The sequence below is a fragment of the Pseudomonas sp. SO81 genome (assembly GCF_030374125.1).
Taxonomy (GTDB): domain Bacteria; phylum Pseudomonadota; class Gammaproteobacteria; order Pseudomonadales; family Pseudomonadaceae; genus Aquipseudomonas.
Genome location: NZ_CP126126.1, coordinates 3,487,940 through 3,543,831, shown reverse-complemented (window position 1 = coordinate 3,543,831; position 55,892 = coordinate 3,487,940). Strand labels below are relative to the sequence as shown.

General features: G+C 67.2%; 50 protein-coding genes and 2 pseudogenes (1 of these 52 cut by a window edge). 16 read left to right on the top strand and 36 right to left on the bottom strand.

Translation table 11 applies throughout. From position 1 onward, the window contains the following. The 6 genes and pseudogenes from OH686_RS16540 to OH686_RS16515 all read right to left on the bottom strand — a co-directional run. Positions 1-828: pseudogene (locus OH686_RS16540) on the bottom strand (phage integrase) (it extends 155 nt beyond the left edge of the window). Between the two features lie 581 nt (positions 829-1,409). Continuing rightward, entirely contained in the window at positions 1,410-2,192 is a 783-nt protein-coding gene (locus OH686_RS16535; protein WP_289534031.1) for a MetQ/NlpA family ABC transporter substrate-binding protein, read from the bottom strand. Positions 2,193-2,369: 177 nt separating this feature from the next. Then, the gene (locus OH686_RS16530; protein ID WP_289534030.1) at positions 2,370-2,996 is read right to left on the bottom strand and encodes a glutathione binding-like protein; all 627 of its coding nucleotides are present in this window, start codon (positions 2,994-2,996) and stop codon (positions 2,370-2,372) included. 69 nt (positions 2,997-3,065) lie between these two features. Next, a complete protein-coding gene (locus OH686_RS16525; protein ID WP_137971003.1) occupies positions 3,066-3,467 on the bottom strand; it encodes an ExbD/TolR family protein in 402 nt (133 codons plus the stop codon). Between the two features lies 1 nt (position 3,468). Then, a complete protein-coding gene (locus tag OH686_RS16520; protein WP_289534029.1) occupies positions 3,469-4,185 on the bottom strand; it encodes a MotA/TolQ/ExbB proton channel family protein in 717 nt (238 codons plus the stop codon). Between the two features lie 70 nt (positions 4,186-4,255). After that, positions 4,256-5,038: an energy transducer TonB gene (locus tag OH686_RS16515; protein ID WP_289534028.1), complete on the bottom strand. Its 783-nt coding sequence runs from the start codon at positions 5,036-5,038 to the stop codon at positions 4,256-4,258. Positions 5,039-5,418: 380 nt separating this feature from the next. Here OH686_RS16515 and OH686_RS16510 point away from each other — a divergent pair, with 380 nt between their 5' ends. The 3 genes from OH686_RS16510 to OH686_RS16500 all read left to right on the top strand — a co-directional run bounded on the left by OH686_RS16510 (position 5,419) and on the right by OH686_RS16500 (position 8,123). Continuing rightward, complete coding sequence (locus OH686_RS16510; protein ID WP_502942747.1) at positions 5,419-5,547, top strand: hypothetical protein; 129 nt, start codon at positions 5,419-5,421, stop codon at positions 5,545-5,547. Between the two features lie 112 nt (positions 5,548-5,659). After that, the gene (locus OH686_RS16505; RefSeq protein ID WP_289534027.1) at positions 5,660-6,838 is read left to right on the top strand and encodes an MFS transporter; all 1,179 of its coding nucleotides are present in this window, start codon (positions 5,660-5,662) and stop codon (positions 6,836-6,838) included. Positions 6,839-7,115: 277 nt separating this feature from the next. Beyond that, positions 7,116-8,123: an acetoacetate decarboxylase (ADC) gene (locus OH686_RS16500; RefSeq protein WP_289534026.1), complete on the top strand. Its 1,008-nt coding sequence runs from the start codon at positions 7,116-7,118 to the stop codon at positions 8,121-8,123. A 135-nt stretch (positions 8,124-8,258) separates the two neighbouring features. Here the strand turns inward: OH686_RS16500 and OH686_RS16495 are convergent, their stop codons facing one another. From OH686_RS16495 to OH686_RS16485, 3 genes are read right to left on the bottom strand one after another with little or no spacing between them, the layout of a single operon-like run. Beyond that, a complete protein-coding gene (locus OH686_RS16495; protein ID WP_289534025.1) occupies positions 8,259-9,155 on the bottom strand; it encodes a TauD/TfdA dioxygenase family protein in 897 nt (298 codons plus the stop codon). 13 nt (positions 9,156-9,168) lie between these two features. Then, entirely contained in the window at positions 9,169-10,071 is a 903-nt protein-coding gene (locus OH686_RS16490) for a TauD/TfdA dioxygenase family protein (RefSeq protein ID WP_289534024.1), read from the bottom strand. A gap of 37 nt (positions 10,072-10,108) precedes the next feature. After that, positions 10,109-12,469, bottom strand: coding sequence for a TonB-dependent receptor (locus OH686_RS16485; protein WP_289534023.1), 2,361 nt, complete (start codon positions 12,467-12,469; stop codon positions 10,109-10,111). Between the two features lie 317 nt (positions 12,470-12,786). Here OH686_RS16485 and OH686_RS16480 point away from each other — a divergent pair, with 317 nt between their 5' ends. The 3 genes from OH686_RS16480 (at position 12,787) to zapE (ending at position 15,334) form a co-directional block, all read left to right on the top strand. Further along, the gene (locus OH686_RS16480; RefSeq protein ID WP_289534022.1) at positions 12,787-13,710 is read left to right on the top strand and encodes a LysR family transcriptional regulator; all 924 of its coding nucleotides are present in this window, start codon (positions 12,787-12,789) and stop codon (positions 13,708-13,710) included. An 84-nt stretch (positions 13,711-13,794) separates the two neighbouring features. Further along, positions 13,795-14,187 (top strand): GFA family protein, encoded by a 393-nt coding sequence (locus OH686_RS16475; RefSeq protein ID WP_289534021.1) that lies wholly within the window; start codon positions 13,795-13,797, stop codon positions 14,185-14,187. A 43-nt stretch (positions 14,188-14,230) separates the two neighbouring features. After that, on the top strand, positions 14,231-15,334 hold the full coding sequence (gene zapE / locus OH686_RS16470; protein WP_289534020.1) for a cell division protein ZapE: 1,104 nt from the start codon (positions 14,231-14,233) through the stop codon (positions 15,332-15,334). Here the strand turns inward: zapE and OH686_RS16465 are convergent. Further along, complete coding sequence (locus OH686_RS16465) at positions 15,328-16,383, bottom strand: ABC transporter substrate-binding protein (protein WP_137970988.1); 1,056 nt, start codon at positions 16,381-16,383, stop codon at positions 15,328-15,330. The two genes, zapE and OH686_RS16465, sit on opposite strands and share 7 nt — an antisense overlap. A gap of 303 nt (positions 16,384-16,686) precedes the next feature. Between OH686_RS16465 and OH686_RS16460 the strand changes: the two genes are divergently transcribed. From OH686_RS16460 to OH686_RS16450, 3 genes are read left to right on the top strand one after another with little or no spacing between them, the layout of a single operon-like run. After that, positions 16,687-18,270 carry an ABC transporter permease gene (locus OH686_RS16460; RefSeq protein WP_289534019.1) on the top strand — a complete coding sequence of 528 codons (1,584 nt, stop codon included), beginning with the start codon at positions 16,687-16,689 and terminating at the stop codon, positions 18,268-18,270. After that, a complete protein-coding gene (locus tag OH686_RS16455) occupies positions 18,267-19,115 on the top strand; it encodes an ABC transporter ATP-binding protein (RefSeq protein WP_289534018.1) in 849 nt (282 codons plus the stop codon). Before OH686_RS16460 ends, OH686_RS16455 begins: the two co-directional genes overlap by 4 nt. A 59-nt stretch (positions 19,116-19,174) precedes the next feature. Beyond that, a complete protein-coding gene (locus tag OH686_RS16450) occupies positions 19,175-20,788 on the top strand; it encodes an arylsulfatase (RefSeq protein ID WP_289534017.1) in 1,614 nt (537 codons plus the stop codon). Positions 20,789-20,868: 80 nt separating this feature from the next. On the opposite strand, the gene OH686_RS16445 is transcribed toward OH686_RS16450, so the two are convergent. From OH686_RS16445 to OH686_RS16420, 6 genes are all read right to left on the bottom strand, one after another. After that, positions 20,869-21,096 carry a hypothetical protein gene (locus OH686_RS16445; RefSeq protein WP_289534016.1) on the bottom strand — a complete coding sequence of 76 codons (228 nt, stop codon included), beginning with the start codon at positions 21,094-21,096 and terminating at the stop codon, positions 20,869-20,871. 162 nt (positions 21,097-21,258) lie between these two features. Further along, a complete protein-coding gene (locus OH686_RS16440) occupies positions 21,259-23,619 on the bottom strand; it encodes a DNA polymerase II (protein ID WP_289534015.1) in 2,361 nt (786 codons plus the stop codon). A gap of 205 nt (positions 23,620-23,824) precedes the next feature. Then, entirely contained in the window at positions 23,825-25,726 is a 1,902-nt protein-coding gene (locus OH686_RS16435; RefSeq protein ID WP_289534014.1) for a potassium transporter Kup, read from the bottom strand. A 166-nt stretch (positions 25,727-25,892) separates the two neighbouring features. Next, a complete protein-coding gene (locus OH686_RS16430) occupies positions 25,893-26,447 on the bottom strand; it encodes a methylated-DNA--[protein]-cysteine S-methyltransferase (protein ID WP_502942746.1) in 555 nt (184 codons plus the stop codon). 81 nt (positions 26,448-26,528) lie between these two features. Continuing rightward, on the bottom strand, positions 26,529-27,296 hold the full coding sequence (locus tag OH686_RS16425) for a substrate-binding periplasmic protein (protein WP_289534012.1): 768 nt from the start codon (positions 27,294-27,296) through the stop codon (positions 26,529-26,531). 51 nt (positions 27,297-27,347) lie between these two features. Beyond that, positions 27,348-28,181, bottom strand: coding sequence for an AraC family transcriptional regulator (locus OH686_RS16420; protein ID WP_289534010.1), 834 nt, complete (start codon positions 28,179-28,181; stop codon positions 27,348-27,350). Positions 28,182-28,322: 141 nt separating this feature from the next. On the opposite strand from OH686_RS16420, the gene OH686_RS16415 reads away from it, so the two are divergent. Then, entirely contained in the window at positions 28,323-30,068 is a 1,746-nt protein-coding gene (locus OH686_RS16415; RefSeq protein WP_289534008.1) for a S8/S53 family peptidase, read from the top strand. Positions 30,069-30,173: 105 nt separating this feature from the next. On the opposite strand, the gene OH686_RS16410 is transcribed toward OH686_RS16415, so the two are convergent. Together OH686_RS16410 and OH686_RS16405 are read right to left on the bottom strand one after the other, a co-directional pair. Beyond that, on the bottom strand, positions 30,174-30,356 hold the full coding sequence (locus tag OH686_RS16410) for a hypothetical protein (RefSeq protein ID WP_289534006.1): 183 nt from the start codon (positions 30,354-30,356) through the stop codon (positions 30,174-30,176). A gap of 103 nt (positions 30,357-30,459) precedes the next feature. After that, positions 30,460-30,876: a group II truncated hemoglobin gene (locus OH686_RS16405; protein ID WP_289534004.1), complete on the bottom strand. Its 417-nt coding sequence runs from the start codon at positions 30,874-30,876 to the stop codon at positions 30,460-30,462. A 189-nt stretch (positions 30,877-31,065) separates the two neighbouring features. Here OH686_RS16405 and OH686_RS16400 point away from each other — a divergent pair, with 189 nt between their 5' ends. Next, complete coding sequence (locus tag OH686_RS16400; RefSeq protein ID WP_289534002.1) at positions 31,066-32,442, top strand: L-serine ammonia-lyase; 1,377 nt, start codon at positions 31,066-31,068, stop codon at positions 32,440-32,442. A 64-nt stretch (positions 32,443-32,506) separates the two neighbouring features. On the opposite strand, the gene OH686_RS23420 is transcribed toward OH686_RS16400, so the two are convergent. From OH686_RS23420 to hutI, 15 genes and pseudogenes are all read right to left on the bottom strand, one after another. Then, positions 32,507-33,214 (bottom strand): methyl-accepting chemotaxis protein, encoded by a 708-nt coding sequence (locus OH686_RS23420; RefSeq protein WP_502942819.1) that lies wholly within the window; start codon positions 33,212-33,214, stop codon positions 32,507-32,509. Positions 33,215-33,415: 201 nt separating this feature from the next. Beyond that, positions 33,416-34,474, bottom strand: a pseudogene (locus OH686_RS23415) (cache domain-containing protein); the annotation flags it as partial. Between the two features lie 183 nt (positions 34,475-34,657). Beyond that, the gene (locus OH686_RS16390) at positions 34,658-35,419 is read right to left on the bottom strand and encodes an ABC transporter permease (protein ID WP_289533998.1); all 762 of its coding nucleotides are present in this window, start codon (positions 35,417-35,419) and stop codon (positions 34,658-34,660) included. Then, on the bottom strand, positions 35,416-36,348 hold the full coding sequence (locus OH686_RS16385) for an ABC transporter ATP-binding protein (protein ID WP_289533996.1): 933 nt from the start codon (positions 36,346-36,348) through the stop codon (positions 35,416-35,418). Before OH686_RS16385 ends, OH686_RS16390 begins: the two co-directional genes overlap by 4 nt. A 42-nt stretch (positions 36,349-36,390) precedes the next feature. Next, a complete protein-coding gene (locus tag OH686_RS16380; protein WP_289533995.1) occupies positions 36,391-36,915 on the bottom strand; it encodes an SRPBCC family protein in 525 nt (174 codons plus the stop codon). Positions 36,916-36,977: 62 nt separating this feature from the next. Continuing rightward, the gene (locus OH686_RS16375; RefSeq protein ID WP_289533993.1) at positions 36,978-37,406 is read right to left on the bottom strand and encodes a YybH family protein; all 429 of its coding nucleotides are present in this window, start codon (positions 37,404-37,406) and stop codon (positions 36,978-36,980) included. 16 nt (positions 37,407-37,422) lie between these two features. After that, positions 37,423-38,196: a DUF899 domain-containing protein gene (locus OH686_RS16370; RefSeq protein ID WP_289533991.1), complete on the bottom strand. Its 774-nt coding sequence runs from the start codon at positions 38,194-38,196 to the stop codon at positions 37,423-37,425. Positions 38,197-38,312: 116 nt separating this feature from the next. Beyond that, entirely contained in the window at positions 38,313-38,663 is a 351-nt protein-coding gene (locus OH686_RS16365) for a YciI family protein (protein ID WP_137970969.1), read from the bottom strand. A gap of 89 nt (positions 38,664-38,752) precedes the next feature. Continuing rightward, positions 38,753-39,988 (bottom strand): RNA polymerase sigma factor, encoded by a 1,236-nt coding sequence (locus OH686_RS16360; protein ID WP_289533989.1) that lies wholly within the window; start codon positions 39,986-39,988, stop codon positions 38,753-38,755. 116 nt (positions 39,989-40,104) lie between these two features. Beyond that, a complete protein-coding gene (hutC, locus tag OH686_RS16355) occupies positions 40,105-40,815 on the bottom strand; it encodes a histidine utilization transcriptional repressor HutC (RefSeq protein ID WP_289533987.1) in 711 nt (236 codons plus the stop codon). Positions 40,816-40,889: 74 nt separating this feature from the next. After that, a complete protein-coding gene (gene hutH / locus OH686_RS16350) occupies positions 40,890-42,425 on the bottom strand; it encodes a histidine ammonia-lyase (protein ID WP_289533985.1) in 1,536 nt (511 codons plus the stop codon). A gap of 49 nt (positions 42,426-42,474) precedes the next feature. After that, a complete protein-coding gene (locus OH686_RS16345; protein WP_289533983.1) occupies positions 42,475-43,872 on the bottom strand; it encodes a purine-cytosine permease family protein in 1,398 nt (465 codons plus the stop codon). An 87-nt stretch (positions 43,873-43,959) separates the two neighbouring features. Continuing rightward, on the bottom strand, positions 43,960-45,624 hold the full coding sequence (gene hutU, locus OH686_RS16340) for a urocanate hydratase (protein WP_289533981.1): 1,665 nt from the start codon (positions 45,622-45,624) through the stop codon (positions 43,960-43,962). 37 nt (positions 45,625-45,661) lie between these two features. Next, positions 45,662-46,612 carry a formimidoylglutamase gene (hutG, locus tag OH686_RS16335; RefSeq protein WP_289533979.1) on the bottom strand — a complete coding sequence of 317 codons (951 nt, stop codon included), beginning with the start codon at positions 46,610-46,612 and terminating at the stop codon, positions 45,662-45,664. Continuing rightward, on the bottom strand, positions 46,602-47,819 hold the full coding sequence (gene hutI, locus OH686_RS16330) for an imidazolonepropionase (protein WP_289533977.1): 1,218 nt from the start codon (positions 47,817-47,819) through the stop codon (positions 46,602-46,604). The genes hutG and hutI overlap by 11 nt, the downstream gene beginning before the upstream one ends. A 188-nt stretch (positions 47,820-48,007) precedes the next feature. On the opposite strand from hutI, the gene OH686_RS16325 reads away from it, so the two are divergent. Then, positions 48,008-48,580, top strand: coding sequence for a HutD/Ves family protein (locus OH686_RS16325; RefSeq protein ID WP_289533975.1), 573 nt, complete (start codon positions 48,008-48,010; stop codon positions 48,578-48,580). Between the two features lie 48 nt (positions 48,581-48,628). Here OH686_RS16325 and OH686_RS16320 read toward each other — a convergent pair whose 3' ends face one another. Then, entirely contained in the window at positions 48,629-50,068 is a 1,440-nt protein-coding gene (locus OH686_RS16320) for a high affinity choline transporter 1 (RefSeq protein ID WP_289533973.1), read from the bottom strand. Between the two features lie 485 nt (positions 50,069-50,553). Between OH686_RS16320 and OH686_RS16315 the strand changes: the two genes are divergently transcribed. From OH686_RS16315 to OH686_RS16305, 3 genes are all read left to right on the top strand, one after another. Further along, complete coding sequence (locus OH686_RS16315) at positions 50,554-51,495, top strand: lysylphosphatidylglycerol synthase transmembrane domain-containing protein (protein WP_137970956.1); 942 nt, start codon at positions 50,554-50,556, stop codon at positions 51,493-51,495. 18 nt (positions 51,496-51,513) lie between these two features. Continuing rightward, the gene (locus OH686_RS16310; protein WP_289533972.1) at positions 51,514-52,248 is read left to right on the top strand and encodes a class I SAM-dependent methyltransferase; all 735 of its coding nucleotides are present in this window, start codon (positions 51,514-51,516) and stop codon (positions 52,246-52,248) included. A 134-nt stretch (positions 52,249-52,382) separates the two neighbouring features. Then, positions 52,383-52,832 (top strand): phage infection protein, encoded by a 450-nt coding sequence (locus OH686_RS16305; RefSeq protein ID WP_137970954.1) that lies wholly within the window; start codon positions 52,383-52,385, stop codon positions 52,830-52,832. 43 nt (positions 52,833-52,875) lie between these two features. Here the strand turns inward: OH686_RS16305 and OH686_RS16300 are convergent, their stop codons facing one another. Continuing rightward, positions 52,876-53,955 carry a fatty acid desaturase family protein gene (locus tag OH686_RS16300; protein ID WP_137970953.1) on the bottom strand — a complete coding sequence of 360 codons (1,080 nt, stop codon included), beginning with the start codon at positions 53,953-53,955 and terminating at the stop codon, positions 52,876-52,878. A gap of 9 nt (positions 53,956-53,964) precedes the next feature. Beyond that, positions 53,965-55,053 carry a flavin reductase family protein gene (locus OH686_RS16295; RefSeq protein ID WP_289533970.1) on the bottom strand — a complete coding sequence of 363 codons (1,089 nt, stop codon included), beginning with the start codon at positions 55,051-55,053 and terminating at the stop codon, positions 53,965-53,967. 142 nt (positions 55,054-55,195) lie between these two features. Here OH686_RS16295 and fabR point away from each other — a divergent pair, with 142 nt between their 5' ends. Next, positions 55,196-55,831, top strand: coding sequence for an HTH-type transcriptional repressor FabR (gene fabR / locus OH686_RS16290; protein ID WP_289533968.1), 636 nt, complete (start codon positions 55,196-55,198; stop codon positions 55,829-55,831). Positions 55,832-55,892 lie beyond the last annotated feature (61 nt).

Sequence of the window (55,892 nt, the reverse complement as noted above, 5' to 3'; positions counted from 1 at the left end):
GAAGGTACGCCGGAGAGAATGGGCAGCCTGGCCTTTAGGAAGCTCAATAGTCGTCCTGGCGAGGGCTCTGCGAAACGAGGTAATGGCCGAGTTCGGCTGACCATGCTGTTTCCAGTGCCGAACGATTTTGGCTTCCAGTTCAGTCGAAATTGGTACAGACCGAACCTTACCGCTCTTGGCCCGCTGAAAGTAATCACCACGTTAAGACCGGTCCGCTTTAGCTTTTCGCCTCTGACCAACGAGCTCCGGTGGCCAGACAGATCAAGGTGATGATCTCCACATGCTGGTTATCACAGCCACTGCGAATGGCCTCCAGTAGCACGGCAATCTGATCGGTCGTCAGCCAAGACAATTCCCGTTCCTAGATCTTCAACGGCTTCACCAGGGCCAGCGGATTGGCGTAGCGATAACGCCTAGGACGCGCGTTGTATACCGAGCGCAGATACCCCAACTCGTTATTGAGCGTTTTAGGCGACGTGCCCTTCCCTAACCTGACGTGGCGATCATGAGCTAAGGTCTGCGGATCGAGCTTGGCGGCCTGCGGATTGCGAAGGCGCTTCGCGAGCATATCCAGCTTGGAGCGGCGGCGTTCCCCCCATCCCTGAGAGAGTGCCCATGCAGGTGGAACCAAGCGGCGATCAGCTCGGTCAGTCGGCGTGTGTCGGTCGGCTTTGGCGTCCAGCTCGGATTGTCTACGACCTTGGGGCGGCAGCTAGCCTCAAATCGCTGAGCTTCAGCCTTGGTCTTGAGAATCTCGCGGCAACGCTTGCCCTTGATCGGCTCTATATCGACCTTCCAGCGGCCATCAGCTAATTGCTCAATGGCCATACGCGATGCTTCGCTCAGAAGATGTAAAGCAAGCCCAGACAGATGACGAAAAACAGTACCGTGCTAAACGCAAATAGCCCCAGGTAGATACGACCGACCTTGGCGCAATGCGGACACTCATAAACATCTTTCGGTAACACCAGACTGCATTCTGGACACTTGTGGTCGTCCATACTGGCTCCGCTATGGGTACTAACAGTCTCATACTGCTCTTCCCCAGTGGATATGTCTCTCTTCCAGTAAATCGCGGATGTGGTGGTAGGGGTCGATGGTGGTCATATCCTTAGCCGCGTAGCGGTCGCGGATCACCGGCCAGCATTCCCACTCGGTGAGCCGCTTAAACGCCTTTTTGCGCCCCCAGGATGTGCCCACCCTTCTGTATGAAGTGACTGGCGACCTGAAGATTCGCGCCTGTTCACCAACGCTACGCAAACTGAGCGAAGCCTCCTCGCTTGCCTTCATACTCCAGAAAAAACAACGCCGACCAGCTTGCGCGGGTCGGCGTCAAAAGGAGAAGGCAGTTCAGCCTTCACCACCGTGGTTTACGGCGGGCAGCAGCGACACAAAAGAAAGGACCGCGCTTAGAACGCGGGAACTACGGCCCCCGAATAGCGCTTCTCGATGAAGGCCTTCACTTCCGGGCTGGTCAGGGCTGCGGAGAGTTTCTTGATGGCGTCGCTGCTCTGGTTGTCCGGACGGGATACCAGGTAGTTCACGTAGGGCGAGTCGCTGCCTTCGATGACCAGCGCGTCCTTGCCCGGGTTGAGCTTGGCTTCCAGGGCGTAGTTGGTGTTGATCAGGGCCAGGTCGACCTGGTCCAGCACGCGCGGCAGGATGGCTGCCTCGAGCTCCTTGAACTTGAACTGATGCGGGTTCTCGGCGATGTCTTTCGGCGAGGCCAGGGCGTTGCTCGGGTCCTTGAGCTTGAGCAGACCGGCCTTCTGCAGCAGGAGCAGGGCACGGCCGCCGTTGCTGCCCTCGTTGGGGATGGCGATGGTCGCGCCCTTGGGCAGGTCGGCCAGCGACTTGTACTTCAGCGAGTAGCCGCCGAAGGGCTCCACGTGCACGCCCTTGACGATTACCAGGTCGGTGCCACGGTCGTGGTTGAAGGTGTCCAGGTAGGGCTTGGTCTGGAAGTAGTTGGCGTCCAGTTGCTTCTGGCTCACCTGCAGGTTGGGTTGCACGTAATCGGTGAAGACTTTGACGTCGAGGTCGACGCCTTCCTTGGCCAGCTGCGGCTTGATCAGCTCGAGGACTTCCGCGTGAGGTACGGGGGTTGCGGCAACGGTGAGCTTCTCTCCGGCGTGCGCCAGAGTGGCAGAGAGGGCAGCCGCCAGAGCGGTCAACAGCAAGGTCTTCTTCATGTCCATGATCTCGATTCAGGCGCCGCGGCTGGATCTTCAGCCGCCGGCAGGTTGGCTTTGGTCCCAGCGGGTAGGCTGGGTGGAGTGACAGTAGGGATTTTTCTTATTCCTTAAAAATACTGTTTAATTATTTTTATATTCTCTAAAGGGATAATCAGCGCAATCGCCCCGCTCCGCTTAGTCCTTGAGCAATCCCTCGGTGCGCAGCGCCTGCTGCACCGCCGGACGCGCCGCCCACTGTTCGCGCAGACGCGCCACATGGGTCAGCTGGTCGAAGGGCGCGCCGAGCCGCAGCAGCCAGTTGGCGAACAGGCCGAGGTAGGCGTCGGCCAGGGTGTAGCGCTCGCCCACCAGCCACTGGCGACCCTGCAGGTGCCTGTCGATGTGTTCGAAGGCCTTGTACAGCTGCTGCAGGGCCTGGGCGCGAATGCCGGGATGCACCGCCTCGTCCGCCGAGTAGCGCTCGGGGCGATTGAGCGGGCGGAACGAGGCGGTATGGACTTCCGCCGCCAGGTAGCCGAGCCAACCCTGGATCTGAGCGCGCTCGGCGCTGCCGACCGGGGCGAACAGCGGCGTGTCGGGCACCTGGTCGGCCAGGTACGGCAGGAGCGCGCTGTTCTCGGTCAGCAAGGTGCCATCGTCCAGCTGCAGGGCGGGCACCCGCCCCAGCGGGTTGATCGCGTGGATCGGCGAATCCGGCGTACGCAGGGCAACCTGCTCGACCTGGATCGGCAGCGCCAGCTCATGAACGACGATATGCGAGGCCAGCGAACAGGCCCCCGGGGAGATGTACAGCGTGGGCATGGGCGCCTCCTGTGGCAAATAAAAAAGGGGCCGTTCCCCTGCCTGGTAAGAACGGCCCCGCGAAACGATTCAGCGAGCGGTGATCACGGCCAGCTTGGTGATGCCGGCGCGCTCGATGCTGGCCATGGCCTTGGCCACCACGCCGTAGTCGACCTGGTCGTCGGCCTGCAGCTGCACCTTGACCTCGGCATCCTTGGTTTTGGCATCGGCCAGGCTGCTCTCCAGCAGCTCCGGCTGGATCTCGTCCTTGTTGATGAACAGCTTGCCGTCGCCGTCGATGCTCACCACCAGCGGGTCCTTCTGGTCCGCCGGGGCCACGGCCTCGGTCTTCGGCAGGTTGATCGGGATGGAGTTGGTCAGCAGCGGCGCGGTGACGATGAACACCACCAGCAGCACCAGCATCACGTCCACCAACGGGGTGACGTTGATCTCGGAGAGGACTTCGTCGCTGTCCTGGGTGGAGAAGGCCATGTCAGACAGCCTCCTTCACATTCTGCGGCTGCTGCGGCTTGCGCGCGCCGGGATGGCTGATGACCTTGAACGCGCTCTTCTGCGCCAGGCTGTAGAAGTCGTGGGCGAAGTCGTCGAGGTCGGCGGCGGTCAGCTTGAGGCGACGAAGGAAGTAGTTGTAGACCAGCACCGCCGGCACGGCGACGGCGATGCCCACGCCGGTGGCGACCAGCGCCGCGCCGATCGGCCCGGCCACGGTTTCCAGGCTGGCATTGCCCGCCGCGCTGATGCCCTTGAGCGCTTCCATGATGCCCCACACGGTGCCGAATAGACCGATGAAGGGCGAGGTCGAGCCGATCGAGGCGAGGACCGCCAGGCCGGACTCCAGCGAGCGGCGCTCACGCTGGATCTGCTGGCGCAGCGAGCGCTCCAGGCGATCCTGGTGGTTGATCGACTGGGCCAGATCATGGGCCTGGCCGTCCTGCACCTGGATGGCAGCGAAACCGGCCTGGGCCAGGCGGGCCACCGCACCGTTCTGCTGCTGGCCCTGCTCGGCGGCGGAGTCCAGGCTGGTGGCGCTCCAGAACTGCTTGTGGAAGCGGCGATCCTGGTAGCGCTGGCGGGCGAACTGGATGCCCTTGATCAGGGCCAGGCCCCAGGTGACGACGGAGAAGCCGATCAGCAGCCAGATGACGCTGTGTTCGACCGATTGGAAGGGAGAGTCGGTAAGCAGGTTCATGTCGCGTTCCTCGCAGGGCGTATTGCAGTCTTGTTCGGCGGCGCCAGCGGGCGCCGCATCGGTCGGTCAGTTAGTTCAAACGGAAGTCCAGTGGCACGGTCACCCAACCGGCGATGGTCTGGTCGCCGCGCTTGGCCGGTACGAAGCTCCAGCGCTTGACCGCGCGGATGGCGGCCTCGTCGAGGGACTCGCGGCCGCTGCTCTTCTGCACCTGGATCTCGCTCGGCTTGCCGTTGGCCTGCACGTGTACCCGCAGCAGCACCGTGCCTTCCCAGCCACGGCGCTGGGCCAGGCTCGGGTATTCCGGCGCCGGGTTCTTCAGGTACGCGGCGTTGGCCGAAGGTGGCGTTTCCACCGGTGCCGGAGCCGGCTTGGGCGGTTGCGGCGCGGGCGGGATCTCGGCCTTGGGCGGCTGCGGTGGCGGCTCGAGCGGTTTCGGCAGCGGCTTGGGTTTCGGTTTGGGTTTTGGCGGCTGCGGCTTGGGTGGCTCGGGCTTGGGCGGCGGCTTGACCGCCAGCTCCTCCACCACCGGCGGTGGCGGCGGCTCGATCACCGGCTCAGGTGGAGGCGGCGGGGCGGCGAATTCGATGGTCATCGGCGGGATGACCACCGGCACTTCCGGCAGCACCGGCTCGCTGCGCTGGCTCAGCCAGTACAACACGGCGCCGTGCAGGGTCAGGGCGAACAGACCGAGCAGCACGGCCTCGCGGCGGCTCAGCACGGGACGCTCGCGACGCGGCACATGGCGCTGCAGGTCGAGGGCCTGGCGCAACTGCACGCCGAGATCGAGGACCTCGCCGGGGTTGCGCCACAGCACTTCCTTCAGGTTGTCGGCTTTTAGGACGTTGCCCATTTGGCAGTGTGCTCCTGGATCACGGGCCAGCTCTGGATGGCGTTTGGTGGCATGCCGGACTAGCAAGAACTGGCCGGCTGACGTGGGTTGGATAATTGAATGACGCGCTTATTTCAGAAAGTATCTTTTTATTAACTTGTAATTTCTTAATGGAATATAAATATCTCAAGCTATTGATTTTTAAGGATTAAAAATTACGAATGCTCGGCAGGCATAGAAAATATGCCCACAGGGCATCAGCTGCGAAACGTCTGAAGGTCCGTAGCAGAGTGGCTATCGTTTCGGGCTCAGCTGTTTCACTCCTCGACCGCGCCTTGCCTGATCCCGCATGGATCCACGGCAGCCCGGGCACAGATGGTTGGCCGCGAACAGGTCGGGTAGTGAGCGGGTCGATCAGTGATCGCGCCGCCCTGCAGGTGCTGCAGAGCCTCGGCGCAGTCGAGACCGAAGGCGAACTGCAGCGCCTGAACCTGCTGCAGTGCCAGTTGATCGTCAGAGAGAGCGCCTGAGCACGACCAATCCAGAGGCTGATAAGGCATAATTGCCGCCTTCCCGCCCACACCCTGCTCCCGCACGAGGACTCCGCGCCTACGTGCGGAGGCGTCGCTTTCCGGATCATTCATGCACCTCGGTACCCTGCTCTCCCTGCCCCTGCTGGCCCTCGCTCTCGGTGGCTTCGTCGTCGGCAGCAGCGAATTCATCATCATGGGCCTGCTGCCCGAAGTGGCCGGCGACCTGGGGGTGAGCCTGGCCGACGCCGGCCTGCTGGTCAGCGCCTATGCCATGGGCGTGGTGATCGGCGCGCCATTGCTCGGCCCGCTGCTCGGCCGCCTGCCGCGCAAGCAGGCGCTGCTGTGGCTGATGGGTGCCTACTCGCTCGGCAACCTCGGCTGCGCCCTCGCCCCGGACTACGCCTGGCTGCTGGCCATACGCATGCTCACCGCCATCAGCCACGCCGGCTTCTTCGGCTGCGCCACCCTGCTGGCCGCCGAACTGGCCCCGCTGCACCGGCGCGCCTCGGCCATGGCCCTGGTGCTCAGCGGCCTGACCATCGCCAACGTGCTCGGCGTGCCGCTCGGCGCCTGGCTCGGCCAGGCCACCAGCTGGCGCATGACCTTCTTCGCCGTCGCCGGCTTCGGCCTGCTCGCCCTGCTGGCCCAGGCCCTGTGGCTGCCGCGCACACCGGTGCCGCCACGCGGCGAAGCCGGTGCCTGGAGCGGCATCCTGCGCCGCCCGGTGCTGCATGCGCTGCTGGTCTGCTGCCTGTCGTCGGTGGCGCTGTTCGGCGTGTTCACCTACATCAGCCCGCTGCTGCGCAATGTCGGCGGCTTCAGCGCCTCGCTCAGCAACGGCGCGCTGCTGCTGTTCGGCATCGGCCTGACCCTGGGTAACCTGCTCGGCGGCCGCCTGGCCGACAAAGGCATGCGCTTCGCCCTGCCGCTGGCCTTTGCCGCCAGCACCCTGTGCCTGCTCGGCCTGTACCTGTTCATGGAGGTGACGCCGGTGGTGCTGACCCTGTTGTTCGCCTGGGGCGTGGCCAGCTTCGCCATCTCCTCGCCGCTGCAGCTGCTGCTGGTGGAACAGGCCGGTGAATCCGCCAGCCTGGCCGCGACACTCAGCCACGCCGCGTTCAACCTGGGCAACGCCAGTGGCGCCTACTTCGGCGGCCTGTGGCTGAGCGTCAACCTCGGCCTGGCCAACCTGCCGCTGCTGGGCGTGGGCCTGCTGGCGATGGTGATCCTGGTCAGCCTGCCGCTGCCGCGTTTGCGCGCGACGCGCGAGCGCTTCGAACTGAAGTGAGCGACAGGCCCTCGGAGCCGGCTCCTCGCGCAGCACAGGCACTGGCGGCAAGGCTGACCCGGTAGGCGACACGGCGACGTCCCCGCCCCACATGAACACTGTTTATCACTGTGGATTCATCCGATCGATGCGGCTTCTGCATCGGCCGACGCACTTGACCATAAAGTTAAGTTGAACGTTAGGGTTTCCGCGCCCGGCTCTCAAGCGCATGACTTGGGCGGCTGTATACGGGGGTTCCATGGGCAGGAACCGCCTCACGACGCGGAGACGAACACAGATGAGATTCAGCAACGTTGCGGCAATGGCGGGTGTGCTGCTGAGCGCCATGGCTCTTTCCTCATGGGCCACCGGCTTGCCGCAGGCCGGCCAGCCAGTTACTGCCACCACTCGGATTGCCGGCCAGGATATTCCGGTGGTGGCCGGTGGGCTGTACGACCGCTACCGGTCCAATCCGCCGCTCTCCGTTATCGCAGCGGAAGCGCCGGGCATCGACCTGAGCTGGTTCAAGGGGCTGAAGAAAACCAGGGTCGACATGGGCTTCGAGTCCTACTCGCCGAACTTCTATTACCAGAACAACCGAGTCACCGCGGTCTTCACGGCCGACCTGGAGCGGCTGAAGGCACTGATGCCCGCCACGGTGCTGGAGCAGGTCCAACCGCTCCAGGTGTGGCCCGGCAGAGGCCTGGTCGCCTTGACCGCCTACGCCTACGAATACTGCGACAACGACAGCTACAACGAGATCGCGCTGTCCATCGTCACCAGCAAGCCCGGAAGCTCCAACCTCGGCCCCATCTCACTGGTGGGTCAGTCGATGTCCAACGACTTCTGGGGCTATGTGCTCAAGCTGCCGGTCAACACCGAGCTGGCCAGGGTCAGGGGCGTGGTCGGCTACAACCTGCCCAAGTGGCTGACCGGCATCAACCGCAGGGAAACCGACAAGTCGGTGGTCTTCGAGATTCTCGACAGCCAGACCGGGAAAGTCGACGTCACCCTGGAGACCGAGAAGCTGAGCGATCTGTCCACCGAGGCTGACCTGGTCACCAACAGCTTCACCAATATCGGCCACAGCGGTGAGCTGAACTACGGCTATGCGATTTCTCGCCAGCTGCGCCATGCCTCCAGCACCAGCGAGGACTCGGTCAAGCTCACCCTGAACGACGGCAGCCTCTCGACCTATATCGAGTCACTGGAGCTGGGCGACCTGGTCAAGTACGAGTACGTGCCGGAGTTCCAGAGCGCGCTGTATGCCCCTGCCCCCCTGCAGTCGTTCCTGGATAGGGACTGAGTTGCGCAGCAGAACCAGGGGCAGGCTCATGCCCTCGGTTCTGGCCTGCATCTCCGTCGACAGCATTCGTGCTTGCTGGCGCAGAAACGGACAACCCGCACGGGGCGGGTCGTCCGATGCCCGGCCGATGCGCCTTCAGAACGGTCGGCTGCCGGCCAGGCTGATGCGCTTCATGCGCCGGCGCTGGGTGGCCGGGAAGGCGTTGCGCGCGTGCAGGGTGGCCTGGTTGTCCCAGTACACGATGTCGCCCACCTCCCACTTGTGCGTGTAGGAGTAGCGCGGGTTCTGCAGGTGCTCGCGCAGGCGGGCGATCAGCGCCGCGCCCTGCTGCGGGTCGTAGCCGGGAATCTCCACCTCGGTGTGCACGCTGAGGTAGAGCAGGCGCTTGCCGGTCTCCGGATGGGTGCGCACCAGCGGATGCTCGGTGCCCTGGATCGGCTCGATGTCCGGCGTGCGGTAGGTGACGAAGCCGCCACCGTAGCCGCCGTTCTTGATGCGCACGAAGGGGTTGTAGTTGATCAGCTTGAGGTCGTCGATCTCGCGCCGGGTGTCCTCGTCCAGGGCGCGGTAGGCCAGGGTCAGGTTGGTCCAGCTGGTCTCGCCGCCCTCCTCCGGCACTTCCAGGGCATACAGCAGCGAGCCGGCCGAGGGCGTCGGCGTCCATTGATGGTCGGTGTGCGCCGGCAGGGCGAAGTTGCCCAGCTCGCCGTCACCGGTGTTGGCCACCTTGACGATATCCGGCGCCTTGCCGTCATTGCCGGAGGACAGCACGGCGAAGTCCGGGTGCGGCTGGAACACCGAGCCGAACCAGGAGGTGAAGCGCAGGAACTGCGCATCGTCCAGCTGCTGATTCTTGAAGATCAGGATCTGGTATTCGCGATGGGCTTGCTTGAGGGCGAGGATCTGCTCGGCGGTCAGGTCCCGGCGGCCATCCAGGCCATGTACCTCGGCGCCCAGCGGGGCGTTCAGGGGGACGATGCGCAGGCCGTCGCCGGCCTGCTCCTGGCGCAATGCGCTGACGTTGTTGCTCATGCGGTTCTCCCCTTCAGCCCTTGCGGATGGTCTGGCTGCGGCGACCGTCGACGCTCACCGGCACGTCTCCGGCCAGGGTCACGCGGCGCACGATGCGATCCTGCTGGCCGTAGTCGTCCACCGCGTAGTGCTGGGTGGCGCGGTTGTCCCAGATCGCCACGTCTCCTTCCTGCCAGCGCCAGCGCACGGTGTTTTCCAGACGGGTGACATGGCCCTGGAAGATGTCGAACAGGCGCTGCGAGTCATCTCGCGACAGGCCCTTGATGCGTTTGACGAAGTGGCCGAGCAGCAGGCTGCGCTTGCCGCTCACCGGGTGCACGCGCACCAGCGGGTGTTCGGTCTCGTAGACGGTGGAGGCGAACACCTTGCGGTACTCCTCCAGCTTGGCCAGCTCGACGTTGGGGCGCACGCCGGCGTAGTCGTACTCGTTGCTGTGCACGGCCCAGAGCTTGTCGGCCAGCTCGCGCAGCTCCGGCGAGAGGTCCTGGTAGGCTGCCTCGGTGTTGGCCCAGACGGTGTCGCCACCTGACTTGGCCGCCACCACCGAGCGCAGGATCGAGGCCTTGGGATAGGCGTCGACGAAGGTCACGTCGGTGTGCCAGGAGTTGGCGCGCTGGCCCTGGGCGCCGTCCAGTTCGAGCAGGTAGTGGGTGCCTTCGCGTACCGGCACGGTGGGGTGGGCGATGGGCTCGCCGAGCAGCTTGGCGAAGGCCTCCTGGGCCTGGTCGTCGAGCTGGTGCTGGGCGCGGAAGAACAGCACCTTGTGCTCGACCAGCGCGGCCTGGATAGCCTCGACGGTGGCGGCGTCCAGCTCGGCGGACAGGCTGATGCCGCGGACCTCGGCGCCGATGCGCCCGGCGACCGGGTGGATATCGAGTTGGACTGCAGGTTGTACGGCGATTGCGGCATTGCTCATGGTGTCTCTCCTTGAGGTTTGGCTGTGCGGCAGCCGATCAGAAGTCGTAACGCAGGGTCACGCCGGCAGTGCGCGGCTGGCCCACGGAGGCGGTGTAGGCGCCGTTGGTCATTGCGAAGGCGGTCAGGTAGTAGTCCTCGTCGGTGGCGTTGCGCACCCACAGCGAGGTGTCCAGCTCGCCGTCGCCGAGGTCGGCGCGCACGCCGGCTGCCAGGTTGAGCAGGCCGTAGCCGTCGATCTTCGAGAGATCGGAGTTGTCCAGCGTGCCTTCGGCCTCGGAGCGGTAGGAGTAGCCGGCGTTGACGTAGGGACGCAGGCCGCCGTCGAGCTGCCAGGCGTACTCGCCGTTGACGTTGCCGATCCATTTCGAGGCGCCGACCACGCGCTCGCCGGTCAGGTCGCACTTGGCGGTCGGGTTGACCGTGCTGACCTCACCCGGGCACGGCGCGTCCTTGAAGCTCAGGTAGGTGACGTCGTTGTAGGAGCCGTTGAAGTTCAGGGTCAGGCCGCGGATCGGCAGGTAGGTGGCCTCGAACTCCACGCCACGCGAGCGCACGCTGCCGGCGTTGGCCAGCACCGACACCGGGGTCGGCGAGCTGGCGTTGGTGGTCAACGTGGTGGCCTGGTAGCCGTGGATACCGGTCCAGAAGATGTTGGTGTTAAACAGCAGGCGGCCGTCGGCCAGGGTGCTCTTGAAGCCCAGCTCGGCATCGTTGGCGCGCTCCGGACCGACCACCAGCGAGTCGGCACCGTTGCCAAACACCGGAGCGGTCAGGTTGACCCCGCCTGACTTCTCGCCGTGGGACAGGCTGGCGTAGCCGAGCAGGTCATCGGCGAAGCGGTAGCTGAGGCTGAGCAGGCCGGACGGCGAAGCGTTGTGCAGACCGAAGTCGCCGGTATCCAGGGCACCCATCTGACGTTGGCGCGCGGCATTGAGCGGTGGGATGCCGGACAGATCTGCGCCGCCTTCGGGAGCAAAGCGGTGCAGGCGCGCGGTCTTCTCCTCGTAGGTGCCACGCACGCCGGCGGTGAAGTCGAGGCGGTCGGTGAGGTGCCAGTTGCCCTGGGCGAACAAGGCGAAGCTGTCGGTCTCGATCTTGCCGTTGGTCTGGGTGCGTACGTTGTTGAAGATGCCGTTGTTGGCACCGGTGAGGAACAGGTCGGCGTAGGGGCCGAAGTCCTGCACCGTCTTGTTGCCCAGGTTCTGGTTGAACAGGTAGGCGCCGAGCACGTAGTCGAAGCTGCCCCCGGTGGGCGAGGCCAGGCGGAATTCCTGGGAGAACTGCCGGTCGTGCACTTCCACGCCGCTGTGGGTGAAGGCATCGACGTCAGTGAGGTCGGCATCGTTGCGCGGGATGAAGTGCCAGTAGCGGTAGCCGCTGATCGAGGTGAAGGTGTAGCCGCCGTCGAGGTTCCAGTTGGCCTCCAGCGAGGAGCCGCCCTGGTAGACGTTCACCGACTGCACGCCGTCGATGTTCACCTCGCGTTTCTTCACATCGTACTGCGGGTTGGCGCCGATCAGCGCGGCGCGCTGGCGGAAGCGGTCGGTCACGCCGTACAGGGCCCACACACCGTTGCTGGAGTTCTCCTGGTTGTAGTCGCTGATCCAGCGCAGGCTGAAGTCGTCGTTCGGCTCGAACAGCAACTGGCCACGGGCGCCCTCGCGCTCGCCGCCGACGAAGGTGCGGTCGTCGTGCTGATTGTCGATGTAGCCGTCGTCACGGGTGCGGTAGGCCGACAGGCGCCCGGCCAGGGTCTCGGTCAGCGGCCCGGAGATGGTGCCCTTGCCCTGGAACAGGCCGCGCTCGCCGCCGGTGACCTCGACGCTGCGCTCGGGGGTGAAGGTCGGCTTGCGGGTGCTGATGTTGATCACCCCGGCCGTGGTGTTCTTGCCGAACAGGGTGCCCTGCGGGCCGCGCAGCAGCTCCAGCTGCTCGACGTCGAGCAGGTCGAACACGGCCATGCCCGGGCGACCCAGGTAGATGTTGTCCAGGTAGATCCCGGCGCTGCCTTCCAGGCCGTCGCTGGCCGGGTTGTTGCCGATGCCGCGCACCGCCACGCTGGACTGGCGCGCATGGATATAGGCGACGTTCACGCTCGGCAGCACCTGCTGCAGGTCCTGCACCTTGTAGACCTTCTGCTGCTCCAGGGTGGCGCCGCTGAGGGTGGTGATCGGGGTCGGCACGTCCTGCACGTTCTCCTCGCGGCGGCGGGCGGTGACGGTGACCTTGCCCAGCGCCACCTCTTCCTCGGCGCTCGGCGTGGCGGCGGCTTCCTCGGCCAGCACATGGCCCGGCGCGGCCAGGGCCAGCAGCAGGGTCAGGGCGTATTCGGGGGCGGCCAGGCGTTGCAGCGACAGGGGCTTGGCGATGGTTGGCGACGTTCGGTGATGGCTCATCAATGTTTCCTTGGCTGATCTGCCCGCCGCCGGATTCGGGCAGCAGCGGGCCGCATCGCCTGCATGGGGCGATGGCTGAAAGGATGGTGAATGGGTGGGCGAGCCTTAAGGCGGCTCAGCGGCGGTCAGCGACAGCGGCACCGCGACATTGGCATCTGCATGGTTCTCCCCCTGGGTTGCATGGCCATATCAATATTCCATTTAGATCTAGATTTATTAATTTACTTAGATTGACGGAATAAGAGCCTGCATTTAAAACCAGCACCCAGGGGCACACAAATGCCTTCTCCCTATATTTTCAATGCCGGGAACGCATCATGGATCTGCGCCAACTCCGCTACTTTCTCGCCCTCCACGAGCACCGCAGTTTCGTCCGCGCGGCCGACGCCATGGGCATCACCCAGCCGGCCTTCAGCCGCAGCATCCAGGGCCTGGAGCACGAGCTGGGCTGCGTGCTGGTGGATCGCGGCAGCAAGGACCTGCGCCCCACGCCGGAAGGCCAGGTGGTGCTGCAGCACGCCCTGGCCCTGGTGCGCGGCGCCAGCAACCTGAGCCACGAGATCAACCAGATGACCAAGCTCGACGCCGGCGAGCTGCGCTTCGGCTGCGGCCCGGCGCTGGCCGCGCGCCTGGTACCGGACGCCCTGCTGGAATTCATGCAGCGCTACCCACGCATTCGCGCGCAGTTCGAGGTGAACAACTGGGAGAACCTCAGCCGCAGCCTGGGCCGCGACGAGATCGAATTCTTCATCGCCGACATACGTCATTTCGAGGCCGACCCCAGCGTGCAGACCCAGGCCCTGCGCCCGCGTCCCGGGCTGTTCTTCTGCCGCCCCGGCCATCCGCTGCTGGCCAAGGAGAGCCTGTCGACCAACGACCTGTTCGACTACCCGCTGGCCGCCACGCGCATTCCCATGGGCGCGCGCAAGGTGCTGGCCAACCTCAGCGGCAAGACCGACTTCGCCGTACACCTGGAGTGCGAGCACTTCTCCCTGCTGGAGGAGCTGGTGCAGCGCAGCGACGCCATCGGTATCGCCACCGTCGAGGCGGTCAGCGATCGGGTCCGGCGCGGCGAGTTGGTGCAGCTGCACCTGCGCAACCTGCCGAGCAACCTCGACAGCCTCAGCGCCCGCTGCGGCATCGTCACCCGCACCGGGTTCCGTCTGTCCCCGGCGGCCAAGGCGATGATCGAGCTGCTCACCGACCTGGACGGGCAACGGGCGGAGACGGCGGCCGCCTGAGCAGGCGCGCCGCCTATCCGCCGCATCGCTTGCCGCTACTCAGCTGCTAAGGTCACCCAGACCAGTTAGCGGAGGAGATGCGCCATGCAACGATTCAGCGGCGGCTGCCTGTGCGGCGACGTGCGGCTGGAGGCCACGGGGCGCCCCTACCGGGTCGGCCTGTGCCACTGCCTGGACTGCCGCAAGCACCACGGCGCGCTATTCCACGCCTCGGCGATATTTCCCCAGGAGGCGGTGACCGTCAGCGGCGAGACGCACGCCTACGCCGGCCGCCACTTCTGCCCGCGCTGCGGCTCCTCGGTGTTCGCCCGCAGCGCCGACGAGATCGAAGTGAACCTGGGCACGCTGGACGCCCCCGACCAGCTGCAACCCACCTACGAGAGCTGGATCATCCGCCGCGAAGCCTGGCTGCCGCCGTTCCCCCTCGCCAGGCACTACGCACGCGACCGCGAGGGCACAGGGCGCCTGGAGGAATAGCGCAGCGGTGGGCAACCCGGCCGCCGGCCGCTACAGTGCGGCCATGCCCACACCGCCACCCTCGCCACTCGCCGCCTACCGCCAGGCCCTGGCCAGCGGCGACCTGCATCCCGATGCCGCCCAGCTGCGCGCCGCCGAGCAACTCGAAGCCTGTCATGCCGCCCTCGCGGCAGGGCGTAGCTGTCGTGGCGTGTACCTGTGGGGGCCGGTCGGGCGCGGCAAGACCTGGCTGCTCGACCGCTTCCACGAGAGCCTGACGGTGCCGTCCCGGCGCCAGCACTTTCATCACTTCATGCGCTGGGTGCACCAGCGCCAGTTCCAGCTCAGCGGCACCGCCAACCCGTTGCGCGCGCTGGCCCGCGAGCTGGCCGGCGAGGTTCGCGTGCTGTGCTTCGACGAGCTGTTCATCAGCGACATCGGCGATGCCATGCTGGTCGGCGGCCTGCTGCGCGCCCTGCTCGACGAGGGCCTGGTGCTGGTCGCCACCTCCAACCAGCCGCCGGACCAGCTGTACGCCAACGGCTTCAACCGCGAACGCCTGCTGCCGGCCATCGCCGCGCTGCAGGCGCAGCTGGATGTGCTGGAAGTGGACGGCGGCCGCGACCATCGCCTTCATCCGGGGCAGACCACCCAGCGCTACTGGGTCAACGCGCCCACGGCGCTGCCCGAAGCGTTCGCCCGTCTGGCCGGCGCCGGCCCGGTGACGCACGCGCCGCTGCAGATCGGCTCGCGCCAGCTGCCGGTGATCGCCCAGGCACCCGCCGCGGTGTGGCTGGATTTCGCCACCCTGTGCGTGGGCGCCTGGGCCAGCGAGGACTTCATCGCGCTGTGCGACCGCTTCCCGGCGCTGCTGCTGGGTGGCGTGCCGTGCCTGTCCGGCGAGCAACGCGCGGCGCGCATCGCCCGCGGCACCGAGGACGCCGCCGAGCGGGTGGTCGCCGGTGATCGCGAGCTGCCCAGCCTGGCCCCGCACGACGATGCGGTGCGGCGCTTCATCGCCCTGGTCGACGAATGCTACGACCGCCGCCGCCCGCTGTTCATCGAGGCGGCGGTACCACCGGAGGCGCTGTACACCCGCGGCTACCTGGAATTCCCGTTCCGCCGCACACTCAGTCGCCTGCGCGAGATGCAGCAGGCGCGTTACTGAGCCACCGCCACCGATTCCTTCTGCCCGGCCAGCGCCGCATCGAGGAACTTCGGCTCGGCCCAGTCCTTGACCACGAAGCCCTTGCGCACCAGGCGCTGCTCGGCGGCCAGGTCGACGCTCTGCTGCAGGCGGGCGAGGAAGCCGGCGTCCAGCTGCGGGTCGAAGATCCTGCTGAAGCTGCTGTTGTGCAGGTCGTTCTGCAGGATCAGCGTCGGGTAGTTGGCCAGGCCCGAGACCAGGTCGATATAGGCCTGCTTGTTCTGCTCGTCGCGCAGCCAGCTCACCGCCTGCTGCTGCGCCTTGATCAGGCGCGCGGTGACCTGCGGATGCTGGTCGACGAAGCGGCCGTCGGCCACCAGCACGCCCTGGATGCTGCCGACGCCGCCGAGGTCGTCGGTGGACAGCGGCAGCTCGGCCACGCCGCGCGCCTTCAGGGCGATCAGGTTGGACAGGCTCCAGGTAGCGTCGATCTGCTTGGCCGCCAGCGCCGCGGTGGCCGCGTTGAAGTCCAGGTTGATCACCTGCAGATCGCGCTCGGACAGCCCCTTGCTGGCCAGGGCGGCATCGAACGACAGCTGCGAGGCGGTGCCACGGAAGATCGCCACGCGCTTGCCCTTGAGGTCTTCCAGGCTCTTGATGCCGGAGCCCGGCACCACGCCCAGGTAGTGCTTGATGTCACGCGCGGTGGCGCTGAGCAGGCGGGTGTCCAGACCGTTGGCCTTGCCGATGATGGCGGCCAGGTCGCCGAGGTAGGCGAAGTCCACCTGGTCGTTGGCCAGGGCCTCGTTGATCACCGGGCCAGCGCCCTTGAAGAAGCTCCAGCGGATCTTGATGCCGTCAGCGGCGAACTCCTTCTCGAGGATCTGCCGGCTGCGCAACACGTCGACCACGCCACCGCCGCTGTGCTGGGGACCGGCGCTGACATCGGGCACGGCGATGCGGATTTCCTCCAGCTTGTCCGCCGCCTGCGCGGGCGGCAGGTAGGCCAGCAGGCCGATCAGCGCCGGAGTGGCGAACAGCGCGGCGAAGCCGTTGAAAAGACTCTTCATGGTGATGCTCCTGGTCTGGGCAGAGCACTCGATCCGTGCTCCCTGGCGAAACTAAGGCACGCACCATTTATGCAGAATAAATATTTAAAAATTATCTATTAGTAACTTAAAGCTCTAAATCAGCACGCATGCGGCCTCGCCGGCAGATGCCGCGCAGGCATAAAAAATATTCGGCAAAGGCATTGGCCGAGCCCTGCCGGGGTTCTTTAAATGACCGCTCTTATCTCTCAATCGAATTGATATGAGCTTTTATATGCCTTTACTAACCAGCGCTTATATCGCCGTCAGCGGGAGCGCAGGAGCATGAGCCACGGCGCCGTGCGCGATCTGCCGCGCCCGTTGTGGTTGGCGCCCCGCCTGCAGGGCGAGCGTCTGCTGCCCTGGTTGCTGCCCATCATCTTGTTGCTGCTCTGGCAGGTGGCCAGCCACTGGGGCTGGATGGGCGAGCAGGTACTGCCGGCGCCCGACCTGGTCTGGCAGACCCTGCTGGAACTGGGCCAGGGCGAACTCTGGCAGCACCTGGCGATCAGCCTGCAGCGCCTGGCCTGGGGCCTGCTCGGCGGGGTGGCCGCCGGCGTCGCCCTGGGCGCCCTGCTCGGCAGCAGCGCCCGCGCCGAGCGCCTGGTGTTCCCCACTTTCGCAGCGCTGGCGCAAATCCCGACCCTGGCCTGGATTCCGCTGTTCATGCTGCTGTTCGGCATCGGCGAGGCACTCAAGCTGGTGGTGCTGATCAAGGCCATCATCGTGCCCGTCACCATCCACACCCTGGTCGGCGTGCGCGATGCCCAGCCGCGCCTGCGCGAGGCCGCCGAGGTGCTGCGCCTGCCGCTGCACCTGCGCCTGTGGCGGCTGACCATCCCCGCCGCCCTGCCCTCGTTCATGGCCGGCCTGCGCCTGGCCCTGGCCACCGGCTGGGCGTCGCTGCTGGCGGTGGAGCTGCTGGCGTCCAGCGAGGGCCTCGGCTACCTGATGGTGTGGGGCCGCCAGCTGTTCATGCTGGATATCGTGTTCGTCTGCATCCTGGTCATCGGCCTGTTCGGCGTGGTGCTGGACCGCGCCATCCAGTGGTTCGACCGGCGCCTGCTGCACTGGCCGCACCCACCCACCGCCGAGTTCCGCCGCGCAGCGGCCGGGCGTGGCTGGCAGCGCCTGCAACCCTGGTACCTGCCGCTGGCGCTGCTCGGCCTGTGGCAGCTGACCTGCAGCGCGGGCTGGGTCGACGCCAATATCCTCGCCAGCCCGGCGCAGGTGGTCCAGGCCACCTGGCTGGGCCTGGCCGACCGCAGCCTGGTCGACGGCCTGCTGCTCAGCCTGCGCCGCGCGCTCTGCGGCCTGCTGCTGGGTGGCGGCCTGGGCCTGGCCCTGGGCGTGCTGCTCGGCCTGTGGCGCCCGGCGGAGCGGGTGCTCGGCCCGTCGCTGGCGGCGCTGCGCCAGGTGGCGATCTTCGCCTGGGTGCCGCTGCTCACCGCCTGGTTCGGCCTGGGCGAGGCGGCCAAGCTGGTGTTCGTCGGCATGGCCACCTTCTTCCCGCTACTGATCGCCAGCCAGCGCGGCATCGCCGCCCTCTCGCCGCAGCTGGACGAGGCCGCCCGCGCCCTGCGCCTGAATCGCCGCCAGCGCCTGCTGCGCCTGGTGCTGCCGGGCGCTGCCCCGGCCATCTTCGCCGGCCTGCGCCTGGCGCTGATCTTCGCCTGGCTCGGCACCATCGGCGCCGAATACTTCATGCCCTCGGACGGCGGCCTGGCCAGCCTGATGATCGGCGCCCAGCAACTGTTCCGCATGGATCAGGTGATGGCCGGGATGCTGCTGATCGGCATCACCGGCGCCCTGCTCAATACCCTCGGACAACTGATCGAAGCGCGCGCGACGCGTTGGAGAAGCGCATGAACAGCCTGACCCTGCCCGACTCGCGGACCTTCCAGGGCCTGCCGCCGAGCCCGCCGCTGGTGAGCTTCATCGGCGTCGGCAAACGCTTCGGCGAGTTGCAGGCGGTGAGCGACTTCAACCTGGATATCCGCGAGGGCGAGTCCATCGCCATCCTCGGTTCCAGCGGCTGCGGCAAGTCCACCCTGCTGCGCCTGCTGGTCGGCCTGGACCGCGAGTTCGACGGCCGCATCGAGATCGCCGGCAGACCGGTCGAAGGCATCGGCAGCGAACGCGGCATCGTGTTCCAGGAGCACCGCCTGTTCCCCTGGCTGACGGTGGAGCAGAACATCAACCTGGGCCTGGTCAACGAGGACCTGACCCAGGCCGAACGCTTCCGCCGGGTCGAGGAGTTCGTCCAGCTGGTCGGCCTCGACGGCTTCCAGCGCGCCTACCCGCACCAGCTCTCCGGCGGCATGGCCCAGCGCGTGGCCATCGCCCGCGGCCTGGTGGCCAGCCCGCGCATCCTGCTGCTCGACGAACCCTTCGGCGCCCTCGACGCGCTGACCCGCCAGCAGATGCAGGAAGAGCTGCTGGCCATCCGCAAGCGCGCCGGCATCACCAGCCTGCTGGTCACCCACGACGTCGAGGAGGCGATCTTCCTCGCCGACCGCGTGGTGGTGCTGGCGCCGCGTCCGGGGCGGATCAAGCGCATCGTCGAGATCGACCTGCCCCACCCGCGCGACCGCGCCGGCTACGACTTCCACCAGCTGCGCGCGGAACTGCTCTACGAGCTGACCGGCGACGGCGACTACCGCGCCCCGCCGCCACGGGTCGAGGACTTGCCGCTGGCCTCGCTCGCCTACTGATCGCCTGTCTACCCGCAACCGCCCGCCTCGCCCGCGGGCCGCACCTTCCCGAGATTCACATGAGCAAACGCCCCAACTTCCTGCTGATCGTCGCCGACGATCTGGGCTTCTCCGACCTCGGCGCCTTCGGCGGCGAGATCGCCACGCCCAACCTCGACGCCCTGGCCCTGGACGGCCTGCGCCTGACCGACTTCCACGTGGCGCCGACCTGCTCGCCGACCCGCTCGATGCTGCTCACCGGCACCGATCACCATATCGCCGGCATCGGCAGCATGGCCGAGGCCATCGCCCCCGAGCAGATCGGCCAGCCCGGCTACGAGGGCTATCTCAACGAGCGCGTAGTGGCCCTGCCCGAGCTGCTGCGCGAGGCCGGCTACCAGACGCTGATGGCCGGCAAGTGGCACCTGGGCCTGACGCCCGAGCTGGCGCCCCATGCACGCGGCTTCGAGCGCTCCTTCTCGCTGCTGCCCGGCGCCGCCAACCACTACGGCTTCGAGCCGCCCTACGACGAGAGCACGCCGGGCATACTGAAATCGACGCCGGCGCTGTATATCGAGGACGACCGGTTCGTCGAGCAGCTGCCGGAGGGCTTCTACTCTTCCGACGCCTTCGGTGACAGGCTGATCCAGTACCTCAAGGAGCGCGACCAGGCGCGGCCGTTCTTCGCCTACCTGCCCTTCTCCGCGCCGCACTGGCCGCTGCAGGCGCCGCAGGAGGTGGTGGCCAAGTACCGGGGCCGCTACGACGCCGGCCCCGAGGCGCTGCGCCAGGAACGCCTGCAACGTCTCAAGCAGCTCGGCCTGGTGGCCGAGGATGTGCAGGCCCACCCGGTGCTGGCGCTGACCCAGGAATGGGAGCGGCTCACCCCACAGCAGCGGGCGATCTCGGCGCGCACCATGGAGGTGTACGCGGCGATGGTCGAGCGCATGGACTGGAACATCGGCCGGGTGGTCGACTACCTGCGCCGGCAGGGCCAGCTGGACAACACCTTCGTCATCTTCCTGTCCGACAACGGCGCCGAGGGCGCGCTGCTGGAGGCCTTCCCCAAGTTCGGGCCGAACCTGCAGAGCTTCCTCGACCAGCACTACGACAACAGCCTGGACAACATCGGCAACGCCAACTCCTACGTCTGGTACGGCCCGCGCTGGGCCCAAGCGGCCACCGCGCCGTCCAGGCTGTTCAAGGCCTTCACCACCCAGGGTGGGATCCGCGTGCCGGCGCTGTTGCGCTACCCCGAACTGCAGCGCCAGCAGGGCCAGATCGACCACAGCTTCGCCACGGTGATGGACATCACCCCGACCATTCTCGACCTGGCCGGCGTGCGCCATCCCGGCAGCCGCTGGCGGGGCCGCGAGGTGGCGCCGCTGCGCGGCAAGTCCTGGCTCGGCTGGCTGTCCGGCGAGACCGGCGCGCCCCATGACGAGCATCACGTCACTGGCTGGGAGCTGTTCGGCATGCGCGCGGTGCGCAAGGGCTCGTGGAAGGCCGTGTACATTCCCGCGCCCCTGGGCCCGGAGAGCTGGCAGCTGTACGACCTGAGCAAGGATCCGGGGGAGATCCACGACCTGGCCAAGCACGAGCCGGCCAAGCTGGCGGCGCTGATCGAGCATTGGCACGAATACGCCGAGGAGACCGGCGTGGTGCTGGGCCGGTCGCCATTTCAGCCGGATTGAGCGTCGCCGCAGGGACGAGGCGGCAAACTGCTTCGTCGACCCGCTGACCAGCCAAGCCGCGTGGCGACGGGCACGGGAGCTCAGGAGGGCCTGGTCTTCCTCAGCCTGTGCCGGAGCCAACCCACCAGCACGCCCACCAGGTAGCTGAGCAGGATGGGCGCCACCAGCCCGAGCAGGGCCTCGGCGATCAGATTCCAGTTGAGCAACTCTTCCCGGTCGGTCAGGCGCCAGGTCTTGGTCACGTAGAACAGCACCAGGCCCGTCCAGACCATCGAAAACAGCATCCAAAGCCGCTGCCAGCCGTTCATGTCTCTTCAGCTCCGTTCCGATAGCCATGAATCCATACTGCAGGCCGCAAAGTATAGAACCGTCCGCCAGCGGAGAAGATCCTTGCGCCGCGATGAGGCCGGTTTGCCGACTCGCTCACGCCGCTACGCCGGCCCGCTGAGCGGCAGCGCGGCCAGCAGGCCTCAGAACAGCCCCAGCTGCGGATTGACCAGGCGCGTGAAATCGTCGCCCACGAAGGGCAGGATGGCGTCGGCGATCGGCTGCAGCTGCCGGGTCAGGTAGTGCTCGTAGTCGATGGCGGCGGCCCGGGTCTCCAGCGGCTCGGGCCCGGCGACGGTGATCAGGTAGCTGATCGAGCCGCCGCGCTGGTACTGGCGCGGGCGGCCCAGGCGGTCGTTGTGCTCGTCGGCCAGGCGCGCGGCGCGCACGTGCGGCGGCACGTTGCGCTCGTAGTCGCCGAGCTTGCGGCGCAGGCGCTTGCGGTAGATCAGCAGCTCGTCCAGCTCGCCGGCCAGGGTGCGCCGCACATAGTCGCGTATGTAGTCCTGGTGCGGCTTGCGCTCGAAGATCAGGCGATACAGCTCCTGCTGGAAGCGCTGGGCCAGCGGCGACCAGTCGGTGCGCACCGTCTCCAGGCCCTTGAACACCATCTCCTCGCTGCCATCGGCGCGGCGCACCAGGCCGGCGTAGCGCTTCTTGCTGCCCTCCTCGGCGCCGCGCACGGTGGGCATCAGGAAGCGCCGGTAGTGGCTCTCGTACTGCAGCTCCAGGGCGCTCTCCAGGCCCATCTCCTCGCGCAGGTGCTCGCGCCACCACTGGTTGACCCGCGCCACCAGCGCGCGGCCGATGCGCGCGGCGTCCTCCTCCGCATGCTCGTGGCCGAGCCAGACGAAGGTGGAGTCGGTGTCGCCGTAGATCACCCGGTAGCCCTCGGCCTCGATCAGCTCGCGGGTGCGCTTCATGATGGCGTGGCCGCGCAGGGTGATGGACGAGGCCAGACGCGTGTCGAAGAAGCGGCAGCCGCTGGAGCCGAGCACGCCATAGAAGGCGTTCATGATGATCTTCAGCGCCTGCGACAACGGCGCGTTGCCCTCGCGCTTGGCCGCCTCGCGGCCCTGCCAGACCCGCTCGACGATGGCCGGCAGGCAGTGCCGGGTGCGCGAGAAGCGCGCGCCACGGAAGCCCTCCACCGAATGCTCGTCGTCCGGCTCGCGCAGGCCCTCGATCAGGCCCACCGGGTCGATCAGGAAGGTGCGGATGATCGACGGGTACAGGCTCTTGTAGTCCAGCACCAGCACCGACTCGTAGAGCCCCGGGCGCGAATCCATGACGAAGCCGCCGGGGCTGGCCTGGGGCATCTTCTCGCCCAGATTCGGCGCGACGAAGCCCATGCGGTGCATGGCCGGCAGGTACAGATGGGTGAAGGCCGCCACCGAGCCGCCGCTGCGGTCGGCCGGCAGGCCGGTAGTGGCCGCGCGTTCGAGGAGGAAGTCGATCAGCCGGGTGTGGGCGAAGATGCGCGTGACCAGCTCGCAGTCCTTGAGGTTGTAGCGGGCCAGGGCCGGCTGGTCCTCGGCGAACATGCGGTTGATCTCGTCCATGCGCTGGTACGGCGTGTCGATCGCCTTGCCCTCGCCGAGCAGGGTCTGCGCCACGTTCTCCAGGCTGAACGAGGGGAAGCTCCAGGTGGCCGAGCGCAGCGCCTCGATGCCGTCGATGATCAGGCGCCCGGCGGCGGCTGCGAAGTAGTGGTTGTGGCTGGCGTGCTCGCGCCATTCCATCGGCTCGCCGCCGCGGCCGAACAGCAGCGGCACCTGCAGCTCGGCGGCATGGCGCTGCAGCACGCGCAGGTCGAACTGCACCAGGTTCCAGCCGATGATGGCGTCCGGGTCGTGCTCGGCCAGCCAGCCGTTGAGCCGCTGCAACAGCTCGGCGCGACTGCTGCAGTACTCCAGGTCGAAATCCACCTCGGGAGCGACTTCCGGACGCGCGCCGAGCATATACACCTGACGCTGGCCGCAGCCCTCGATGGCGATGGAGTACAGCTCGCCGCGCTCGCTGGTCTCGATGTCCAGGGAGGCCAGGCGCAGGGTCGGGCGATAGCTGTCGTCCGGTTTCAGGCGCGCGTCGAGCAGCGTGCCGTCCTCGCCCGGCGTGCCGCCGAAGCTGACCGGCGCGGTGATGAAGCGCTCCATGAGGAAGCGTTCGGGCGGGCGGATATCGGCCTCGTAGACGTCCACGCCGGCCTTGCGCAACTGCTTGTCCAGCTTGATCAGCTGGCGGTGCGAGCGGCAGTACAGGCCGAGCATCGGCCGCTGGCGGAAGTCGCGCAGGCCCAGCGGGCGCAGCTCCACGTCGCGCTCGCCGCGCAGCTGCGCCTCGGCGCGCTCGCGCTGCACCTCGGGGATGAAGGCCACCGAGGGCTGGGGTGCCAGGCGCACCCGGCGCGGGCCGGCGTCGCTGGCCAGCCAGAATTCGACCTCGGTGCCGGCCGGCGTGTCGCGCCAGTGCCGGGTCAGGACGAAGCCCTGCTGTAGATCCACGCTGCTCTGCCTCGGGAAAATCGATTCGGGCGATTCTACCGGGCGGTGTGGCCTTGCGGGGCTCGGAGCCTGTTTACGATCTTTTGAGCTAGAGCCAGGCAAGGCGAAATGGGGCGAGGGCGCGGAGTTTACGAGGTGTAAATGAGCAGCCCGAGTCCCATTTCAACGCAGCATGGCCGACGATCAAGGGATCGTAGACAGGCTCTCAGATCTCCACTTGGGTACCCAGCTCTATCACCCGGTTAACCGGCAGCTGGAAGTAGCTCATGCTGCTGTTGGCGTTCTTCTGCAGGAAGGCGAACAAGCGCTCGCGCCAGGGCGCCATGCCGAAGCGCTTGGTCGGGATCACCGTCTCGCGGCTGAGGAAGTAGGTGGTGCGCATCGGCGAGAAGTCCAGCTCGTCCAGATGACACAGGCGCAGCGCCGCCGGCACGTCCGGCTCCTCCATGAAGCCGAAGTGCAGGATCACCCGGAAGAAGCCGTCGCCATAGGCCGACACCTCGAAGCGCCGCTCCGGCGCCAGGCGCGGTTCGTCCTCGCTGACCACGGTGAGCAGCACCACCTGCTCGTGCAGCACCTGGTTGTGCAGCAGGTTGTGCAACAGCGCGTGGGGCACGGCGTCCGGCCGCGCGCTGAGGAAGATGGCGGTGCCGTTGACGCGGTGCGGCGGCTGAATGCGGATGCTGCCGAGGAAGGCCGGCAGCGGCAGGGCCGTTTCGTCCAGGCGGGCGAACAGCATCTGCTTGCCGCGCTTCCAGGTGGTCATCAGCAGGAACAGGGCGATGCCGGCCACCACCGGGAAGGCGCCGCCCTGGAGCACCTTGGGCACGTTGGCGCTGAAGAACAGACTGTCCACCAGGAGGAAGCCGAGCAGCACCGGGATGGCCAGCCAGCGCGGCGTGCGCCACAGCAGAAGCATCACCGCCGACACCAGCAGGGTGTCGATCAGCATGGTGGTGGTCACCGCCACGCCGTAGGCGGCGGCCAGCGCACCGGAGGAACCGAAGCCGATCACCAGCAGCACCACGGCGACCATCAGCGCCCAGTTGACCACGCCGACGTAGATCTGCCCCTGGGCCGCGCTGGAGGTGTGCTGCACCTGCATGCGCGGGATGTAGCCGAGCTGCATGGCCTGCTGGCTGAGGGAGAACGCGCCGGAGATCACCGCCTGGGAGGCGATGATGGTGGCCAGGGTGGCCAGGCCGATCATCGGCAGCAGCGCCCAGGACGGCGCCAGCAGGTAGAAGGGATTGCGCGCCGCCTCGGGGTTTTCCAGCAGCAGCGCGCCCTGGCCGAAGTAGTTGAGCACCAGGCCCGGCAGCACCAGGGCGAACCAGGCGCGGGCGATGGGCAGGCGGCCGAAGTGGCCCATATCGGCGTACAGCGCCTCGGCGCCGGTCAGCGCCAGCACCACGGCGCCGAGAATGGTCACGCCGATGCCCGGATGGGCGACGAAGAAGTTCACCGCCCACCAGGGATTGAGCGCCTGCAGCACCTCGGGGCGCTGCACGATGCCGTGGATGCCGAGCACGCCCAGCACCAGGAACCACAGCACCATCACCGGACCGAACAGGATGCCGATGCGCGCGGTGCCGTGCTTCTGGATCAGGAACAGGCCGATCAGCAGGATCACGGTGACCGGCACCACCCAGTGGCTCATGCCCGGCAATGCCACGTCCAGGCCCTCCACCGCGGAGAGCACCGAGATGGCCGGGGTGATCATGCTGTCGCCGTAGAACAGCGCGGTGCCGAACAGGCCGAGCAGCACCAGCACGCCACTCAGCCGTGGGTGCGCGGCGGTGGCGCGACGGGCCAGGGCGGTGAGCGCCATCACCCCGCCCTCGCCGCCGTTGTCGGCGCGCAGCATGAACAGCACGTACTTGAGCGAGACCACCCAGAGCAGCGACCAGAGAATCAGCGAGAGAATGCCCAGCACGCCGTCGTGATCGACGCGCACACCGTAGTGGCCGGCGAAGACTTCCTTGAGGGTGTACAGCGGACTGGTGCCGATATCGCCGTAGACCACGCCGATGGCGGCCACCAGCAGACCGAAGGATGACGAGCGGCTAGGGGACTGCCCGGCCGCATCCGCGATGTGGGAACTCAACGACGCACCTCAGCGAGAGCCGCGGCATCCGGCGCCGCGAAATGACCATGGCAGGCGGCCGGTCGAACCGGCCAGCGAACCACTTCAGGGCGTCAATTCTCGCCTGGCGGCCAGGGCCCGGCCGTTAAGAATGCGTAAAGAATCTCCCGGCGCCTACCGGAAACGCCTACAGCAGCGACTGCTGGCGCGCCGGGGTAAGCACGCCCTCCAGCTCCAGCAGCGCCTGCTTGCGGTGCAGGCCGCCGGCATAGCCGGTGAGGCTGCCGTTGGCGCCGATGATGCGGTGGCAGGGCACGATGATGGCGATCGGGTTGACCGCATTGGCGCGGCCCACGGCGCGTGCCGAGGTGCTGCGGTCCAGCTTCAGGGCCAGGGCGCCGTAGGTCATGGTGGTGCCGTAGGGCACCTGGCGCAGGTGCTTCCAGGCCTCGTGCAGGAAGGCGTTGCCCAGCGGCGCCAGGGTCAGCTCGAACTCGCGGCGGCGGCCGGCGAAGTACTCGTCCAGCTGGCGCGCCACGGGCGCCACCAGCGCGGCCTCGCGCTGCAGCTGGTAGCCACGCCAGATCAGCGGCTCGTGCACCTCGTCGTCGAGGAATTCCAGGCGCTGCAGGGCGCCCTGGGCATCCACCAGGGCAACCATCACGCCGAGCGGGGTGTCGATCAGGTCGCCGCGTACCAGGGTCGGCTTCAGTCCGTTGCTGCGCAGGCTGTCCATCGTCATTGCAGGTCTCGCCGGGTGGGGCCTGCGACTATCGCGCCACTCGCCGCGGCGGGCAAGTCGTGCCAATCGGCCAGCAGGCGCTCATAACTCGTACTTGTTCTTCAGCGCCTGCACCGCCTGCCGCTCGCGCAGCAGGAAGGCATCGAAACGACGGATCAGCTGCGGATGGCGAATGCTCGACAGGTGGTAATAGCTGTCGCGCTGTGGCAGCAGGAGCGGCTGCACCACCAGGCTGTCCGGCCGGCCCAGGCGCTTGAGGTGGAAGCGCGCCACCTGGCGCGCCATGTTGGCGGCATCGATGTAGCCGGCCAGGGTCATGCGGATCAGCCCCTCGGGGTTGGGCGACTCGTGGATGCTGACCCGGCCGGCGGCGATGTCGTCCTGGAATTTCCACGGGGTGAAGCCACGCACGAAGCCCAGCTTGCGGAAACTCTCGCGCGGCTGGCCCAGGCGCTTGGGCAGCACCAGCATGGCGTCCTGGAACTGCAGCACCGGTTGCGAGTAGCGGATGCTGGCCGGCTTCTCCTGCACATCCCAGCGCGGGTTGTCGGGGAACATCAGGTCCAGCTGGCCGGCCAGGTAAGCGTGCGACAGGCGCCGCACCGGCAGCGCCACATAGGTCAGGCGCAGGTTCTCGCGGGCGGCGAACAGGTCCAGCAGGTCGCGGGCATAGCCGCGGTAGTGATTGTGCGGCGGCACGGCCGAATAGATCGGGTAGTAGTCCACCTGCTCCACGCCCACGCGATACCCCTGCGCGGGCGTGGCGGCGCCGACCGGTTGCCAGGCCAGGGCGGCGCACAGCAGGGCGGCGAGGTGAACCAAGCGAAAGGATTGGAGCGGGCTGGGCATCAGCAGACATCGTCATCAGCAATGCCTGCAGTGTAGGCCGGACGGCCCCCTTCAGTCGCGCAGTGGCACCCAGATATCCACGTGCCCCTTGCCAGCCATGGGGTCGAAGTCGGCGCTGTAGCGCTCGAACTCCGGCGCATCCGCGGCCTGCATGCCGGAGGCCGGCAGCCAGCGCTGGAAGATCGCGGCGAAGGTCTCATGGATGCTGGAGATATGCCCCGTGTGGCGGAACACCGCGTAGCGCCGCGCCGGCAGGCGCTGGTGGACGAAGCCGGGCGGCAGCTCGTCGACACGGCTGACCCGCACCCCGGCGATGTACTCGAAGCTGCCGTCCTCGTCCGGGCTGTGACACAGGCCGAAGGTCTCCCAGCCCTGTTGCCCCGGCACCTTGCCGATGTAGGGCACGAAGCGTTGCCAGAGCGAACTGATGCCCTGGGACTTGTCGACGCTGAAGCGCTCGCCGAGCCCGGCGATCAGCAGTTCCTTGCCCTGCTCGAAGCGCGGTTCGGCAAGTGGGTAAGTGGTGGTGGGTTGCATGCGCATGGCCTCCCTCAGTTCGATGCCATCCAGATGGCCGCTCGCCCGCAAGGCCTCCGGCGTGATGCCGAACTGCTCGCGGAACGCGCGGGTGAATGCCTCGTGGGAGCCATAACCCGCCTCCAGTGCCAGGCCGAGAATGTCCTGGGCACCCTCGGCCAGCCGCCGCGCCGCCCGACTCAGGCGCCGCGCCCTGGCATAGCGCATCACCGGCCAGCCGGTGGCGACCACGAAGGCCCGCGCCATGCCGAAGCGCGACAGCCCGCAGGCGTCGGCGATGTCCTGCAGATCCAGACGTCCTTCGAGATCGGTCTCGATCAGCCAGAGGGCCTTGCCGATGGGGTCCATGTTCGCTCCTCACGTTGCGCCGGCAGTATCGGCGGCCAGTATGCCCGGCGCTTGATCGTTCTTGCGCAGGCTGGCGACGCGGCATGAACGCGACAGACGCAGCGCGGGTCTAGTGCCAGACAGCCCAAGGAGATCGCCGCCGTGTTCGCCCGCGCCGCCCTGCTCGCCCTGTTGTCCGCCGCCCCGCTGCTGCCTGCCGCAGAGCCGCTGCGCATCACCCAGCTGCAGCGTTGCGGCGACCTGCTGCAACAGGAAGCCAGCCGGTATTGCCTGCGTACGCGCGGACTGAGCGAGGGCGAGTTGCAGGTGCATCTGGGCGATACGCCCCTGACAGCCGAGCGGATCGAGCGCGATGGCCAGAGCCTGCGCCTGGACCTGCCCAAGGGCCCCAGCGCGCCGCTGTGGCTGCAGCAGGGTGAGCGGCGCAGCAACCCGGTGTGGCTGTCGCGCGGCAGCAGCCAGGTGCTGGCCGCCGGCCCGGACGAGGTGGCGAAGAACATGGACGGCCTGACCACCTACCTGGACCTGGTCAGCCTGCTGATCGAGGAGAAACACGACGGCCGCACGGAGGCCGAACGCCTGGCCAAGCGCTACGGCGCCCAGGTGGTCGGAGCCATTCCGCCGCTGAACGTGTACCAGCTGCGCCTGCCGGCCAAGGACCTGGTGCAGCGCGATGCGCTGATCCTGCGCCTGGGCAGCGAGGCCAGCGTGGACGCGGTGATAGTCGAGGAATCGGCCCCGGAGAAAGGCGAGGAAAGCGAGCACAGCCAGGTGCCGCAGCAGCCCAGCGAAGACGAGTGGGCGGCCAACCGCTTCGCCGACGCGGTGAACTACTACCGCCGGCGCATCCCCGCCAAGCAGGCGCCGGTCGCGACCAAGCCGGTGCGCATCGGCGTGATCGAGCGCAACGTCGACTTCGACGCGGCGGACTTCGCCGACCAGCTCGGCGGCTGCCAGCCGGACAAGCGCACCTGCCTCTACGCCCGCGACTCGGACCAGCCCGACAATCACGGCAGCACGGTGGCCGGCATCCTCGCTGCACACCCCGAGCGCGGTGGCAACAGCGGCTTCCTGCGCGCCCTGGACGACGCCGGGCCGGGCTTCGAGGTCATAGTCGAGCGCAACTCCGACGCCGGCATCACCGCCAACGTGGCCGCCTCGGTCAACCTGGTCGAGGATGGCGCGCGGGTGCTCAACTGGAGCTGGGGCATCCACCGGGTCGGGGCGAAGAATGTCGCCGGCGACGAGGTAGATTCGCTGATCCGCTCCGGCCTGGCCATGAGCGGCTACGAGGAGCTGCTGGAAGAGTTCTTCCTCTGGCTGCGCCGCGAGCACCCGGACGTGGTGGTGATCAACTCGGCCGGCAACGGCGCGGCCTTCTCCGGCACCGACGAGTACCGCCTGCCCTCCTCCTTCATCACCGACCAGCTGCTGGTGGTCGGCGGCCACCAGCGCAGCCAGAAGCAGGACGTAGCGGTGGACGATCCGGACTACGTGATCAAGCGCAGCTCATCGAACATCGACATGCGCGTGGACATCACCGCCTCGGCCTGCACCCGCGCCTCGACCCTGGGCGACGGCGAGCGTGGCGAGGTGCATTGCGGCACCTCCTACGCCACGCCGATGGTGGCCGGTGTGGTGGCGGCCATGCTGTCGATCAACCCCGAGCTGCAGCCGGATCAGCTGCGCATGCTGCTGCGCCGTAGCGCCATGACCATCGGCGGCGACTACGACTTCGAGCCGATGGACGCCGAGGACCTGACCGCACCGATCCTGCCGTCCGAGCGCAACTACCAGCTGGACGACAAGGACGTCGGCCGCTCCGCACGCCTGGACATGCAGAAGGCCCTGGACCTGGCGGTGCAGAGCCGCGAACGGGTGCGCTGAGTGGACAAAAAAAGCCCGCCGGAGCGGGGCGGGCAAGGGGAATAAACGGGCAGCCGGGGCTGCCTAAAGCGCCTTGTCGGCGCTGGAGCATTCGCTATCAGGGGATCAGTGCAGGCCCAATTGGCGCTCGACGTGACGCTTGGCATCAAGAGCCAGGTCGGGCGACACATACGGGCCGAGATGCTGCTGGCCATCGACCAGCACGTACCAGCAGGCCAGATGGCCACTGCTGCGTAGCGGCGCCGGGACGGCGCTGCCAATCATGGACATGATGTCGATGCGGGGCATCTGCTGATCTCCTCTGAACGTGTGACCACTCTAGGCGGGCGCACATTCGGGCGGAAATCGCTGCTCTCGATAGTGGCTATGCCCGGGGCCGATGCTCGCCGTGTTATCCGGAGTGGCGCGCGCTGCTGGCCTGGACGATGCGCCGGGCCGGCACGCGCAGCTGGGTCAGCAGGTATTCGGCAAACTCGGGGGCGTAGTGCTGCCGCTCGATGGCGCGGGCCATGCAGGTCAGCCAGGCCTCGGCCTGCACCTCGCCGATCAGCCACTGGGCGTGGAAGCTGGGAATGGCGATGGGCCCGTACTTCTCGCCGAACAGCTTGGGTCCGCCGAGCCAGCCACTGAGGAAACAGGCCAGCTTGTCGCGCGCCGAATCCAGGCTTGCCGGATGCATCGCACGCACCTCGGCGGCCTCGGGCAGCTCGTCCATGCAGCGGTAGAAGTCGTCGACCAGGCGGTGCAGGCCGTCGATGCCACCTGCGGCTCGGTATGAGGCGTCGCCGACGCCGTACTGCTCGCTCATGTCCGCACCTCCAGAGAAGGCCGGCATTCTAACGCCGCTCTCCGGGCAGTAATTGCTCATCATCCGCAGCATGCGCAACCGGACAAGCAGCGGCTGGTGGGCGGAGAAAGGTAACTGCCGGTCGCATCCATGACCGTCTTTGTCGGCATCCGGGTGTAAGCTGTGACCCATCAGTCACCGGAGCCCTTCATGTCCCTCAGCGTTTTCGACCTGTTCAAGATCGGTATCGGCCCTTCCAGCTCCCACACCGTCGGGCCGATGCGCGCCGCGGCGCGCTTCGTCGAGGGTCTGCGGCGAGAAGGGTTGTTCGACGTCACGCACAGCCTGAAGGTCGAGCTGTACGGCTCCCTCGGCGCCACCGGCAAGGGCCATGGCAGCGACAAGGCAGTGCTGTTGGGCCTGGAGGGCGATCAGCCGGACAGCGTCGATACCTCGACCATCGACAGCCGCCTCACCGCCATGCGCGCCAGCGGCGAGCTGAAGCTGGGCGGCGACAAGCCGATCCGCTTCGTCGAGAAGGAACATCTGGCGATGATCCGCAAGCCGCTCGACTTCCACCCCAACGGCATGATCTTCCGCGCCTTCGACGCCGCCGGCCTGCAGGTCCGCTCCCGCGAGTACTACTCGGTAGGCGGCGGCTTCGTGGTGGACGAGGAAGCCGCCGGCGCCGACCGCATCGTCGAGGACCAGACCCCGCTAGCCTACCCGTTCAAGACCGCCAAGGAGCTGCTGGCCCAGTGCAACGCGCACGGCCTGTCGATCAGCCAGCTGATGCTGGCCAACGAGGCCGCCTGGCGCCCCGAGGCCGAGACTCGCGCCGGCCTGCTGAAGATCTGGCAGGTGATGCAGGACTGCGTCACCGCCGGCTGCCGCAACGAGGGCATCATGCCCGGCGGCCTCAAGGTGCGTCGCCGCGCCGCCGCCCTGCACCGCCAGCTCAGCGAGAACCCCGAGGCCAGCCTGCGCGACCCGCTGACGGTGATCGACTGGGTCAACCTCTACGCCCTGGCGGTGAACGAGGAGAATGCCACCGGCGGCCGCGTGGTCACCGCCCCCACCAACGGCGCGGCTGGCATAGTGCCGGCGGTGCTGCACTACTACCGGCGCTTCGTGCCCGGTGCCAATGACGACGGCGTGGTGCGCTTCCTGCTCACCGCCGCGGCCATCGGCATCCTGTACAAGGAGAACGCCTCGATCTCCGGCGCCGAGGTCGGCTGCCAGGGCGAGGTCGGGGTGGCCTGTTCGATGGCCGCCGGCGCCCTGTGCGAGGTGCTCGGCGGGACCATCCAGCAGGTGGAGAACGCCGCCGAGATCGGCATGGAGCACAACCTCGGTCTGACCTGCGACCCGGTCGGCGGGCTGGTCCAGGTGCCCTGCATCGAGCGCAACGCCATGGGCTCGGTGAAGGCGATCAACGCCGCGCGCATGGCCCTGCGCGGCGACGGCCAGCACTTCATCTCGCTGGATCGGGTGATCCGCACCATGCGCGAGACCGGGGCGGACATGAAGAGCAAGTACAAGGAAACCGCCAGGGGTGGCCTGGCGGTGAACATCATCGAGTGCTGAGGCACTCTTCAGGCCTCCGCGCGTGACGCCTGCGCCGAGCGACGCAGGCTGGTAAAAATGCGCCTCACTCGGTACGGAAGCGCCCCACCAGCTGCTTGAGCGCACTGCTCAGCTCGCGCTGCTCGTGGGAGTACTGCTCCACCTCCATGGCCTGGCTGGAGACCTGGCTCACCGAATCGTTGATGGCGACGATGTTCTGGTTGATGTCCTCGGTCACCAGATGCTGCTCCTCGGTGGCCGTGGCGATCTGCATGGTCATGTCGCGGATCATCTGCATGGCGCCCTCGATGCTCTCGAAGGCGCCCATCACCTCGCTGGCCAGCTCGATCGCCTTGCCGGACTCGCTCAGGCTGTGGTCCATGCTCGTCGTCACTTCGCTGATGCGGCTGACCAGCAGATTGAGGATCTTGTTGATCTCGCCGGTGGAATCCTGGGTGCGCTTGGCCAGGTTGCGCACCTCGTCCGCCACCACCGCGAAGCCGCGGCCCTGCTCGCCGGCGCGGGCCGCCTCGATGGCCGCGTTGAGCGCCAGCAGGTTGGTCTGCTCGGCGATCTGCTGGATGGTCGAGAGGATGTTGTTGATGCTCACCGTCTCGCGCTCCAGCTCCTGGATCACCTTGCTCGACTCGAGGATGCTGGCGCCCAGCTTGTTGACCCCGGCAGTGCTGCGGCCGATCACCTCCTTGCCGTTGCTGGTCGCGTCCAGGCCCTGCTTGGAGGCGTCAGCCGTGCGCACGCAGGTCTGCGCCACCTCGTTGGCGGCGGAGGACATCTCGGTCACCGCCGTGACGATCTGCTCCACCGCACTGAGCTGATGCTGCAGGCTGGCGGACATGGCCGTGGTGCGCTCGTTGGTCTGGCTGGAAACGCCATGCATGCTGATGGCGTTGTCCTTGATCACCTTGATCATCGCCTGGGTCGACTCGATGAACTGGTTGAACCAGTTGGCCAGCTCGCCGGTTTCGTCCTGGCTCAGCAGGTCCAGGCGGCGGGTCAGGTCGCCCTCGCCCTGGGCGATGGTGCGCAGGCCCTCCTTGACCAGGTTGATCGGCGTGACGATGCGGTTGGCGATGATCACCCCGGCGATGCCGAACAGCAGCACCAGCACGGCGGAGACCACCAGGGTCTGCCAGGCCAGCTGATGGGCGTTGGCAAAGATCTCGTCGCTCTGCATGAAGCCGATGAACTTCCAGCCCAGCTCAGGCGAGGTGTAGACGTTGGCCATGTAGTCGACGCCATCGATACTCACCTCGATCAGGCCGTTGTCGGTCTGGGCGATGGTGGCGAAGTAGTCGTCCTTGAGCTCGCTGAGCTTCTTGAAGTTGTGCTCCGGCTGCTGGCCGTCGACCAGCACGGTGCCGCTGCTCTCCACCAGCATGAAGAAGCCGGTCTCGCCGAAGCGGATCTTCTGCGTCATGTCGGTCAGTGCCTTGAGCGACACGTCCACCGCCACCACCCCGGCGAAGGCGCCGGCCTGGTCCTTGAAGCCCTTGAGCACCGAGACGTACACCGCGTCGTCCGGCTCCCAGTAGTAGCCGTCGCGGCGCGCCAGGGTGAAGTTGGCGTTCTTGCCGATGTCGTACCAGGGCCGCTTGCGCGGGTCCCAGTCGCCGTATTCGCCGGTACCCGGCCACTCCACATAGGCGCCGTTGGTATCGCTCATGTAGACGTAGCCGAAGGTCGGGTTGTTGTTGCCGATGCTGGAGAAGTAGTCGAACACCTGCTTCTCGCGACCACCATTGGCGGTGGCGACCTCACTGGGTTTGCGCTTCTCGCCGAAGTAGTTGCTCAGCTCGCCGCCGGCGGTGTCGCGTAGCGCGGGGTAGTCGGCCAGCGCGGAGACGGTGTAACCGACCGAATCGAAGAAGGTGACGAAGGTGTTGTCGACCAGCCGCACATCCAGGCTGCTGGCCTCGTGGAAGTGGGTCTTGGCCTGCTGCGTCACGTTGCGAATGGTCAGCAGCGCCACGATCAGCACGGGGACCAGGGTCGCCACCAGAAAACTGGTCAACAGTTTGCTCTTGATGCTCATGGCGGGAGTGTCTCTTGTTATCGGGGAGAGCTGGCGCAGGCATAGCGCGCCGCGAGCAGCGGCTGATTTCATACTAGGTAATCGCCCGCGTTTTTGCGTAGTGGCCCCTCGCCGCTCGCCCCGGCGGCCCTCCCCTCCATGAAAAACGGAGGCCGCGGCCTCCGTTCTTTCTTCACCTACCCCTCAGTGGCGCAGCCGGTAACCGGTCTTGAAGATCCAGCTGACCACCAGCACGCAGGCCAGCAGGAAGCCGAGGATCATGCCGACGCTCAGGCCCAGATTGACGTCGGCCACACCGAAGAAGGCCCAGCGGAACGCGCTGATCAGATACACCACCGGGTTGAACAGGGTCAGTTTCTGCCACAGCTCCGGCAGCATGCTGATCGAGTAGAAGCTGCCGCCGAGGAAGGCCAGCGGGGTGACGATCAGCGCCGGCACCACCTGCAGTTTTTCCCAGCCGTCGGCCCACACGCCGATGATGAAGCCGAACAGGCAGAAGGTGATGGCCGTCAGCAGCAGGAAGGCCAGCGCCCAGAACGGATGGGCCACCTCGAAATCGACGAACAGCGACGAGGTGGCGAAGATGATCAGGCCGAGGATCACCGACTTGGTCGCCGCCGCGCCGACATAGCCGACCAGGATCTCGAAGAACGACACCGGCGCCGACAGCAGCTCGTAGATGGTCCCCGAGTACTTCGGCATGTAGATGCCGAACGAGGCGTTGCCGATGCTCTCGGTGAGCAGCGCCAGCATGATCAGGCCCGGCACGATGAAGGCGCCGTAGCTGACCCCGTGCACCTCGGTCATGCTCGAACCGATGGCCGAGCCGAACACCACGAAGTACAGCGAGGTGGTGATCACCGGGGTGGCGATGCTCTGCAGCAGAGTGCGCCAGGTGCGGTGCAGCTCGAACAGGTAGATCGACTTGATGGCTTGCAGGTTCATGCGCGCTCCTTCTCATGGACCAGGCTGACGAAGATGTCTTCCAGCGAGCTCTCGCTGGACTGCAGGTCCTTGAAGTCGATGCCGTGCTGGGCAAGGTCCTTGAGCAGCTCGGCGATGCCGGTGTGCTCGCGCTGGGCGTCGAAGGTGTAGACCAGTGCATGGCCCTCGTCGGCCAGTTCCAGGCCGTGGCCGGCCAGCTCGACCGGCACGCTGCCCAGCGGGTGCTTGAGCTGCACGGTCAGCTGCTTCTTGCCGAGCTTGTGCATCAGCACGTCCTTGTCCTCCACCAGGATGATCTCGCCCTTGCGGATCACCCCGATGCGGTCGGCCATCTCCTCGGCCTCCTCGATGTAGTGGGTGGTGAGGATGATGGTCACGCCGCGCTCGCGCAGGCGGCGCACCATGTTCCACATGTCGCGGCGCAGCTCCACGTCGACGCCGGCGGTGGGCTCGTCGAGGAACAGGATCGACGGCTCGTGGGAAAGCGCCTTGGCGATCATCACCCGGCGCTTCATACCGCCGGACAGTTCGAAGATCTTGGCGTCACGCTTGTCCCACAGCGACAGGTCCTTGAGCAGTTGCTCCAGGTACTGCGGGTTGGGCTTCTTGCCGAACAGGCCGCGGCTGAACTTCACCGTGGCCCAGACCGTCTCGAACACGTCGTTGACCAGCTCCTGGGGCACCAGGCCGATGGCCGAGCGCGCCGCGCGGTAGTCGGCCTTGATGTCGTGGCCGGCCACGCGCACCTGGCCCGTGCCCGGGTTGACGATGCCGCAGATGATGCTGATCAGGGTGGTCTTGCCGGCGCCGTTGGGGCCGAGCAGGGCGAAGATCTCTCCCTGGCGGATATCCAGATTGATGTTCTGCAGCGCCGGATGACCGGACTTGTAGGTCTTGCTCAGGTTCTCGACGGAAATCACCGATTCCACGATTACTCCTTAGCCAGGCAGCAAAAGCGCGATTGTACCCCCTCAGCTCTCCTCCACGCGCATACGCAGCTGCTGCAGGCCCTGCTCGAAATCGCCGCCGACCATCTTGTCCATGTTGAACACCAGGCCCATGGCCTTGCCGATGAAGCCGTTGTGGCCGCTCATGCTCCAGCTCACGCGGGTGCCGCCGCCCTCGGGCTGGAAGCGGAACTCGGCCAGGTTGCTGGCGCGAAAGGGTTCGAGGAACTCCAGCTGGATCAGCACGCGCTGGCCCGGCTCGCTCTCGAGGATGGTCGCGCTACCCTTGCCCACCTCCTTGTTGCCGACCCAGCGCTGCGTGGCGCCGACGCCGCGTTCGGCGCCCTCGTAGTCAACTTTCATGGCCGGGTCGCGGCGCGCCCAGGGCGACCAGTGCGGCCATTGGTGGAAGTCCTCGATCTGCGCCTGCAGCGCGGCGGGCGGCGCCTGGATCAGCGCGCTGCGCTCGACGCGGAACTGGTCCGGGCGGCTGGCGACGAACACCGCCAGGCCGGCGACCAGCAGTACGACGACGATCAGAATGCTCATGCTCTTCTTTCCTTGCATTGTCATTATCTCCTCGTGGGCCGCCTGGGGCGGCTCCGCTTCATTCACGGCTGCAGTTCGAACAGTGCCTGGCCGCTCTCCGGGTCGAAGGGTGCGGAGAAGTGGTCGTGGACGATGCGCCACTGCCCGCCGATGCGCCGGTAACCCTGGGTCACGCGCATCCAGCAGTTGTGCGTGTTGCCCTCGTTGTCGGTGCCGCCGCAGTGGCAGAGGAAGTGGCCGAAGCCGACATCGCCCTCGCCCCACTGCTGCAGCTGGTGTACCTCGAAGGTCATCGGCCCCTGACACATCTCCAGGCAGTTCTTCCAGTGCGCCTTGTACACCTCGCGGCCCTTGAACTGCAGTTGCAGGATGGCATCGAAGGCCACCAGGTCCTCGGCGTAGTGGCCGAGGATGGCGTCGACGTCGCGGGCCTTGTTGGCCGCCTCCCAGCTGGTGGTCAGGGCCTTCAGTTCACTGTTTATGGTGCTCATGAATCTCTCCTCGCGCTCAGGCGCAGCAGTCGTGGCGGGCCGCAGTCGCGCCTTCGTATTGGTCGTGCAGGCGGGTCCAGTTCATACCCTTGCCATTGACGTTGGCCATACCGCCCCAGCCCTCGCCACGGCCGAACGGCGTGAGGTCGAGGTAGTGGTAGGCGTTCATCAGCATGTCCAGGCCGCGGGCATAGGTGGAGTAGGTGTGGAACACCCGCTCACCGTCGCGCAGGAACACGCTGGCGCCGGGCAGCTCGCCCTTGATCATGTCCAGCTGGCCCATGCGTTTGAGCTCGGCCTCGTCCTGATAGTTGTACTCGACCGGCGCCTGGCTGGCGTCGATGGTCACGTGGAAGTCGTAGTTGAAGCGACTGCCGAACGACGAGTACCAGGGCAGGCTCCAGCCCATGCGTCTTTTGAAGGCTTCCAGCTCCGCCAGCGGCGCGTTGGAGACCAGCACCAGGCTGGTGTCGCGGGCATGCAGGTGGGCCAGGTGGCCGATGTTGTCGGCTAGGAAGGAGCAACCGGGGCAGCCCTCGCCTTTGTCGCGATGGAACATGAAGTGGTAGACGATCAGCTGGCTGCGCCCGGCGAACAGATCGGCCAGGCCGACCTCGCCTTGCGGCCCGGTGAAGCGGTAGTCGGCGTCGATCGCCACCATCGGCAAGGCACGGCGCTGGGCGTTGAGCCTATCGCGCTGGTGGGTCAGCGCCTTCTCCTGGGCGAGCAGCTGCAGGCGGGCGGCCAGCCACTCCTCGCGGCTGGCGACCTTCGGGTAATCAGGATTCATCGTTGTTCCTCCTCGTGGCAGCGCGGCGGCAGCCGAGCCACAGACCGATGCCGCCGGCACCGGCGACGCTGGCGCTACCCAATGCCAGCGCGGCCAGACAGAACGGGCACACGACTTCAGCCCTCGAGTTGCAGCTGGCGCACCGGCCGCACTTCGACGCTGCCGACCCGCGCGGCGGGAATGCCGCCGGCGATCTGCAGTGCCTCGTTGAGGTCGCGCGCCTCGATTAGGTAGAAGCCGGCCAGCTGCTCCTTGGTCTCGGCGAAGGGACCGTCGGTGATGCTCAGCTTGCCGCCGCGCACGCGCACCGTGGTGGCGGTGGCCACCGACTCCAGCGGTTCGGCGGCCAACATGCGGCCGCTCTGCTGCACGCTCTGGAAGTAGTCGAAGCACTCGCCGTCGCGCGGGCTGTCCGGCGAGTTGTGCAGGATGTTCTCGTCGCTGTAGATCAGGCACAGGTATTTCATCGCTCTCCTCCCTGGCAGCGGAAATCGCTGCTGTCACCTTCTGGTCGAGCGCCACATCGACAATTCGACAGGGCCGCGCAAAATATTTTTCAGGCGTCCGGCAACTCGGCCAGGCGGCGCTCGAGAAACTGCCGGTCCATGCCCTGCTGGCTGAGCTGCAGCGCCCGCTGGTAGGCACTGCGCGCCTCGTCCCAGCGGCCCAGGCGGCGGTTGAGGTCGGCGCGGGCGGCATGCGCTAAGTGGTAGTCACCCAGCTCGCCGCGTTCGAGGATCGCCTCCACCTGGCGCAGCCCGGCGTCGGCGCCGTCGCGCATGGCCAGGGCCACCGCGCGGTTGAGCTCGATCACCGGCGACGGGTTGGCCGCCAGCAGCACCTCGTACAGGGCGACGATCTGCGCCCAGTCGGTGGCCTCGACGCTCGGCGCCTCGGCATGCACGGCGGCGATGGCGGCCTGCAGGCAGTAGGGGCCGATCTCGCCGGAGGCGAAGGCGGTCTGGATCTGCGCCTCGCCTTCGGCGATCAGCTCACGGTCCCACAGGCTGCGGTCCTGCTCTTCCAGCAGCACCGGCAGGCCATCGGCATCGCTGCGCGCGGCGCGGCGCGACTCCTGCAGCAGCATCAGCGCCAGCAGGCCGCGCACTTCGGCCTCGGGCAGCAGCTCACACAGCAGGCGACCGAGGCGGATGGCCTCGGCGGACAGGTGCTGGCGGGTCAGCTCGTCGCCGCTGCTGGCGAAATAGCCCTCGTTGAACACCAGGTAGACCACCCGCAGCACCGCCTCCAGGCGCTCGGGCAGCTCGCTGCGGCCGGGGACTTCATAGGGGATGCGCGCGTCGCGGATCTTGTTCTTGGCCCGCACGATGCGCTGGGCGATGGTTGGTGGCGTGGCCAGGAAGGCACTGGCGATTTCCTCGGTGGTGAGGTCGCAGATCTCGCGCAGGGTCAGCGCGACCTGGGCGTCGGGCGCCAGGGCCGGGTGGCAGCAGGTGAAGATCAGGCGCAGGCGGTCGTCTTCCAGATGCTCGCCGTCCCAGGCCTCGCCGCCGGCCGGCTCCTCCACATCGTCGAGGGCCTGGAAGCGCGCCTGGCGGCGCAGCTGGTCGATGGCCTTGAAGCGCCCGGCCGAGACCAGCCAGGCCCGCGGATTGTCCGGCACGCCCTGCTCCGGCCACTGCTCCATGGCCGCGCGGAAGGCCTCGTGCAGGGCCTCCTCGGCCAGGTCGAAGTCGCCCAGCAGGCGAATCAGAGTGGCCAGCACCCGGCGCGATTCCTCACGGTACAGGCGCTCCAGCGCCAGCTCGAATTGCTTCGCTTGTCGATCCATCGTCTCGTCCGTTGGCACGGTAGACCCCAGAGCCTAACCACTGAGCGCGGGATAAGAAACCGGATCGACGGGCGGTCGCTAAGCGAAGCGGCTAGCGGCGCGGCGAGCGGCGCGCCTCAGCGCCGCTTCATGCGCGAACGCAGCTTGTAGCGGGCGCCGGGGTGGATCAGGCGGGCGTAGCTGATCAGGTGCTCGGCCGACCAGGTGCGACGGATCATCGACAGGCACGGCGAGGCGGGGTCGATGTCCAACCAGGCGGCGGTCTGTGCGTCCACCAGCACCGCCTCAACCACGTGCTCGACATCGGCGATCGGACAGCTGGCCACCAGCACCTCGTTGGGCGTTTGCTGGGAGAAGTCGCTGTCCAGGTAGTGCGGCACCCAGCGCGGATTGACGTAACGATCCTCGAGCTGGATCGGCACACCGTCCTCGCGGTGCACCAGGATGCTGTGGAACACCTGGGCGCCCAGGCGCAGGCCGAGGCGCAGGGCCACCTCGTCGTCGGCCTCCACCGCCTCGCAGCGCAGCACGTCGTTGCTGTAGGCATGGCCACGGCCACGCACTTCGGCAGCGATGTTGAGCACCTCGTGCAGCGAAGACTCGGCCTTGCGGTCGGTGACGAAGGTGCCGAGACCGGCCTGGCGCACCAGGTAGCCCTTCTGCACCAGGTTGTTGATCGCCTTGTTGGCGGTCATGCGGCTGACGTCGAAGTCGCGAGCCAGCTGCTCTTCCGGGGGGATCTGATGGTTGACCGGGTAGGCGCCGCCATGGATGCGCTCGAGGAGGAAATCCTCGATCGCCTTGTAGCGCGGGGTTGTGCTGGTCACTGCGGCTCCTTGGGTAACGACCCGGTGCGCAGATGATAGCGCCCCTCCCCCACCGCGGGAGAGGGGCAACGTGCTCAACCCAGCGAAGGCAACATCCCCGCCGGCAACAACGGCGTCAGCACCTGGCGTTGCAGCAGCTCGTCCGCCGCGGCGATATCCGGGGCGAAGAACCGGTCCTCCACGTAGTACGGCACCTCGGCGCGCAGGGCCTGACGGGCCTGCTCCAAGGCCGGCGAGCTGTGCAGGCCCTCACGGAAATCCAGGCCCTGGCAAGCGCCCAGCCACTCCACGGCGAGCACACCGCGGGTGTTGGCGGCCATCTCCCACAGGCGCTTGCCGGCGTTGGGCGCCATCGACACGTGGTCTTCCTGATTGGCCGAGGTGGGCAGGCTGTCGACGCTGTGCGGATGGGCCAGGGCCTTGTTGTCGCTGGCCAATGCCGCCGCAGTGACCTGAGCGATCATGAAGCCGGAGTTCACCCCGCCATTGGCGACCAGGAACGGCGGCAGCTGCGACATGTGCTTGTCCATCATCAGCGAGATACGCCGCTCGGACAGCGAACCGATCTCGGCGATGGCCAGGGCGATATTGTCGGCGGCCATGGCCACCGGTTCGGCGTGGAAGTTGCCGCCGGAGATCACGTCGCCCTCGGCGGCGAACACCAGCGGGTTGTCCGACACCGCGTTGGCCTCTACCGCCAGCACCTCGGCGGCCTGGCGCAGCTGGGTCAGGCAGGCGCCCATCACCTGCGGCTGGCAGCGCAGGGAGTACGGATCCTGCACCTTGTCGCAGGCGGCGTGGGAGCGGCCGATCTCGCTGCTGGCGCCGAGCAGGTGACGGTAGGCGGCGGCCGCGTCGATCTGCCCGCGCTGACCGCGGGCGGCGTGGATGCGCGCATCGAAGGGCGCCCGCGAGCCGAGCATGGCCTCGACGCTGAGGGCGCCGCAGACGGTGGCGGCGGCGTACAGGTCTTCAGCCTCGAACAGCCCGCGCAGGGCATAGGCGCTGGAGACCTGGGTGCCGTTGAGCAGGGCCAGGCCCTCCTTGGCGGCCAGGGTCATGGGCTCCAGGCCGGCCACGGCCAGCGCCTCGGTCGCCGGCAGCCATTCGCCCTTGTGCCGCGCCTGGCTCTCGCCGAGCAGCACCAGCGACATGTGCGCCAGCGGCGCCAGGTCGCCAGAGGCGCCCACCGAGCCCTTGAGCGGGATGTGCGGATAGACCTCGGCGTTGACCAGGGCGACCAGCGCCTCGATCACCTTGCGGCGGATGCCGGAGAAGCCGCGCGCCAGGCTGTTGATCTTCAGCAGCAGGATCAGCCGCACCATGGCGTCGTCCAGCGGCTCGCCGATGCCGGCGGCATGCGACAGCACCAGCGAGCGCTGCAGCTTCTCCAGGTCGGCATTGGCGATGCGGGTGGAGGCCAGCAGGCCGAAGCCGGTGTTGATGCCGTAGGCGGTGCGGCCCTCGGCGACGATCTGGTTGACGCAGGCGACGCTGGCATCGATGGCCGCGTACGCCGAGGTGTCCAGGCTGATGCGCACGGGGGCCTGGTAGGCGGCGCGCAGTTGGGCCAGGGTCAGCTGGCCGGGAAGCAGATGCAGGGTATCCATCGTTGTCTCCAGAGCCGGGCGGCTCGTGACTGCCCGGCGATCAAAGAATTCAGGCCTTGGCCGGCAGCACGGTTGCCGCCGGCACGCTGCGCTTGCGCGCCACCAGGTAATAGAGCACCGCCGGCACCAGCAGGCCGATGATCCAGGAAATGTCCACGCCGCCCAGGCGCTCCACCAGCGGGCCGGTGTACAGCTTGGTGGAAATGAACGGCAGCTGGATCAGCACGCCGATCAGGTACACGGCGATGCCCGCCAGGTTCCAGCGCCCGTAGCGGCCGTCGGGGTCGGCCAGCGCGTCCACGTCGTAGCGCTCGCGGGTGATGAAGTAGTAGTCCACCAGGTTCACCGCGCTCCAGGGCGTGAAGAAGGTCAGCAGGAACAGGATGAAGGACTTGAACGCGCCGAGGAAGGAATGCTGGCCAAGCAGCGCCAGCACGGTGGCGGCACCGACGATGCCGAGCACGAATAGCAGGCGCTGGCTGCGCGACACCTCGATATGGCCACGGAAGCCGCTGATGATGGTGGCGATGCACATGAAGCTGCCGTAGGAGTTGAGCGTTGAGATGGTCACCTTGCCGAAGGCGATGCTGAAGTACAGCAGCGCGGCAATCGCACCGGTGCTGCCGAGGCCGACTATGTAGGCCACCTCGCGGCCGGCGAACTGACCGTTGGCCAGGGCCGCGGCGAGCACGCCGAGCACCATCGCCACCTGGGCGCCGAGCACCGAGCCGGCGCCGACGGCGAGGAAGGTCTTCAGCGACGAGCTGCTGCTCGGCAGGTAGCGCGAGTAGTCGGCCACATAGGGCCCGTAGGCGATCTGCCAGGACGCCGCCAGGGACACGGCGAGCAGGAACGACGACCAGCTGAAGTGGCGAATCTGCAGCAGCGCGCCGACGTCGCTGATGGTCATCAGGCGGGCAAACAGATAGACGAAGGCGATGATGCCGAGCACGCTGGCAATGCGGCCGATCCAGTGGATCACCCGGTAGCCGAGGGTGGTGGCCAGCACGATGCAGGCGGCGAAGATGAGGATGCCGACGCTGTCGCTGGCGCCGGTGAGCTGGGCGATGGCCTGGCCGGACAGCACGGTGCCGGTGGCAGTGAAGCCGAGGTACATCAGGCACACCAGGGCGATCGGGATGGCAGCGCCATACACCCCGAACTGCACGCGGCTGGAGATCATCTGCGGCAGGCCGAGCTTGGGCCCCTGGGCGGCGTGCAGGGCCATCACCCCGCCGCCGAACAGCTGGCCGATGAACAGGCCGATCAGCGACCAGAACACGTCGCCGCCCAGCACCACGGCCAGGGCCCCGGTGACGATGGCGGTGATCTGCAGGTTGGCGCCCAGCCACAGGGTGAACTGGCTGTAGAGGCTGCCGTGACGCTCGGCCTCGGGGATGTAGTCGATCGAACGGCGCTCGATCAGCGGCTTATTAGCCTGGGTCATCTGGTGTTCTCCACTGCGCCGGCCTTTGCCGGCGCTCTTGTTGTTGTCTGGGAACAGCGAGCCGGTGCGGGCACCGGCAGTCTTCTCTCAACCGGTGATCATCGGTAATTTCAGGCCCTGCTCCTTGGCGCAGTCGATGGCGATCTGGTAGCCGGCATCGGCATGGCGCATCACCCCGGTGCCCGGGTCGTTGGTCAGCACGCGGGCGATACGCGCCGCTGCTTCATCCGTACCGTCGCAGACGATGACCATCCCCGAATGCTGGGAGAAGCCCATGCCGACACCGCCGCCGTGGTGCAGCGAGACCCAGGTGGCGCCGCTGGCGGTATTGAGCAGGGCGTTGAGCAGCGGCCAGTCGGACACGGCGTCGGAGCCGTCCTGCATCGCCTCGGTCTCGCGGTTGGGGCTGGACACCGAGCCGCTGTCCAGGTGGTCGCGGCCGATCACGATAGGCGCCGACAGCTCACCCGAACGCACCATCTCGTTGAACGCCAGGCCGAGCCTGGCGCGCAGGCCCAGGCCGACCCAGCAGATGCGCGCCGGCAGGCCCTGGAACGCAATACGTTCCCTGGCCATATCCAGCCAGCGGTGCAGTTGGGCATCGTCGGGGATCAGCTCCTTGACCTTGGCGTCGGTCTTGTGGATGTCTTCCGGGTTGCCGGACAGCGCGGCCCAGCGGAACGGGCCGATGCCACGGCAGAACAGCGGGCGGATATAGGCCGGGACGAAGCCGGGGAAGTCGAAGGCGTTGGCCACGCCCTCCTCTTTCGCCATCTGGCGGATGTTGTTGCCGTAGTCGAAGGTCGGCACGCCCAGCTTCTGGAAGTCGAGCATGGCCTGCACATGCACGGCCATGGACTGCTTGGCGGCCTTGACCACCGCGGCCGGGTCGGTCTTGCCACGGTCCTTGTACTGCTCCCAGCTCCAGCCGATCGGCAGGTAGCCGTTGAGCGGGTCGTGGGCGCTGGTCTGGTCGGTGACCATATCCGGACGCACGCCACGGCGTACCAGCTCCGGCAGAATCTCGGCGGCGTTACCCAGCAGGGCGATGGAGATCGCCTTGCCCTCGCCGGTGTACTTGGCGATGCGTGCCAGGGCATCGTCCAGATCAGTGGCCTGCTCGTCGACGTAGCGGCTGCGCAGGCGGAAATCGATGCTGCTCTGCTGGCACTCGATGTTCAGCGAGCAGGCGCCGGCCAGGGTCGCGGCCAGCGGCTGGGCGCCGCCCATGCCACCCAGGCCGGCGGTCAGTACCCAGCGGCCGGTGAGATTGCCGTTGTAGTGCTGGCGGCCGGCCTCGACGAAGGTCTCGTAGGTGCCCTGGACGATGCCCTGGCTGCCGATGTAGATCCACGAACCGGCGGTCATCTGGCCGTACATGGCCAGGCCCTTGGCATCCAATTCGTTGAAGTGTTCCCAGCTGGCCCAGTGCGGCACCAGGTTGGAGTTGGCGATCAGCACGCGCGGTGCGTTGCTGTGAGTCTTGAACACGCCGACCGGCTTGCCGGACTGCACCAGCAGGGTTTCGTCGTCGTTCAGGTTGGTTAGGCTCTCGACGATCTTGTCGTAGCACTCCCAGTTGCGCGCGGCGCGGCCGATGCCGCCGTACACCACCAGCTCTTTCGGGTTCTCGGCCACTTCCGGGTCGAGGTTGTTCATCAGCATGCGCAGCGGCGCTTCGGTCAGCCAGCTCTTGGCAGTCAGCTGGTTGCCACGCGGGGCGCGGATCTCGATGTCGCGAAACTTGCTCATGGGGGCTCCTTGTTCTTGTGCGGAGTGAGGTTCGGGCTTAGAGGGTCAGCAGATGAATCAGGCGCGCCACCACGCGGGCGGTGCGGTTGTCGATGTCGTGTTGCGGGTTGAATTCGGCGAAGTCGATCAGGCGTAGCTTGCCGCTGCCCTTGATCCGTTCCAGCAGCGGCTCGAGCAGCGCCAGCGGCACGCCGCGGGCGGCCGGAGCACTGACCCCGGGGGCCTCGCAGGCCGGCAGCACGTCGATATCGAGGGTCAGGTAGAGCGCGTCGCAGCCGGCGATAAAGGCATCCAGCTCGGCGCCGATGCTCTCCAGGCTCGACTCGCGGATCTCGCGGTCCTCGCGCACCAGCACCTCCAGCTCGGCGGCGCGGGCGAACAGCGCGCGGGTGTTGCTGGCGCGGCTGACGCCCAGGCAGGCGTAGCGGAACGGCCAGCCGCGGGCGGCGCACTGCTCGGCGATCTGCGCGAAGGGGGTGCCGGAAGAATGCACATGGGCCGGGTCGCGCAGGTCGAAGTGGGCGTCGAAATTGATGATGCCAATCTTTGGGGCGGCCATCCGCGGAGCAGCCTCGCCGCCCAGATGCTCGGCCAGGCCGGACCAGCTGCCGAAGGCCACCTCGTGACCGCCGCCCAGCACCAGCGGCAGGTGGCCGGCGTCCAGCAGGGTGCAGACGCCACGCGCGAGGCGCGCCTGGGCAGCCTCCAGGTCGCCGTCCGCACAGACCACGTCGCCGGCATCGTAGGCCGGGCCCTGGCGATGCCAGGCCAGGTTGGCCAGGGCCTTGCGCAGCAGCGGTGGGCCACCGGCGGCGCCGACGCGGCCGTGGTTGCGGCGCACGCCTTCGTCGCAGGCAAAGCCGAACAGGGCCACGCCGGCCGGGCTGTCGGCCTGCAGCGGCTGGATGCGCTGGTGCCAGCGCGGGCTGTCCGGCTCGGGGTCGGTGCGGCCGGTCCAGGCCTCCATGGAGAAACGATCAGCGTGCATGAGTGATGGCTCCGGCGAAGATGCGTTGGCGCAGGCGTCCCGGCTGCACGGCGTAGGCCAGCTCGGCGGGGTGCTGGATGTCCCACAGGCACAGGTCGGCCGGGGCGCCGACGGCGATGCGGCCCAGTTCGGGGTGGCCGAGGGCGCGCGCACCGTGGGCGGTCATGCCGGCCAGGGCCTCGCGCGGGGTCAGGCGGAACAGGGTGCAGGCCAGGTTGGCCAGCAGGCTGGGCATGCAGATCGGCGAGGTGCCGGGATTGGCGTCGCTGGCCACGGCCATCGGCACGCCGTACTGGCGCAGCAGCTCGATCGGCGGCAGCTGGGTCTCGCGCAGGCAGTGGAAGGCGCCGGGCAGCAGCACGGCCACCGTGCCGGCCTCGGCCATGGCGCGCACGCCGGCCTCGTCGAGGTATTCGATATGGTCGGCGGACAGTGCGCCGTAGCGCGCGGCCAGGGCGCTGCCGCCGAGGTTGGAGAGCTGCTCGGCGTGGGCCTTGATGGCCAGGCCGTAGGCTTGCGCGGCGTGGAAGATGCGCTCGCACTGGGCCGCGGAGAAGCCGATGCCTTCGCAGAACACATCCACCGCATCGGCCAGGCCCTCGGCCGCGGCGGCCGGGATCATCTCGTCGCAGACCAGGCGCACGTAGCCATCGGCATCGCCGGCGTATTCCGGCGGCAGGGCGTGGGCACCGAGCAGCGTGGTGGTCACCCGCACCGGTCGCAGCTCGCCGAGGCGCCGGGCCACGCGCAGCATCTTCAGCTCGTCGGCGAGGGTCAGGCCGTAGCCGGACTTGATCTCGACCGTGGTCACGCCATCGGCCAGCAGCGCATCCAGACGCGGCAGGCTGGCGGCGAGCAGTTCGTCCTCGCTGGCCGCGCGGGTGGCGCGCACGGTGCTGAGGATGCCGCCGCCGGCCTTGGCGATATCGGCGTAACTGACGCCCTCCAGGCGCCGCTCGAATTCGTCGGCGCGGTTGCCGGCATAGACCAGGTGGGTGTGGCAGTCGACCAGGCCCGGGGTCATCACCCCGCCGCGCCCGGCCTCCTCGGCGCCAGCGGCCAGGGCCTGGTCGAACTCACGCTCGGACCACAGGCCGGCAATACGCTCGCCCTCCACCAGCACGGCCATGGGCTCGGGCAGCTGCTGCAGGCCATCGAACAGGATGACGTCGCGCCAGAGGCGACGTGGCCGGGGAGACAAGGGCATCGGGTTGTCCTCTCGCTTCAATGTATATACATTTAAAGTCAACGCATGGTGCCGTCAAGCATTGTCATCGGCGAGCTTGTCACCTCTACGGCAAGAGCCATTCAAGGCAGGCTACCCGAGCCCAGAAAAGACGGGGCCTCGGCACTGATCGATCATTTGTATATACATTAAATCGGGAGACGAACGGTATGCCCTGCCGAATCATCGACCTGCAGACACTGCCCGCTACACCCTGGAAGAACGGCGGCGGCACCACTCGCCAGTTGGCCATCGAGCCACCTGTGGCCGGGCTGGAGGATTTCGCCTGGCGCATCAGCTGCGCCCGGGTGGCCAGCGGCGGGCCCTTCTCGCCCTTCCCCGGAGCCGACCGCAGCCTGGCCGTGCTCGACGGCGCCGGCCTCGATCTGCAGCTGATGGGCGCCAGCCGCACCCTGCGCCCCTGCGGCGAGGCGCTGGCGTTCGCCGGCGAGGACGAGGTGACGGCGCAGCTGCTCGACGGGCCGGTGAGCGACCTCAATGTGATGACCCGCCGCGACACCTGGCAGCACCGCCTGTGGCATCTGCATCTGGAGGGCGAGCGGGCGCTGCACAACGACGCCGAGGTACTGCTGCTCCTGTGCAACGGCGGCCAGGTGGAGGTGCGGGACCGGGCCGCGCTGCATGCGGGCCAAGCCCTGCTGCTGAAAGGCGAACAGGGCCCACTGAAGCTGCGCGGCAGCGCCCCCTGTCTGCAGGTGGCCCAGCTGTATCGCCGCTCCTGAAACGCGAAACCCCGCCATGGGGCGGGGTTTCGGCGAACGTGGCGTGGCTTACTCGGGCTGCAGCACCAGCGCCTGGTCCGGGTTGCGGTGCCACTGCGGCAGCAGCGAACCGATGATCATGGCGCCCAGGCTGAAAAGCAGGCCGGCCAGTTGCGGCGGCCAGAAGGCATCATCGGTCAGGCTGTATTCCAGGTACAGCCAGGAGCTCAGGCCGGCGACGATGGCCAGCAGGGCGCCCTGGGTGGTGGCGCGCTTCCAGAACAGACCGGCGAACAGCGGCACCACGGCGGCGACCAGAGTCACCTTGTAGGCGTTGCCGACCATCTCGTAGATGCTCGCGTCGGAGTACATGGCAAAGGTCAGGGTAGCGGCGGCGCAGACCACGATGCTGATCCGCATGGCAAGGAGGAACTGCTTGTCGCTCATCACCGGCACGAAGCGCTTCAGCACGTTCTCAGTGAAGGTCACCGATGGCGCCAGCAGGGTGCCGGAGGCGGTGGACATGATCGCCGACAGCAGCGCGCCGAAGAACATGATCTGGGCGAACAGCGGGGTCTTCTCCAGGATCAGGTGCGGCAGGATCATCTGCGCGTCTTCGGCCAGCCAGCGCTGGACCATCTGCGGATCGATGATGGAGGCGGCGTAGGCGAGGAAGATCGGCAGCATGCAGAAGCACAGGTAGAAGGCGGCGCCGAACATCGAGGCGCGCGCGGCGATGTTCTCGGTCTTGGCCGACATCACCCGGGCGTACACGTCCTGCTGCGGGATGGAGCCGAGCATCAGGGTAACCGCGGCGCCGATGAAGGCGACTATGTCCTTGGGCTCGAAGCCCTGAATGAAGGTGAACTTGCCCTCGCTGGCGGCCTTGCCGATGACCACGTCGGCACCGCCGGCCATGTCACCGATCAGCCAGGTCAGGTAGATCAGACCGACCACGATGATCAGCATCTGGAAGAAGTCGGTCAGGGCCACCGACCACATGCCGCCGAACAGGGTGTAGAGCAGCACGATGAAGGTGCCCAGCAGCATGCCCTGGGTGGTGCTGATGGCGCCGTCGGAGATCACGTTGAACACCACACCGAGGGCGGTCAGCTGCGCCGCGATCCAGCCCAGGTAGGAGAACACGATGACCAGGCTGACGATCAGCTCGACGTTGCTGCCATAGCGCTTCTTGAAGTAGTCGCCGATGGTCAGCAGGTTCATGCGATACAGCGGGCGGGCGATGATCAGGCCGACCAGCATCAGGCAGCCGAAGGAGCCGAACGGGTCCTCGATGATGCCGGCGAAGCCTTCCTCGATGAAGGTTGCGGGAATACCCAGTACCGCCTCCGAGCCGAACCAGGTGGCGAACACCATGGCCGCGACGATGGGGAAGCCCATGCTGCGTCCACCTGCAGCGAAATCCTTGGAGTTCTTGACGCGGGTGGCGGCGTAGAAGCCGATACCGACGGTGACCAGCAGGTAGAGCGCAACGAACCAGATCAGCATGTTTCCCGTTCCAGAGGCATCGGCCCGCCACATGCTGCCCCGCAGATGCAGGGGCTGGGAACGGCGGACCACAGGTTTTTGTTATGTCCGTCAGGCTCGTTCGAGCGGCCTGGCGGCACGGTCGCGCAGTCTGGCAAAAACGTAAAATATGTCAAACGAAAACGACGAAATACCTGCACATTTGTTTCAGCACCTGGCCACGCATTTTGCTAAGAGCATGAGAAATAGCGATTTTCCTAGTGGAAATCCGCAGTCACAGTTTTAAATTTTTGACACCCGCCCAGCTTCGCAGCGCCCGTGCCAGAGCGCGGCCCCGCCGGTTCGCCTTGTAACAGCCAGTAACGCCCGCCGAATACGCACGGCTTGAGCCGGGCGGCCGCCTCCGGGATACTGCACGCCGATTTGCGCACCGCCTGCCTGCCATACTGCGGATGCGCCAAGTGGCCAACGGATTGCCTTCAGATAGAGACGGGGAGCCATCGTCGATGATGAAAAGAAGCGACTGGATCTGGACCGTCATAGGTTTGGCCGCAGTCGTATTTTCCTGCTACCTGCTCTACAAGGAGATCCGCACGATCTCCCTGAACGAGCTGCAGGACAGCCTCAATGCCATCGCCCTGCACAACTGGCTGCTGGCCGCCGGCGCCACCCTCGGCGCCTACGTCGCGCTGGCCTGGTACGACCGCATCGCTATCGCCCACCTGGGCAAGAAGATTTCCTGGTGGTTCATCACCCTCTGCTCCTTCACCACCTACGCCCTGGCGCACAACATCGGCGCCTCGGTGTTCTCCGGCGCCGTGGTGCGCTATCGGGCCTACACCAGCAAGGGCCTGGTGCCGTCAGAAATCGGCGTACTGATCGTGTTCTGCTCCTTCACCTTCGCCCTCGGCGTACTGCTCTCCGGCGGTGCCGTGCTGGTCTGCCAGCCGGACCTGATCAAGCGCGTGGCGGATGTCGGCCCCTGGTTGTCGGTGGCGATCGGCCTGCTCCTGCTCGGCCTGGTGGCGCTCTACGTGCTCGGCTCCTGGCGCCATTTCAAGCCGTGGAAGTGGGGCAAGCTGCATGTCGAATATCCGCGCCTGGGCATAGTCGCCCGGCAGCTGCTGGCCGGGCCGCTGGAGCTGGCCTGCGCGGCGGCGATCATCTATTTCGCCCTTCCGGTGGAGGGCAATCCGGGCTATCTCGTCGTGCTCGGCGTGTTCCTCGCCTCCTTCTCCCTGGCGCTGCTGTCCCACGCCCCCGGCGGCCTGGGCGTGCTGGAGGTGACCTTCCTCGCCGCCATGCCGGAGCTGCCGACCGCCGACGTGCTGGCCGCGCTGATCGTGTTCCGCGTGTTCTATCTGCTGTTGCCGTTCGCCCTGTCCATGCTGGTGGTGCTCGGCTTCGAATGGAGCCAGTGGAATCAGAGGCGCCAACGGCGCGATTGACCAGGACAGGGACGAGGCATGAGCACACACAGCATCGAGCGGATCTACCCGCCTGACCTCGACCCGGAAAACCCCAGCGACCAGACCACCCTGCGCATCCACCTGGAACGCTACGAGTTCGCCGCCCAGCACCTGAGCGGCGACCGCGTGCTGGATATGGCCTGCGGCTGCGGTTACGGCACCGCCCTGCTGGCCGAGCGCCATCCGGACAAGCAGGTGACCGGCGTGGACATCGACCCCGAGGCCATCGCCTACGCCCAGCGCCACTACCGCCTGCCCAACCTGCGCTATGTCTGCGCCGACGCCGAGCGCTTCGAGGCCGAGTCTGGCTTCGACAGCATCGTCAGCCTGGAGACCATCGAGCACCTGCCGCACCCGCCGCGTCTGATCGCCAACTACGCGCGCCTGCTGGCCGCCGGCGGCCGGGTGATCGCCTCGGTACCGATCACCCCGACCCTGGATGGCAATCCGCACCACCTGCACGATTTCAGCCGCCGCTCCTTCCTCGCCCTGTTCCGCCACCATCGCCTGCGCCCGCATGCGCTGCACCTGGAGCAGATCCAGTGGTGGCAGTTCCGCGGCCTGTTCTCTCGCCGGCCGGACCACGCCAAGCGACATCGTTCCGAGGGCGTGGGCAATGCGGTACTCGGTTACTACCGGCGGCACCCCACCTACCTGTTTTCCCGCCTCGCGGCGATGCTGCGCTACGGCTTCAGCAACCGTTATCTGACCTGCCTGTTCCTCGCCGAATAGCCCGATCCAGAGCGGCCCAGGCGTTACATTACTGACGTCGATGGGCACCATCAGGACGATCAACTTTTGTCTCGGCGGCGCGTGAGTACCATTTGCTCCGTAGCCACTTTCCAGCCCCTTCGAGGAGGCCCGAGATGAACAAACAACTGATCGCCAGCCTGATCCTGTCCACCCTGACCAGCGCCGCATTTGCCCTGCCGGGTGACGAACAACCGCCACTGACCGAACTGCAGCACATCAGCGCCCCGGCCACCGTTGCCGAGGGTGGCGCCGATCGCCTGATCGATAGCCGTGACGTCGCCGAGAATGGCGCCGAACGCACCAAGGCCTTCCGTGTCGCCGAAGGCGGTGCAGATCGCCTGATCGACGGCCGTGACGTCGCCGAGAATGGCGCCGAACGCACTAAGGCCTTCCGTGTTGCTGAAGGCGGTGCCGATCGCCTGATCGACAGCCGTGACGTCGCCGAGAACGGCTCCGAGCGCACCAAGGCCTTCCGCATTGCCGAAGGCGGTGCCGACCGTCTGCTCGACGGCCGCGCAGTTGCCGAGAACGGCTCCGAGCGGGTCGGTCGTCAGACCGCCTGACGTGGGCAGCAGTACCCCGAAGCCCGGCGCCCGCCGGGCTTTTTTATTGGGCGGCCGCAGCCGGCGGCAGGCGATGGATCCAGATGCGTTTGAGCACGGTGGTGAACTGCGCCGACAGGGTTCCGCTGTTGTAGATCTGCCCGTAGCGCGCGGCGATCTCGCGCACCCGCGGTGCCAGCTCGGCATAGCGGCGCGCCGGCAGGTCGGGGAAAAGGTGGTGCTCGATCTGGTGGCTGAGGTTGCCGGTGAGGATATGCAGCAGCTTGCCGCCCTCCAGGTTGCTGGAGCCGCGCAGCTGGCGCAGGTACCAGTGGCCGCGGCTCTCGCCCGCCACCGACTCCTTGCTGAACACGGCGGCGCGTTCGGTGAAGTGGCCGCAGAAGATCACCAGGAAGGTCCACAGATTGCGCAGCAGATTGGCCAGCGCGTTACCGGCCAGCACGGCCAGGGCATTGGCGCCGACGGCCAGCGCCAGCAGCGGGAACAGCAGGTAGTCCTTGCCCCACAGGCGCAGCAGCTTGGCGCCGAACTGGCGCAGCAGCGGGCGCACCTCGGCGCCGTCGATCTTGCCCTTGTACCACTTGTCCAGCCGCAGGTGCTGGATGGCCACGGCGTACTGGAACAGCAGCGCCTGCAGGGTCACCCACAGCGGCTGCCAGCGGTAGAACGGCTTCCAGCGCTGCTCGGGAAACAGCCGCACCACGCCGTAACCGACGTCGTCGTCCATGCCGATCACGTTGGTCCAGGTGTGGTGCACATGGTTGTGGGTGTGCCGCCAGAAATCGGCCGGGCCGACTATGTCCCACTCGTAGCGGCGCCCGGCCAGCTCCGGATCGTTCATCCAGTCGTACTGGCCGTGCATCACGTTGTGGCCCAGTTCCATGTTCTCGAGAATCTTGCCCAGGCCCAGCAGCAGGCTGCCAAGCAGCCAGGTGGGCGGGAACCAGCCGAGCATCAGCAGCGCGCGGCCGCTCCAGCAGCACAGCCGCACCACCCCGCGCACGCGGCGGATATAGCGCGCGTCGGCATCGCCGAGGTCGGCCATGGTGCGGCGGCGCAGGCCGTCCAGCTCGGCGGCGAAGGCCTCCAGTTCGGCGGCGTTCAGTTCACGGTCGATTCGCATGGCACGCTCCTAGATATCGAGTTGCACATCGCCCAGGGGGGCGCTGACGCACAGCCGGATCGGCTGGCCCGGCTCGGCGAACGGCTCGCCACTGCGCAGGTCGCGCACCGTGCCGGCCAGCAGGGTGCAGGTGCAGCTGGCGCAGATGCCCTGGCGGCAACCGTGGGCCGGACGCAGGCCATGTTCCTCGGCCTGTTCCAGCAGGCTGCGGTTGCTGTCACCCAGGGCCGCGACGCGGCTGCGGGCGAAGTCCAGGCGCACCGCCTGGCCGGGCTCGCTGATCCGCTGCGGCGGGCTGAAGGCCTCGACCTGCAGGGAACCGCCCCAGCTGTTGCGCACCGCCTCGACGAAGCTGGCCGGGCCGCAAGCCAGCAGGCCGAAGTCGCTCATGCCGAGCAGATGGCCGGCCTGGAAGCGCCCGCCCCGGGGATCGTGCCGTGCGTCCTGGCCGGTCAGCAGCCAGCGCACCTGCAGATTGGGGTGGCGCAGCATCAGTTGCTGCAGCTCCGCCTGGTAGGCGCATTGCCCGGCCTCGCGCACGTAGTGCAGCAAGCTCACCGGCGCCGCATAACCGCGTGCCAGCGCCTCGCGCAGCAGGCCGAGCAAGGCGGTGATGCCACTGCCGGCGGCCAGCAGACCGACGCCGGCGCCCTGCTCCGGCCACTGCAGCTCGCCCTGGGCCTGCGCCAGCTCCAGTACCGCGCCGACGGGCAGATGATCGAGCAGCCGATTGGACAGCCGCCCACCCGGCTGGCGGCGGATGCCCAGCTCGATCAGGCCGCCGGCAGCCACGCGGGTCAGGCTGTAGCTGCGGCCATGGCGTACGCCATCCAACTGCAGATACAGCTGCACGTGCTGGCCGGCGCGCCAGCCGCGGGCGTTGCCATTGCAGCGCAGACGCAGGGCAAGCAGGTCGTCGCTGACCCACTCGCGCCCTACCACCCGGGCGTACACCCGGTTCAGGCGCCAGGCCGGATGCAACCTGGCCAGCACGGCATCCACTTCCGCCTCGCGCAGCCAGGCCCGCGCCGTCAGGGCGCGCAGCGGCCATAGCAGTGGCGTCAGCCAGCGAACGAGAAACAGCGGCAGGAGGGACATGGACCAATATTCCAGTGAACAACTGTTCACACAGAATGGACCAGCAAAGCAACTCAGTCAACGATTGTTCACTGAACGTCATTCGACGCCGGCAAAATGCATTTGCTAGAGTGCGCCGCAACCTCGCCATCGCCCGAATGTCATGCCGCCACGCGCCGAACAGAAACAGCAGACCCGCCAAGCCCTGATGGATGCCGCACTCAGCCTGATGGACAGCGGCCGCGGCTTCGGCAGCCTCAGCCTGCGCGAAGTCAGCCGCACCGCGGGCATCGTGCCGACCGGCTTCTACCGCCACTTCGACGACATGGACCAGCTCGGCCTGGCCCTGGTCGCCGAGGTCGACGCGACGTTCCGCAGTACCCTGCGCGAAGTGCGCCATAGCCAGTTCGAGATGGGCAGCATCATCGAGGCCAGCGCGCGCATCTTCCTCGATGCGGTGAACGCCAACCGCAACCAGTTCCTGTTCCTCGCCCGCGAGCAGTACGGCGGCTCGCAACCGGTGCGCCAGGCCATCGGCTGCCTGCGCCAGCAGATCACCGCCGACCTGGCCGCCGACCTCAAGCTGATGAACCGCACCCCGCAGCTGGACGAGCCGGCGCTGGAGGTGGTCTCCGACCTGGTGGTGAAGACCGTGTTCGCCACCCTGCCCGAGCTGATCGACTCCCCAGACGAGTCGCTGCCCGCCCACTTGACCCCTGAAGCCAAGATGACCCAGCAACTGCGCTTCATCTTCATCGGCGCCAAGGGCTGGCTGGGCCTGGGCCAGGGCCGCGAATAAGCGCACCAACCAGGCTCACGCCCCGCAACAACGCACCACAATTGCGCACACCGAAGCCCCA

Excerpts from the sequence above, each read along its gene's own strand:
- OH686_RS16535 (WP_289534031.1), bottom strand. The coding sequence starts at position 2,192 with ATGAAGAAGACCTTGCTGTTGACCGCTCTGGCGGCTGCCCTCTCTGCC.
- OH686_RS16530 (WP_289534030.1), bottom strand. The coding sequence starts at position 2,996 with ATGCCCACGCTGTACATCTCCCCGGGGGCCTGTTCGCTGGCCTCGCAT.
- OH686_RS16525 (WP_137971003.1), bottom strand. The coding sequence starts at position 3,467 with ATGGCCTTCTCCACCCAGGACAGCGACGAAGTCCTCTCCGAGATCAAC.
- OH686_RS16520 (WP_289534029.1), bottom strand. The coding sequence starts at position 4,185 with ATGAACCTGCTTACCGACTCTCCCTTCCAATCGGTCGAACACAGCGTC.
- OH686_RS16515 (WP_289534028.1), bottom strand. The coding sequence starts at position 5,038 with ATGGGCAACGTCCTAAAAGCCGACAACCTGAAGGAAGTGCTGTGGCGC.
- OH686_RS16505 (WP_289534027.1), top strand. The coding sequence starts at position 5,660 with ATGCACCTCGGTACCCTGCTCTCCCTGCCCCTGCTGGCCCTCGCTCTC.
- OH686_RS16500 (WP_289534026.1), top strand. The coding sequence starts at position 7,116 with ATGAGATTCAGCAACGTTGCGGCAATGGCGGGTGTGCTGCTGAGCGCC.
- OH686_RS16495 (WP_289534025.1), bottom strand. The coding sequence starts at position 9,155 with ATGAGCAACAACGTCAGCGCATTGCGCCAGGAGCAGGCCGGCGACGGC.
- OH686_RS16490 (WP_289534024.1), bottom strand. The coding sequence starts at position 10,071 with ATGAGCAATGCCGCAATCGCCGTACAACCTGCAGTCCAACTCGATATC.
- OH686_RS16485 (WP_289534023.1), bottom strand. The coding sequence starts at position 12,469 with ATGAGCCATCACCGAACGTCGCCAACCATCGCCAAGCCCCTGTCGCTG.
- OH686_RS16480 (WP_289534022.1), top strand. The coding sequence starts at position 12,787 with ATGGATCTGCGCCAACTCCGCTACTTTCTCGCCCTCCACGAGCACCGC.
- OH686_RS16475 (WP_289534021.1), top strand. The coding sequence starts at position 13,795 with ATGCAACGATTCAGCGGCGGCTGCCTGTGCGGCGACGTGCGGCTGGAG.
- zapE (WP_289534020.1), top strand. The coding sequence starts at position 14,231 with ATGCCCACACCGCCACCCTCGCCACTCGCCGCCTACCGCCAGGCCCTG.
- OH686_RS16465 (WP_137970988.1), bottom strand. The coding sequence starts at position 16,383 with ATGAAGAGTCTTTTCAACGGCTTCGCCGCGCTGTTCGCCACTCCGGCG.
- OH686_RS16460 (WP_289534019.1), top strand. The coding sequence starts at position 16,687 with ATGAGCCACGGCGCCGTGCGCGATCTGCCGCGCCCGTTGTGGTTGGCG.
- OH686_RS16455 (WP_289534018.1), top strand. The coding sequence starts at position 18,267 with ATGAACAGCCTGACCCTGCCCGACTCGCGGACCTTCCAGGGCCTGCCG.
- OH686_RS16450 (WP_289534017.1), top strand. The coding sequence starts at position 19,175 with ATGAGCAAACGCCCCAACTTCCTGCTGATCGTCGCCGACGATCTGGGC.
- OH686_RS16445 (WP_289534016.1), bottom strand. The coding sequence starts at position 21,096 with ATGAACGGCTGGCAGCGGCTTTGGATGCTGTTTTCGATGGTCTGGACG.
- OH686_RS16430 (WP_502942746.1), bottom strand. The coding sequence starts at position 26,447 with ATGACGATGGACAGCCTGCGCAGCAACGGACTGAAGCCGACCCTGGTA.
- OH686_RS16425 (WP_289534012.1), bottom strand. The coding sequence starts at position 27,296 with ATGCCCAGCCCGCTCCAATCCTTTCGCTTGGTTCACCTCGCCGCCCTG.
- OH686_RS16420 (WP_289534010.1), bottom strand. The coding sequence starts at position 28,181 with ATGGACCCCATCGGCAAGGCCCTCTGGCTGATCGAGACCGATCTCGAA.
- OH686_RS16410 (WP_289534006.1), bottom strand. The coding sequence starts at position 30,356 with ATGCCCCGCATCGACATCATGTCCATGATTGGCAGCGCCGTCCCGGCG.
- OH686_RS16405 (WP_289534004.1), bottom strand. The coding sequence starts at position 30,876 with ATGAGCGAGCAGTACGGCGTCGGCGACGCCTCATACCGAGCCGCAGGT.
- OH686_RS16400 (WP_289534002.1), top strand. The coding sequence starts at position 31,066 with ATGTCCCTCAGCGTTTTCGACCTGTTCAAGATCGGTATCGGCCCTTCC.
- OH686_RS23420 (WP_502942819.1), bottom strand. The coding sequence starts at position 33,214 with ATGTCCTCCGCCGCCAACGAGGTGGCGCAGACCTGCGTGCGCACGGCT.
- OH686_RS16390 (WP_289533998.1), bottom strand. The coding sequence starts at position 35,419 with ATGAACCTGCAAGCCATCAAGTCGATCTACCTGTTCGAGCTGCACCGC.
- OH686_RS16380 (WP_289533995.1), bottom strand. The coding sequence starts at position 36,915 with ATGAGCATTCTGATCGTCGTCGTACTGCTGGTCGCCGGCCTGGCGGTG.
- OH686_RS16375 (WP_289533993.1), bottom strand. The coding sequence starts at position 37,406 with ATGAGCACCATAAACAGTGAACTGAAGGCCCTGACCACCAGCTGGGAG.
- OH686_RS16370 (WP_289533991.1), bottom strand. The coding sequence starts at position 38,196 with ATGAATCCTGATTACCCGAAGGTCGCCAGCCGCGAGGAGTGGCTGGCC.
- OH686_RS16365 (WP_137970969.1), bottom strand. The coding sequence starts at position 38,663 with ATGAAATACCTGTGCCTGATCTACAGCGACGAGAACATCCTGCACAAC.
- OH686_RS16360 (WP_289533989.1), bottom strand. The coding sequence starts at position 39,988 with ATGGATCGACAAGCGAAGCAATTCGAGCTGGCGCTGGAGCGCCTGTAC.
- hutH (WP_289533985.1), bottom strand. The coding sequence starts at position 42,425 with ATGGATACCCTGCATCTGCTTCCCGGCCAGCTGACCCTGGCCCAACTG.
- OH686_RS16345 (WP_289533983.1), bottom strand. The coding sequence starts at position 43,872 with ATGACCCAGGCTAATAAGCCGCTGATCGAGCGCCGTTCGATCGACTAC.
- hutU (WP_289533981.1), bottom strand. The coding sequence starts at position 45,624 with ATGAGCAAGTTTCGCGACATCGAGATCCGCGCCCCGCGTGGCAACCAG.
- hutG (WP_289533979.1), bottom strand. The coding sequence starts at position 46,612 with ATGCACGCTGATCGTTTCTCCATGGAGGCCTGGACCGGCCGCACCGAC.
- hutI (WP_289533977.1), bottom strand. The coding sequence starts at position 47,819 with ATGCCCTTGTCTCCCCGGCCACGTCGCCTCTGGCGCGACGTCATCCTG.
- OH686_RS16325 (WP_289533975.1), top strand. The coding sequence starts at position 48,008 with ATGCCCTGCCGAATCATCGACCTGCAGACACTGCCCGCTACACCCTGG.
- OH686_RS16320 (WP_289533973.1), bottom strand. The coding sequence starts at position 50,068 with ATGCTGATCTGGTTCGTTGCGCTCTACCTGCTGGTCACCGTCGGTATC.
- OH686_RS16315 (WP_137970956.1), top strand. The coding sequence starts at position 50,554 with ATGATGAAAAGAAGCGACTGGATCTGGACCGTCATAGGTTTGGCCGCA.
- OH686_RS16310 (WP_289533972.1), top strand. The coding sequence starts at position 51,514 with ATGAGCACACACAGCATCGAGCGGATCTACCCGCCTGACCTCGACCCG.
- OH686_RS16305 (WP_137970954.1), top strand. The coding sequence starts at position 52,383 with ATGAACAAACAACTGATCGCCAGCCTGATCCTGTCCACCCTGACCAGC.
- OH686_RS16300 (WP_137970953.1), bottom strand. The coding sequence starts at position 53,955 with ATGCGAATCGACCGTGAACTGAACGCCGCCGAACTGGAGGCCTTCGCC.
- OH686_RS16295 (WP_289533970.1), bottom strand. The coding sequence starts at position 55,053 with ATGTCCCTCCTGCCGCTGTTTCTCGTTCGCTGGCTGACGCCACTGCTA.
- fabR (WP_289533968.1), top strand. The coding sequence starts at position 55,196 with ATGCCGCCACGCGCCGAACAGAAACAGCAGACCCGCCAAGCCCTGATG.